The sequence below is a fragment of the Cryobacterium glaciale genome (assembly GCF_004402535.1).
In the GTDB taxonomy this organism is placed as follows: domain Bacteria; phylum Actinomycetota; class Actinomycetes; order Actinomycetales; family Microbacteriaceae; genus Cryobacterium; species Cryobacterium glaciale.
In genome coordinates, this window is the sequence record NZ_SOEY01000023.1 from 57,672 (window position 1) to 114,411 (window position 56,740).

A 56,740-nucleotide genomic window follows, 5' to 3' on the forward strand; every position below is an offset into this window, starting at 1 on the left:
CACCGTGGACGCGAACTTCATCGCACTGACCGTCGACGGCCTGCCGGATGGCAGCGACGTGCGGGTGTCGATCGGGCAGGCCATCAACGGCACCGCCCTCCGAGACGTCACCGGCACCACCAAATTCGCTGACTTCCAAAATCAGACGGACTACCAGCAGGTTGCCAACGAATACAAGGCGCTCACCCTCACCGCCGTCGTCGCCGACCTGAACGCCGCGGCACTGTCCGGCACCGAGATCACCGTCGTGGGTATCGTCGTCACGAACTCCGGCCCCGACGGCACCTACCTCATCACGCCCGTGTCGATCGAGGGAATCCAGCCGTGATCGCCGAGCCGCTGACCCGACCCGCCGCGACGCACTCCGACGTGGTGCTCCGCGCGGTCGATATCACCAAGAGCTACGGAGCCACGCAGGCGCTCAAAGGCGTGAACTTCGACGTGCGCAAGGGCGCCGTCACCGTGCTGTTCGGAGAAAACGGCGCCGGCAAGTCCACCCTCATGAAGATCCTCGCTGGCGTCGAGTCGCCCACTAGCGGCCACCTTGAACTGCACGGCAGCAAGATCACCCTCGAGGCTCCCACTCACGCCGTCGACCTGGGCATCTCGATCATCCACCAGGAACTCAACCTGTGCCCCAATCTCAGCGTTCGCGACAACATCTTCATCGGCCGCGAGCTCAAGACACCGCTCGGCAGTGTCGACTACCGGGCCGAGCACGCCATCGTTCAAAAGTTAATGGTGCGCCTGGAAGAACAGATCGACCCGAACACGCTCGTGGCCGACCTGCGCCTGGGCCAGCAGCAGATCATTGAGATTGCGCGCGCTTTAGCAGCGGATGCCCGAATCCTCATCATGGATGAGCCCACCTCGGCCCTGAGCGCCACCGAAGTCGGCGTGCTCTTCAAAGTGATCCAGGACCTCATCGACGACGGCGTGGCCGTGGTCTACATCTCGCACCATCTCGAAGAAGCCATCGAAGTCTCCGACTACGCCGTGGTCTTTCGGGACGGCGAGCTCGTTGCCACCGAAGAGGCCAAAAACATCGACCTCGCCTGGGTCGTCGGCAAAATGACCGGCCGCGACGCCGAATACGACTTTCGCGACGAGCCCCGCAACTACGGCGAGGTCGCGCTCTCGGTGCAAAACGTGTCGATGGTCGACCCGACCGGCGCCGGCCGCCTGTCGGTGAGCGGCGTGTCGATCGACGTGCGCGAGGGCGAGATCGTGTGCCTGTACGGACTGATGGGCGCCGGGCGCACCGAACTCGTCGAGGCGCTCGCCGGCCGCGAACCGGTGGCGGCCGGCCGGGTGTTGCTCGGCGGAATCGACCTGCGCGGCCGATCGATCGGCGAACGCATCGCGATGGGCATCGGCCTGGTTCCCGAGGACCGTCAACGGGACGGCCTGGTGCAAATGATGTCCGTGGGGCAGAACGCCTCCCTCGCCAGCCTGCTCGGCGTCGTAAAGAATTTTCTCCTCTCCCGTTCCCGCGAACTCCGCAATGTGGAGCAGCAGATCAGCGACCTGCAGATCAAGACCGCAGGCCCGGCAGCAGGCATCACCTCCCTCAGTGGCGGCAATCAGCAGAAAGTGGTGATCGGCAAAATGCTGCTCACCGAACCCAAGGTGCTTCTGCTCGACGAACCCACCAGAGGCATCGATGTCGGAGCGAAGGGGGAGATCTTCAGTCTGCTCTTTCGCGAAGCCGCGAAGGGGAGAGCGGTTCTCTTCGTGACGAGCGAGATCAGTGAGGCTCTCACTGCCTCCCACCGCATCGTCGTGATGTCCAAGGGCCGCATCGTGCGCGAATTCGATCCGCGCACCAGCACGAGAGAAGAAGTCATGGCCGCCTCGGGCGAGTCCGAAATCGGTACCCACCCAATTGGAGAAGACCAGTGAGCGCATCCGCTGAGGCAAGCAAGACGATCAAGGCGAACAAGAAGCCGTTCAATCTCAACGGGGTCTTGATCGAAGGGCGTGCGCTCATCGCGCTCATCCTGATCATCATCGTGTTCTCGCTGTTGTCGCCCAACTTTCTGGCGCTCGACAACTTCATCATCATGACCCGGCACGTGGCCATGAACGCGATCCTCGCCATCGGCATGCTCATGGTCATCCTGAACGGCGGCATTGACCTCTCCGTGGGCTCGACCGTGGGTCTCACCGGTGTCATCGCGGGGTCGCTGCTCGAGGGCCTCTCCATTCCGGTGCTCGACGTGTTTCTCTACCCGGCCGTCTGGGTGGTGATCGTCATCTCGCTCGCCGTTGGCGTGCTCGTGGGGTTCATCAATGGCGTTCTCATTGCCAAATTCAAGGTGGCCCCGTTCATCGCTACCCTCGGCATGCTCTACGTTGCCCGTGGGGTGGCACTGCTCATCACCGACGGAACACCGTTTTCGAGGCTGAGCGGTGAGCCGGCCCTGGGCAACACCGGGTTTCTCGACATCCTCAAGAGCAGCCCGCTGGGCCTGCCCCTGCCCGTCTGGTCCATGATCTTCTTTGCCCTGATCTTCGCTCTCGTGCTCGGCAAGAGCGCCTTCGGCCGCTGGCTTTACGCCACCGGCGGCAACGAACGGGCCGCTGAACTCTCCGGCGTTCCGGTGAAGAAGGTGCAGATCGGCGTGTACGTGCTCTCGGGCCTGTGCGCCGGTGCCGTCGGCCTGCTGCTCACCGGCGACCTGTCCTCCGCGACACCCGCGGCCGGCCAGTTCTTCGAGCTGAACGCCATCGCCGCGGCGGTCATCGGCGGCGCCGCGCTCTCCGGCGGGCGTGGAACCATCCGGGGCACTCTCATCGGTGCTTTTGTCATCGGTTTCCTCGTCGACGGCCTCGTGATCGTGGGCGTGTCCCAGTTCTGGCAACAGATCATCAAGGGCGCGGTCATTATCATCGCGGTGGCCCTCGACCAGTTCCAGCAGACGCTCGAAAAGCGGCGCTCCATTCGCACCGTCACAGCGTCCATCCCCCCAACTCCGCCTCGGAACGAGAACAGAAATCCTCTGACCAGCGCGGGCACCAGCTAGCCGACAGTTTCGTCGTCTGGTTCAGCACTCACTCACACAGTTCGAAAGGTTTTTGAATGTTTCGCAAAGTTGCAACATTGACCATCATCGGGGCCACCGTCTTCGCCCTGGCGGGGTGTTCCGCCACGCCCGCGTCTGACGCGAACGGAAAGGGAACGATCGCCGTCATCGCCGTCGACCTGGCCAGCCCGTACGAACGGGTACTCGCCGATGCTGCCGAGGCAGCCATCATCGAGGCTGGCTATGAAGCCACCGTCAATGCCCACGAGCTCGACCCCGACCGGGAAAACCAGCTCATCGACGCGGCCATCAGCACCAAGGTGAAGGCCATCATCCTCGACCCGGCCGGCGCCGACGTCAGCGTGGCCGCCGTGCAGAAGGCAACGGATGCCGGCATCCCCGTTTTCATCCTCAACGCCGAGATCTCGGAACAGGGGATCGCTAAGTCGCAGATCGTCTCCAACAACGCCCAGGGCGCCCTGCTCGGGGCCGAAGCCTGGGTGGAAGCGATGGGCGGCGCTGGCACGTACGTAGAACTCATCGGCCCGGCAACAGACAACAACGCCAAGGTTCGTTCAGACGGCTACGCCTCGGTCATCTCCGGTTACCCCGACCTCGTGAAGGTCGGCGCGGAAACGGCCAACTGGTTGCGCGGCCTGGCCAAGGAAAAGATGGAGGGCATGATTGCCGCCAACCCCGACATCACCGGTGTCATCGCCGGCAATGACGAGATGGCGCTCGGCGCGATCGAGGCCCTCACCCAGGCCGGCATGATCGACCGGGTGAAGGTACTCGCGTTCGACGGTTCCGTCGACGCCGTTGAAGCCGTGCGCTCGGGAACCCTCGTTGCCACGGTGCTGCAGCCGGTGCTCGGCGTCGTTGATGCCACGGTCGCGCAGGCCGTGTCCTACATCGAGACCGGCGAAACCGGCGTCGATGACGAGAAGCAGAGCATCGACTGCCTCATCATCACTCCCGAGAACGAGGTCAAGTACGTGTCCGCCTTCACCCTCGAGTCTTAAGCGCAGGCAGCATCCGCTTACCGGGTCGCCGCCAGACGGCGGCCCGGTGAGCCCCAGCAATAACACCTAACAGCACACGGTGGCCGACGGCCCTCGTGGGAAAGCACCCCCATGTCTCACGAGTCAACGCTCACTGCACTGCCCACCTCGATGCGCGCGAGCGTACTGATCGCACCGCGCACGGTGGAGGTGCGACAGGTTCCGGTACCGAGCCTCACGAGCGACCAGGTGCTGGTGAAGATCACCGCCATCGGCGTGTGCGGTTCTGACACCCACTTCTTCACCGAGGGACACATCGGTGACCTCGTGGTCGACGGTCCTCTTATTCTTGGTCACGAGTCGGCCGGCCGGATTGTGGCCGTGGGGTCCGACATCTCCGATGAACGCATCGGTGAGCGCGTCTCGATTGAGCCGCAGACCCCCTGCCGCGTGTGCACCTACTGCAAGATCGGCCAGTACAACCTCTGCCCCGACGTGGCATTCTATGGAGCACCCGGAACGGATGGCGCGTTCTCCGAATACGCCGTCATTCCGTCCGACTTCGCCCACGCCGTGCCCGATTCCCTCAGCGATGAGGCCGCCGCACTGATCGAACCCCTGTCGGTGGCCATCTTCGCCTGCCGCAAGGCCGGGATCGTCGCCGGTTCCAAGGTGCTGGTGGCCGGGGCCGGCCCGATCGGCGTGGTCATCACCCAGGTAGCTCGGGCCTTCGGCGCCACCGTTGTGCTCGTGGCCGACCCGGTCGCGCAGCGTCGCGAAACCGTCGTACGTTTCGGAGCCACCCGCGCCATCGACCCGCTGACCGAAGACGTGGCCGCGCTGTCGCCGGCCGTCGACATCTTCATCGATGCGTCAGGCGCCGGACGCGCCATCCAGTCCGGCATCCGCGCGGTGCGCTCGGGCGGGCGCGTCGTTCTCGTGGGCATGGGCCAGGTCGACCTGGAACTGCCCGTCGCACTCATCCAGATGCGCGAGATCGAACTGACCGGTATCTACCGGTACGCCAACACCTGGCCGCTCGCCATTGAACTCGCCTCCACCGGTGTGGTCGACCTGGACTCACTCGTCACCGGGCGCTTCGGCCTCGATGACGTCGCTGAGGCCCTGCTCAAGGCCGGCACCGATCCCGCCGCGCTGAAATCGGTGGTGTTGCCCGGACTCACCGCGTGAGCCCACACACCCCTGCCGCGCTTTCGGGGTTGGTGGGCAGTCGATTCGACGCGGTGCTGTTCGATATGGACGGAACCCTGATCGACTCCACCCAGGCCGTGGAACGGGCGTGGCAGCGCTGGTCGAACGAGCTGGGCATCCGTAACCCGTTCGGTAAGCAGGGGCACGGCCGGCCGGCCGAAGACCTCGTGCGCGAGGTCGTGCCCCCTGAGCGCGCAGCGGTGGCGGTGATTCGTTTGCGTCAGCTCGAGGAGAGTGACACCAACGGTGTGATCGCCCTGCCCGGGGTGCAGCACCTGCTGCGCTCGCTGCCGGCCGAAAACTGGGCCATCGTCACGTCATGCACGCGCGATTTGGCCTTCGCCCGGCTGGCGGCTGCCGGTCTTCCGGCGCCGACCCACATGATCACCTTCGACGATGTCGAGGCGGGAAAACCGAGTGCCGACCCGTTTCTGTTGGGGGCGAGTCGCCTCGGCGTCGATCCGGCTCGGTGTCTGGTGGTTGAAGACACCGTGGCCGGGCTGATCTCCGGTCGCGCTGCCGGTTGCACGACCCTCGCCGTGACCGGAACGCAGCCGCTGCACGAGCTGCGCGCGCACGCCGACCACGTGACGTCGAGTCTGGAAGACCTCGTGTTGGTCGGCCGGGCGAACGAACTCGAGGTCGTCCTCGGCGCGTAGCTCGAGAATCTACAGTGCGCCCTGCGGTGCCTGTCCGTAGACGTTCTGGTAGCGGTCGAAGAGCGAATCGATCGCGGCCTGCGGAATAGGCACCAGGGGGCCGCCGGCGCGGGCGGCCTGCACCGTGCGCGCCACGTCCTCGACCATGACGGCCGCCTTGACGGCGTCACGGGCATTCTTGCCGATGGTGAACGGGCCGTGGTTCTGCATGAGAACGGCGCGGGAGCGGTGCCCGGTGAGGGTCTGCACGATTCCACGGCCGATGGAATCGTCGCCGATGATGGCGAATGGTCCGATCGGGATCTCCCCGCCGAACTCGTCGGCCATCGCTGTGATCACGCAGGGGATCGCTTCGGCCCGGGCCGCCCACGCGGTGGCGTAGGTCGAGTGGGTGTGCACGACGCCACCGACCTCGGGCATGTTCCGGTAGACGTAGGCGTGCGCGGCGGTATCGCTCGAGGGCGAGCGCTCGGCGCCCGCCGTGCCGGCGACGACGGTGCCGTCGAGGCGGCAAAGGATCATGTTCTCCGGTGCGAGGTCTTCGTACAGCACACCACTCGGCTTGATCACGAAGAGATCCGCGCCGGGCACCCGACCTGAGACGTTGCCTCCCGTCCACACGACGAGGTCGTTTTTGGTCAGCTCGGCGTGCAGCAGCGCGATGTCGGTGCGCACCTGGGCGATGGACGACTCCACCGAGGGTTCGAACAGGCTCATGCGGTTTCCTTGCCAGTAATCGGGGCTGCAATGGCCTCACGCTTAAGCGCTTTCAGTCGATGCATGACCTCGTTGGCACCGCGCCCAAAGTAGTCGTGCAGCAATTCGTACTCAGCGAACAGGCGGTCATAGACCCCGGCCGAGCGCTCGTTCGGCGTGTACACGTTCTTGTTCAGCTTGCCCATGGCCTGGCCAGCCGCGCGCACGTCCGCGTAGGCATTGGCAGCCACCGCGGCGTGAATGGCCGCTCCCAGGGCGGGGCCCTGCTCGCTGGCGATCGTGGAGATGGGCAGGCGCAGAATGTCACTGTAGGTCTGCATCAGGAACGCGTTCTTGAGCAAGCCCCCGGCAACGATGAACTCCGTCACGGGAACCCCGCTCGCGTTGAACGACTCGACGATGCTGCGCGCACCGAAGGCGGTCGCCTCCAACAGGGCCCGGTAGATCTCCTCGGTGCGAGTGGTCAACGTCGTGCCGAGCACCAGCCCGGAGAGTTCGTGATCGACCAGCACCGAGCGGTTGCCGCTGTGCCAATCCAGGGCGATCAGGCCGTGCGCCCCGACGGGGGCGCGCGCTGCGAGGTCGGTCAGGTACTGGTGAATGCTCTGGCCCGCGTGCTCAGCGGCCTCGAAATAGCGTGGGGGCACCTGCGTGTTGATGAACCAGGCGAAAATATCGCCGACGCCGGACTGCCCGGCTTCGTAACCGTAGAGCCCCGACACGATGCCGCCATCGACCACACCGCACATGCCGGGAACCTCGGCCAGCTGGTCGGAATTCATCACCTGGCAGGTTGATGTGCCCATGATGGCTACCATCTGGCCCGGCTCGACGGCTTGCGCCGCGGGGGCGGTGACGTGGGCGTCAACATTGCCGACAGCCACGGCGATGCCTTCGGGAAGTCCGGTCCATAGGGCCGCCTCGGCCGACAGTGTTCCGGCCGCATCGCCGAGCTGCCCGATCTCATGGGCGACCTTGTCGTTGGCGAACTGGGCGAACGCAGGGTTCAGTGCGCCGAGAAAATCCTCGGTCGGGTAGGCGCCGTTCTGAAAGATCCCTTTGTAGCCGGCGGTGCAGGCGTTACGCACATAGCGACCGGTCAGCTGCCAGACGATCCAATCGGCAGCCTCAACCCAGTGTTCCATCCGGTTGTAGAGCTCGGGGTCTTCCTCCAACAGCTGCAGGCCCTTGGCGAACTCCCACTCGCTCGAGATCAGTCCGCCGTATCGCGGCAACCAGGTCTCGTCTCGCTCGAACGCCAGGTCGTTGATGCGGTCGGCGTGCGGCTGGGCCGCATGGTGCCGCCAGAGCTTCACGTAGGCGTGCGGGCGGTCCGCATATTCGGGCAACTCGTTCAAGGGGGTGCCATCGGCCAGGGTCGGAACCATCGTGCACGCCGTGAAGTCGGTGCCCACGCCGATCACCTGGGCCGGATCGATGCAGGCCGCAGCCAGCGCAGCGGGCACCGCACTTTTCAAGACGTCAACGTAGTCCTGGGGCACCTGCAATGCCCACTCCGGTGGAAGGGCGGCGCCGGTCGCAGCCAGCGTCGTGTCCATGACACCATGCGGGTAATCGAGGGTCGCCGATCCCAGCTCGGCCCCGTCTGACACCCGCACGACGACGGCCCGACCAGACAGGGTGCCAAAGTCAATGCCCACAACGTACTCTGCGGTTAGGTCAGGTCGGGCGTTCAACGTGGTGAATCCTTTGTCTCGTGGGCATGACGCAAAACAGAAGAAATGTGACGTATTTTGATACGTAACAAACATTCTATGTTACGTCGAACGGCCACAACAAGGGGCGCCGGTCACCCCGCCGGTCACCCCGCCGGTCACCCCGCCGGTCGAGGCGCGAGGAACGAGCGATCGAGACCCCGGCCGCACCCACCCCCAGTGAGCGTCACATCAGTGCCCAAGTCCGTGCTGGCGTAACAATTCTTGCTACGTTGCGAGCATGCGAGCAGCAGAATGAGTCGTCGGCGGGTGGCTGGTGCACCCCTCGCAGCCGCGTCACAGCGGGCCTATCTCAGCGACATTCGAGACATCGAATCCTGGTGCCAGACCGTGGGGATCAAGAACATGGCCCACATCGATGCCGGGCAGCTCTTCGCCTATTTTGTCGGCCTGGTGCGGCGCGGTCGCGCCAGCGCCACTCTTCGCCGTCGACTCACCGCGGTGCGCTGGTACATCGAGAATGAACGCGACGTGAAGATCACCAGCGCGACCCTGAGGCACATCGAGAAGCGCGTCCTCAAGGGTGTGCTCGGCCATACCGGCGTGCTCGTCGTCTCGGAGGATTCCATCATTCGAGCGGGACTCACCGCCGTACTCGGTGATGCCGGCGTGCTGTGCTGGTCAGAAAACGTCTGGACCCTCGACCCCGCGACCCTCGAGTGCTGGGACTACGTGCTGGTCTGGATCCGTGCCACGAAGGGTGTCGATGCTTACGGTGCGATCGAGGTCGTTCGCGGGGTTGACCCCGAAATCACGGCCCGCGTTCCCATAATTGCCGTGTATTCCGGCCCGGTTTCCACCGTCGTGCAGCTTCGGCTCTCTGAAGCCGGCGCACGCTACTTTGTTCCCCACACGTGGCTTTCCGACAACATCACCGACCTGTCGCGCCGCCTCGCCTCGGCCGATGTTCCGCTGCGCTACCACCTCGAAACCCCCTTCGCCTTGAGGCAGCACCTCGGCCTCAGCCTCGGCGGCGATCTCGGAGAACTCCTCGACGCAGCCGACCTGGTGCCCGTAGCCGTCTGGACCCACGATCTGCCCCAGGAGAAGCTGCCGATTGCCCGATCCGACATCCTGCACCTGCGACGCGTCGGGCTCGAGAAGGCCGGCATTCCCGTGCCGGAGGAGGGCCGCTACTCCACCGCTTTTCGGCTCGCACCGCTCCTACCCAACTGGACCACCATTCGCCGCATCGTTCGGGAGGCGTGGGGAATCGGTCCAGCCCGCAGCGACAACCCCTAGCACACGGCTTTGGCGCAAAGCTAGAGCGTCGCACTGTGGCGACCCGTTTTCTAGTCTCTTGATTACCGCGCTGGCGGTCTGCAGCCGCAGACCGGTGCGCGGCACCGAGACGGGGAGCACAATACATGGATGCCGTGAGCGCAATATTCGTCGTACTGATTCTGCTCATCGTCGTGATACTCGTGCTTTCTGCCTGGCTCAACAACGCGAGCCAACGGGAGGTGCAAACCCAGGTCACGCTGAGCCCCCAGCGGGCGGCAGATGTCGCGAACACCGCGTTCAATACCTTCACCTGGAAAGACGTGGGCGGCCCCGGCGACATCAACAAGCGTCGCCGCACCATGAATGACTCCGGCCCGGTCATCTCCATCGATGTCGCCGATCTGCCGAGCGGCGGTTCCAACATCACCGTCTGGATGTCGGCGTGGACCAAGAAGGGCCCCACCATTCAGGGTTCCGACATTGTCATGCGCCAGCGCAGCAAGATCATCAAGCGTCTCGAAGCCGAGGTCTGATCCGTGGCACTTGCAATCGGCATCGACCTCGGCACCACGTTCAGTGCCGTCGCTATCCTCCGCGCCACCGGCGAGGCAGAGATTCTGCCCAACCGTGACGGTGATGACATCACGCCATCAGCTGTGCTCTTCGAAGAATTCGACGGCGTCGACCAGCCGCTCGTTGGCACCATGGCCAAGCACTCAGCCGTCGGCTCGCCCGACAACTACGTTGCTTTCGTCAAACGCCACATGGGCGACCCGGCCTGGCGCTTCGACAGCACCTCGGGCGCGAGCTACACGCCCGAAGAGATCTCCGCGCTCATTCTTAAACGCCTCAAAGAGGATGCCGAACTCGCGTTGGGCGAGCCCGTCACCGATGCGGTCATCACCGTGCCGGCCTACTTCGACGATGCCCGGCGCACCGCCACCAAACACGCGGGCAAGATAGCCGGACTCACCGTGCTGCGGGTGCTCAACGAGCCCACCGCAGCCGCCATCTCGTTCGGGCTCTCTACCGCGGCCAGCGGCACGGTGCTCGTGTACGACCTCGGCGGCGGCACCTTCGACGTCACCCTCATGCGCATTCACGACGGCGACTTCGAGGTGCTCGGCACCGACGGCGACCGCAACCTCGGTGGCTTCGACTTCGACAACCGCCTGATGGAGCACATCAGCAAGCAGGTCGTGGCCCAGGGCGGGCCCGACCTGCTCTCGATCGATGCCGACAGCTCTGCCTCGGCGATGCTGCGTGAGAAGGCCGAGATGGCCAAGCGCAGTCTCACGACCGTGGAGATCGCCAACGTGCATTTGAGTGCGGGCGGCAAATCCTTTCGCATCGCCGTGACCCGCGCCGAGTTCACCAAGATGACCGAAGATCTGCTGCGCCGCACCGAAGACCTCACCGAGAGCGTGCTCGAGATCGCCAATGTGGCCTGGAAAGACGTGGACCACCTGTTGCTCGTCGGCGGGTCCACCCGCATGCCGATGGTGCGCCACCTCGTTGAGGGGCTGGCTGGGCGCCCCGCCGATCGCCGCGTGCACCCCGACCACGCCGTCGCCCTCGGCGCGGCCATCGAGGCCGCCGCCGGTGTCGCCAAGAGCGCCGGTCTCGACCTGGATATTTACGAGGGCAAACCGCTCAACGTCTCCGACGTCACGTCGCAGGCCATGGGTGTGCTTACGAACGGCAGCGCGGGCAAGACGATCAACGCCATCATCATTCCCCGCAACACCACGATTCCGGCAAAGCTGGCCAGCACGTTTTATACCGTGGTTGACCAGCAGATTTCGGTCGAGGTTGAAGTCACCCAGGGCGACGACACCGACCCGCAGTATGTCGTGGTCGTCGGCTCGAAGGTTTTGTCGATTCCTCCGTATCCCGCCGAATCACCCATTCAGGTGATCTACGCCTACGACATCGACCAGACGATTTTCGTCGAGGTGATCGACCTCGTCGCCAACGTCTCGCTCGGCACCTTCGAGATCGACCGTCTCGCCAACATGGACGACGCCCAGGTAGCCAACGCCACCAACAAGGTCGCCCAACTCACCGTTCTTTAGCCAACTCTCGGGAAGCAGCCATGACGTTTATCGACTACTACAACATCCTCGAAGTCCCGCCCACGGCTCAGGCAGACGAGATCAAGACAGCGGTGAAGGCCCAACGCCGCGAGTGGAACAAGCGGCAGGGTCACCCGAGTGTGGACATCCGCTCGCGTGCTGAGAAAATGACGCAATACCTGTCAGAAGCCGAGAAAGTGCTGCTCGACCCCTCGCAGCGCGCCGACTTCGACCGCCAACTAGCCGCCAACGCTGCCAAGCCCGAGGCCTCGACCGCGGGCATCCGCGATTGGGTAGCTTCGGCCCGGGAATACCTCGACAGCAACAGCGCGGTGCAGGCCAACGCTGCCGCCCGCGAGGCCACCACCAACGAGCCGAACAATCCGGAAGCCTGGTACGTGCGCGCCTGCGCATCCGAGGCCCTGAGCGATTACGGTGACGCCACCTTCGCCATCAGCGAGGCTCTGCGCCTGACCCCGTCGAACGCCGTGTTCCACTGCGAGCTCGGTGACATCTACGCCGTCAGCGACCAGTGGCCGGCGGCTAAGTCGGCCTACGAGCGGGCGAGTGCCCTCGAGCCCGAGAATCCGTTCTACATCGCCGGAGTAGCCAGCGCCCTGATCGCTCTCGACCAATCAGTCGCCGCTCTGCCGATGCTCAAGAAGGTGGCGGCCGAGTACGCCGCGGTCGACCTGTTCCAGGAGAAATACGCGATTGCCCTGCTCGACAGTTCGGTGGAGCAATGGTCTACCTTTCCCGACGGCTCGACGTCTATGCTCACCGCGGCGCAGGTTGAACTCACCCAGAAGGCGCTCGAGGTGGTCTCGGGGCTGCGTATCAACGACCCGGATCTGCGGGCCCACCAGGGTGAGATCACTCGCCAGGTCGACAACGCGGCGCGGGAACAGTGGCACGGCTCTGACAACCTGCTCGGCTACGTCATGGGTCTCGGCCTGTCCTTCATTATCGCCGTCATCTCCATCTCCATGGGCGGGGGTGGGGTCGCCGTCGGCCTGATCTTTCTCGCCGGCACCGGGCTCATCGTCTACCTGTTCGTCAAGCGCCACCGCATGGCCGGCTGGCAGTGGTCGGCCAGGCATGCGCCGGTGCGCGTGCGCGCCTCCGGAGTGCAGTAGGCGTGGCTGAACTCACCCACTACGAGCTGCTGGGAGTCGATCGGCTCGCCGACGTCGAGACCATTCGCGCGGCCGTGCGCGGGCAACGCCGGGTCTGGACCCAACGCCAGGGCCTGCCGTCGCTCGAGGTGCGCCACGAGGCCGATCGCATGACCAGTCGCATCACCGAAGCCGAACGCGTGCTCACCGACCCGGCCCAGCGCGCCGCCTACGACGCCGCCCTGCCCGTGCTCAGGCAAGCGGATGCCCCGGTGCCAGTGCCGACCGCCACACCGGCACCCACGGCGGATGCCGCACCCTCGCCCTTTGTCACTCCGAACGCTGCGAACAGCGGCGCCTCGCCCCTCGCCCTGAGCACCGACTGGATCGACCGGGCCAAAGCGTGGGTGCTGGGCCGCAAGATTCTCGCCTCGTCGATCGCCGGCGGAGTCGTGCTGCTGATCGTCATCATCGCCGCAGCGAACAGCGGCCAGCCGCCGCAGTCCACAGTGGCCATAGACGACACCTCGGTCTCTGACACCGACACCGAAGGAGAGACCGCAGAGCCCGAGCCGACAATACGGGCCACGCCCGCGGCGACGACGGCAGTCGACCTCGCCACGGACCTGCGGATCGAGAACGAAGTCGTTTACGCCTACAACAGTCCGTACAACTTTGTGACCGGCCTCGGGCGCGAATTCGAGCCCTCGATGGTTGCCGCGACCGCGACGGCCTCCGACACCGTGGTGTCGTACGCCGGCACCGGGGCCGACGCGCGAATCGTGGTGTGGGCATCCGTTTTGCACCCGGCCGTTGATCTCACTCCGGAGACGTACGAGCAGGTGCTCGTGTACGTCAACCCCACCACCTTCACTCAGACGGGTACGACGGCACTCTCCACTGTGCCGACGCGGCCGGACACCCCCACGCTCGTGGGCACGCCCGACGGCACGGTGCTGCTGACCGAGGGCGGCAACTCGTATGCCGGGACCGGTGAACTGACCTCCGCCTACTCGGCCGCCACCGGCGCCGCCGTGTGGCAGCGAGAGGGAGCGGTCAATCGGATTGTCGGCGGGCTGGCACTCATAGAGAATATGGTGGCGGCCGAGGCGTCCCCGTACGGCGTGCGGTGTCGAGACGTTGTGGCGGTCGTTCCCGCCACGGGCACGGTGACGTGGGGTGTCGATGCGAGCCAGTTCGCCGACCCGGAGGATAACTGCGGCTATATCGCCCTGACCGACCCGGTCGTGATGGACACCGATAGGTGGGCCAGCTCTACCTATACGGCCGTGCGGGGCTACCGCGAACAAGCGATCTATCTCTCGGCGACGGGCGCAAAAGTCACCTGGCGCGAGGGCGACGACCTCGGAAGCGGATTGGCAGATCCGGTCACCGGACTGGTTTTCAGCACCTATTCGTCGAGCACCAGCGCGCCGCGCCCCACGCTGGTCTACGACCCGGTCGGCGGAACCAGCTACTTCAGCCTCGCGGCAGACCAGGCCGTGAACCTCGACCTGCAGGTCGAAGCCTTCTTCAACGGCATGCTCTACGCCACGACCACGTCGGAGCGCCTCCTCATCGACGCGCGCACCGGCGTCACTGTGAGTAAGGACTGGACGGAGGCCCCGATCGGAGTGGTTGAGGGCTGGGCTATCTACCGCAACGGACGAATGGAGAAATTGTAATGAGCGACAGCACTGCAGAACTCGCCGATATCCGCTCCGAGCTGGCCGGGCTCAAAGACCTGTTCCTGCGTCGGCTGCTCGACGACAAGACCAAGTCGGCTCAGCACGAGCTGCTGCAGGATCAGCTGCGGGCTACGCAGCAGATCGTGAGCTCCCGCATGTTCGAGGGCCTGTTCAAGGAGTCTCTGCTGGCGATCGACCGCCTTCAGGCGGGGCCGGCGAGTGACGAGCTGTCGGCATCCGTTTGTGACGAACTGCTCGACGTGTTCGGGCAGTACTCGCTCGCCAGCGTGGCCGTTGACGGGCCGTTCGACGCCAAGGTGCACCAGCTCGTGGAGACAGCGGCCGCCACGAGCGAGTGTGTGGCCGGCAGCATCACCGAGGTGCGACGAGCCGGGTACCTCATGAACGAACGCCTGCTGCGCCCGGCGCAGGTAGTCGTTGCGATTGCCTCGAGTGACTGACTCGCCACTCACCGCCCTGCGCGACACCGTGGCGTCGTTCGCAGCCGCCCAGGCGCGCGCCCTCGGCTCGATCGACGCCGCGCAGTCCCAGGTGGGGCCGCATCGGGAGGCCACGGTGAAGACCGCCGGTGTGGCGCACAATAAGGCCATCGCCATCGCCCGAAATCGCGCGGCTCAGCAGGTGACGGAGCAATCTTTGGCAGCCAGGGACCACGCCCTGCAGCTCACTCCCCACCCCGACACGGCCATCGCGGTTGCCGACTACGTCTCGATCGGCACGCTCACGCTCGCGGGGGAGAGCTCGGGAATCAACTCCGAGGTGAAGGCACCCTTTCTGCTGCCGCTCATCGGGCGCTCCAACGTGGTGATCACCGCGGCTTCGGGCCGGGCCGGGCCGATCGTGCAGGAGATCGTCTGGCAGGCGATGAGCAAAACGGCGCCCGCCCAACTTGACGTGGTCGGCTACGACCCGCTGCTCGCCGGCACACTGGCACCGTTCGCGGGCATGAAAGCCGCCGGAGACGGCTACTTCTCCGTGGTGAACCGGCCGGCGGCCATCGAAACGGTCATCGACCGCGTCGGCACCGACATCCAGCGCGTGAACGACGTGATGCGCGGCGCGAGTGACTCCCTGCTCGACTTTCGGCGCGCTGCCGGGGCACCGGTCGAACGCCTGCAGCTGATTGTGCTGCTCGACTACCCCGAGGGCATCAGCGAAGACTCGCACAAACGGCTGCTGGCCTACCTCAAGGTGGGTCCGGCGGCGGGCGTGTCGTTCGTCATCGCCGACGGCGACAGCGCCAAACCCGGGTGGTACCGCCCAGACGCCTTCGACGCGTTCGCGACCACCATCGCGGCGCGAGCCGACGGTGTGCGGTGGGTGAAGCATCCGCTGTTCGGCGCGGTCATCACGCCGCGCACCACCGCCTCGCTCGCGGCCAGCGTCGACGCCCACGCCACCGCGGTGCGCGACTCGTCATCGGTAAAAGTGGCCTTCAGCTCCGTTCAGCCCGCGGCCACGCAGTGGACCGAGAGCAGCGCCAACGGGCTCACCTTCGCCATCGGGGTGGCCGGTCAGCGCACCACCGAGATCGTGCTCGGCGACGAGCGGCAGCAGCGCCACAACCTGCTCGTCACCGGGGCGATCGGGCAGGGAAAATCCAACCTGCTCAAGGTGATCATTCACAGCCTCAGCGAACGGTATTCGCCCCACGAGCTCGAACTGTACCTGCTTGACTTCAAAGAGGGCGTCACGCTCTATCCGTTCGCGCCCACTCCCGGCTCACTCGACTACCTGCCGCAGGCTCGCGTGTTGGGGCTCGAGAGCGACCGCGAGTTCGGCGTGGCAGTGCTGCGCTATCTCGAGGGCGAGTTCAGCCGCCGTGCCAAACAGTTTCGTGCCTACGGCGACAATATTGCCAAGTACCGCGCGGCCGTGCCCGATGCCCGCATGCCGCGCATCGTGGTGATCGTCGACGAGTTTCACCGTCTGTTCGACCCTGCCGGCACGCTGGCGGATGCCGCGGCCAGCCTTCTCGAGGCAATCGCGCGTCGCGGCCGTTCTTACGGCGTGCACGTCATTCTGGCCTCGCAAACCGTTTCGGGTATCGCCGCGCTGATGACCCGCGAGAACGGAATCTTCTCGCAGTTTCCCATTCGCATCGCCCTCAAGAACTCCCTCGCCGAGTCGTACTCCACCCTCGGCCAGGGCAATGACGGCGCATTCACCCTGCGTGCCCCCGGACAGGCCATCGTCAACATGGACTACGGCGCCCTCGACTCCAACCAGCTCGTGGTGATCGCCGCCGGCGACGACGGCGAACTCGACCGCCGCCGCATTGATTGGTTCACCCGCGCCAAAAACACCACGGATGCGCCGCTCGTCTTCGACGGTGCCGCCCACCTCACCCCCGCGGCCGGTATCGCTGCGATCGGGCGCCTCCGCAGCAGGGCAGCCGCACTGGGGGTCGCTCCGGCCGCGCTCGTTGGCCTGCCGATCGCGCTCGGCGTGGATTTCATCAGTATCTCCCTCGGAGCCGAACCCGGCCGCAACATCGCCGTGCTCGGAGCCGGTGAAGATACCAGCCAGCTCGACGACGGCGACGCCCCGGCCAACAACGCGATCGGGGTGTTGCAGGCGGCGGCGCTGTCACTGGCGCTGCAGCATCCGTCTGGCAATGCCGTGTTTGTGAGCGTCGACCTGCTCGACGACGCCACCGCGCGTCGCAACAACCTGCCGCGCTGGTACACGCTGATGGAGCGACTCGGCTTTGCGGTGCGCGTTGTGGGCCGAGCCGACCTGCCGGGCTATTTGATGGAGGCGGCCGAGCTGGTGGCAGCCGGGCCCAGCCCGGTCACCACCTACATCATCGGGTTCGCCCTCGACCGCGCCAGCAACCTCGAAACGCCCGACGCTTTCGCCAACACGCCCATCGACCACCTGCGCGCGATTCTCAAAGACGGCCCCACCGCATCGGTACACGTGATCGGTTGGTGGGCGAACGCCGGCACCTACAAGACCCACCTCGGCTACCTCAGTGATGGGTGGATCGCCACGCAACTGCTGCTGCGCCTCGACCAATCCTCGGTGCAAGACCTGCTCGGGCCGTTCGTGGAGTGGACGGTGCGCGACAATCGCGCGTTGCTCAGCGACAGCACCCAACTTGCCGAACCCACGGTGGTCGTTCCGTTCGTGCCGCTCGGCGACCGCGACAGCGCGCTCTTCACCAACGCCGACTGGGATGCCCCATGACCTACTCCGAGTACTCCGCTGCGTTGCAATCCCTCACCCGGGTGCCGGCCATGCTCGCCGGTGCCCTCACGGATGCCGACGCGAGCCGAGCCGCGCAGCTCTCGGCTGCCGCCACGGCGGCTACGCAAGAACTGGAACGGCTGTCGCGGCTGCGGCGCAGTGCCGAAGCCCGCTACGCCAGCGTGGCGGGCCAGTTGGCCGGCAGCGGGGTGACGCTCGCCCCGCAGGTGCGTGCCGCCGCGAGTGCGCTCGAAGTGGGCCGAGCGCTCGCCGCCGTGCACGAGGCCGAAACCCTGGTGGCGCGCGATCTCGCGGCCGTCGTGCGTGCCCAGCGGCTCGTGCAGCGCACCGCGGCCGAGCGGGCATCGAGCGCCCAGGCCGCGGCCGACGCCCACACCAAGTGGCAGGCCAACGCGCGCAGACAACGTGCCGAAGCGGATGCCGCGGCTGCCGCAGCCATCGTGGCCGCCGCCAGTGCGGCCACACGCCGCCGCTGGCTGATCATCGCAGGGGCGTTCGTCGCAGTCATCGCCCTCGTGGTGATCCTCGTTCTCACGCTCGGCTGACCCCGCACCATTACCACCCACAGATAGTTCGAAGGAGACACAATGTCACAACTCACCGCGGTGAAGCAGCAGATGGCGTCGATCGGCAATGATGCCAGGACCACTGCGCAAGGACTCGCCGGCTTTAAGGGTAAGTTCTCGCAGGCCATCAACCAGGTTCAGGCCGCGATCGGCGGTTCGGCACAGAACGTAGACAAAGACATGATTCAAACGCTGCAGGCGGCCGAGAAGCAGGTTGACGAAGCCATCGCCGCGCTGCAGCAGGCGTCGGCGGCTGCCACCAGCTTCGCCGCCTCGCTGTAGGCGTGCAGTGAGCGACCTGCAGCAGATCGGTGTCACGGTCACATCGATCGGTTCCAATGCCATGCACTGGGCCACCCAGTTGTGGTCGAAATCGGAGGAACTCAAAGAGTCGACCCTGCGTGCCGCCCGCGTGGCCGGCTCGTCGGGTCAGGGCCACCATGCGGCCGTGCTGCTGTCGTCTGCCGCTACGGCCTGCCGCCAGGCATCGCAGCAGTTGGCGAAGGTTGAGCTCGTGACGCGACAGTATGCGGCGGCCACCGGTGTGGGCTCTGGCTCGGTGCCGGCTTCTACGTCTGCTTCCCGCACGGTCGAGAACGAAAAGTGGCGCGGCGGCGCCGTTTGGCTCGACCCTGCACAATCGGGCGCAGCAGCGCCGGCCCAACTGAGCGCCGACGATATCGCAGCGCTGACCGACTTCACGGGCCCGGGCTACATTCGCATGAACGGTCTGCTGCAACGCAACGACATCGTGAGCGCGCAGGTGGCAGCGCGGGTCGTCGCAGTGAGCGCGGCGCTGGCTAAACTTCCCAACGCCCCCGGCGAGTACGTGCGCGGAGCCACGCTCGACGCGCAGCAGCTCGCGCGCTATCAGCCGGGAGCGCGGCTTTACCATCATGGGTTCACCAGCATGGACCGCGCGGTTCCATTTGAAGGAAACGTGATTTTTCACATCACATCCCGCACCGGTAAAGACGTATCGGCCTGGTCAGGCCACGCCCATACCGAGCAGGAGATTCTTTCGGATCGCGGCACACAGTTCGACGTCACGAGCCGCTACGTAGACACAAACGGAAACCACGTGATCGCCCTCGTCGAGGTAGGCGCCTGAGTCTGTCCCGAGCCCCCCGCCGGTCGAGGCGCGAGGTGCCCGCGCTGGTCGAGGCGCGAGCCACCCCGCCCGCCGGTCGAGGCGCGAGGCACGAGCGATCGAGACCTGCCGACACCCCATCGCCGGTCGAGGCACGAGCGAGCGAGACCCCCAGCATCCGACCTGTGAGTTTCAGTCGCCGACCCGTGAGTCTCGGCCCGAAATTTGCGAAAAATGGCCCGAAACTCACGGCTCGGCGAGCGGATGCCGGTGCCGCCGACGCGGCCGCGACTCCAACAGAGTTTCTTGCCCCTCCGCTGGTCGAGCCCGCCGAGACCGCCATCGTCCAACGCGACCTGTCCGCGAAAACCACCCATCCCGCCGGTCGATCCTGTCGAGACCGCCATCGTCCAGCGTGAGGTGTGTGCGGAGCCCAGCCATCTCCGCCACCCGATAAATCCAAACTGAGCGCTCGCGCCCGCCGACAGCATCCCGCTGGTCGAGGCGCGAGGAACGAGCGATCGAGCCCCCAACTTCGCACGCGGCACTCGGCATCGACTTAGCTCGGCCGGGACAGAAGATATCGGCGCAGGCCGGGAATGGCGAAGGTGACTTTGCCGTGCCCGGCTGGTTCAATGAGCCCGGCGGCCAGGAGGCGTACGCGATAATTGGCGACCAGATTTGTTTTTGCCCCGAGACGCAGCCCGATGTCCCCGGCGGCAGTCGGTCCGTCATCCTGCGCCATCGCCCGCAGAAAATCCAGGTCCTTGGGTGAGATCGTGGATAGGGCTGCTTCGATGACGGTGCGGGCGTTGCGACGGTGGGCGGCTTCAATGGCCCGCTCAACAGCGCGGGCCGAGAGTATGCCGTCGTTGACTTCAGCCTCCCGCCATAGAAAATACCCGACGAGTTGAATAAGAAAGGGATACCCGCCGGTCGCCCCCGCGGACTGACGGACCAGGTCAGGTGTGACCTGGAATCCGGCGGCGGTGAACGTTTCGGCGAAAGATGCCTCCACGTCCCGCACCGCTGCCGCATGTAAGTCGATCTTGTCGGCACGGCGAAGAAAAGTTGCCACTCCTTCGTTTAGCAGGTCTGACACAGCGGAGGGCAAGCCCGCAAAGACCAGCCCGATGGGGAGCTGGTCTTGGATGAAATGTTGGATGTTTGCGGCCAACTGCGCGAGTTCGCTGCGGTCCGCTGCGTGGATCTCGTCCACAGTGATGATGAGTCCGGTATCGCGCGCGTCGAGGAGACGGAGCAGGGTCTCGCCGATACTTCGCCATGCGACCTGGCGTTCTGGGGGGAGTTGCGTGGTGACGCTGAAGCCGGCAGCGGCGATCGCGGTAATGCGGCGCACTTGTGGTCCGGTACCGAGCTCGTCGGCAAGCTGACGCATCGATTCACCGATCCGGCCCATGAATCCATCGGTCGCCGTCTCCGAGATGACGGCCCAACCATGCGACCGAGCCAGATCGTGCGCCGCGCCGAGCATGACGGTCTTGCCGATGCCGCGGGCGCCGGTAAAGATAGTCAGGAGTCCAGGCGCACCTGATCCAAGAGTGAGGCCATAGTCGAACTCGTCGAGCAGGCCTGCCCGGCCGAGTATCTGCGGCGGCGTAGCACCAGCTGAAGGCCGGAACGGGTTGTCCATGGCACGCATCCTTTGTGAGTGTGTGTGTGTATTGTGAGTGACTGTCCCTATGTGAGTCTGGTGAGTCTGGTGAGTCTGGTGAGTCTGGTGAGTTTGGTGAGTTTGGCCCACCATACCGTGATTCTCGATATGCCTATTCGTTCAACGCGAAACGGATGCCGCAGCGCTCGCTGACCCCGCCGGTCGAGGCGCGAGGAACGAGACCCCGCCGGTCGAGGCGCGAGGAACGAGCGATCGAGACCAGCCGCCAGCCCCACCCCACCTCCGCCTGCAACAATGACGCATGAGCATTCACGGTAGGCACTGGTCCCAAGCAGTCGCTGTCGCCAAGTATCGACCGCGTTCACTTCAGCCCCGAGACATCCCCACCAGTCCGGGTGTGTACATCTGGTTCCGTGACGGCGAACCGGTGTATGTCGGAGAGGCCAAAGGCGTGCAGGGGCTCCGAGGGCGCCTCCGTGCGCACCTCGCGATCGGCACCGATCTGAGCCGCAGCACCCTTCGCGCGAGCGTTGCTGTCGCCCAACTCGGTGTTACCCGCGCCTACGCCAGGCAGCGACCCAGCGTCATGACCGATGCCGAGATCACACTCGTCAACGAGTGGCTGACCGCCTGCGAGCTCGGCTGGCGGGAGTGCGCCACTGGACCCGCAGCTCATGACCTGGAAGTGAAGCTTCGCAGCGAGTGGACCCCTCCGCTCAACATCCTCTGAAAGCGGATGCCCCCGTGCGGGCGGCACGGTCAAGGAGCCGGCATGCCTTTCGCCGGCACGTCGAGACCCCGTGACCACACGCATCCACCGCCAACCCTTTCACGACGACAGAGCGGCCGCCACCCAGGGTGAAGACCGCCCAAGCCACTACCAGCGCATGTCGCTACGCGACACTCCGACGTCGGCCCGCGACAATCGCGCCCCCGGCCAACAGCAACAGCAGTGCGGCGAACCCGAGCGGTGCCGGGTCGAATCCGGTCGCAGCCAATACGGCCTGCGCCTCGCTATAAGAGAGGTACGTCACGACTCCGGCAGTATTGATGCTGAAGTATGCGACGCGCGTGACGGCCGTTCCGTCAGCGGCGGTTCCGCTGAGCGTGACGGTGTGTGCGCCGGCAGCCAGCCCGGCGGGGATGACTCCGGATCCCGCGAACGTTCCGCTGGCATCCGCTGACCCGAACGCGATCGTGGCCGGCGTCGAGCGCACGACCACGTCGTAGGCCGTCGAAGGCTTCAGCCCGGCACCCGACACGGTCACGGTCTTACCAGCGACCGCGTCACCCACGGCCAGACCGAGATCCAGCACCAGGCTCGGCGTGGCAGCAACGGCCGCGGTCCACTTGGCAAACACGGTCACGTCAGCGGTAGGCGCAACAGCAAAATTGAACTTTGCCGTCAGCGCAGCGTCGCTGAACCAACCGCCGAACACCCACCCCTCGGCGGTCAGCAACGGCGCCACGGCTAGGGCCTCCGGCACCAACCGCTGCGCGTCAACGGATCCGTGGCCGCCCATATTGAACGAGACGATCGTGTCGACCACGCTGTTGTAGCCCTGCCAGGTGCCGGGGGTGAATCCGCCGTCAACTTCGAACTCAGCGAGGTAGTGCACCGTCAGCCCGGCGACATTTCCCAGCGATGAGTCGCTGCCGCCGGCGGCGACCACGGTCGGCGCCGCGCCGACAAAGGTTACCGACGTGAGCACCCGGAGCGAACCGTCGTTCATGTAGAAGAGGTCGCGTCCAAGGGTCTTTACCGATGCTGGCACCGTAAGGGTTGTCAACGGGTTCTCCCAGAAGGCATAGTTCTGAATAGAGGTGAGTCCTTCGTGCAGGGTGACCGACGTTAAAGCGTTCATACCGAACGCCTCTGCACCGATCCGAGTGACGGTGGCTGGCACGTCAATGAGAACTAGCTCGTTGTCCAGGAAGGCTTCGTCATTAATTTCGGTGAGCCCGTCGTGCAGCGAAACGGTCGCGAGATAGTTGTTGCTAAAGGCGTAAGCGCCAATGGTTGAAACTGACGCTGGAATATCAACAATCTTAAGTAAATTGGATGCGAAAGCCCCATTGCCGATGGCTGTCACGTTCGCGCCGATGACGACCTCAGTAAGGCCGTCTTCCCAGAAGGCTTCGTTGCCGATCGCCGTGACCAGGTAGGTCTTCGCGTCAAACGTGACGTCCGCAGGAATCACGACCTTCGGCGAGGATTGATTGTAGCCAACGACCGTGACCTCGCCTGCCACATCGCCCAGTAAATACGTGATGCCGTTATCTGCCACGAAGTTCGGAACGATGGCGTGGGCTGGCATGGCTGCCAGCGCAATCGACCCCGCCACCAAAACCCCGGCAACGGATGCCGCCACCACCCGCGAAAAACCACGTCGCGTTTGCGAAACCAAAACGGTCACTGTTACCCCCGATAATTGTGCACTCACCCAGCGAGCCGACCAACCACGGTCGTGCGCCCCAAAAAACTACGGCATACGCCGTCACTTCACGATATCGGCCGGTCCTAACCCGACCAAGCCCCCGGCCCAAGTGGGGGTGCCCGGGTGATTACCGTCCCCGGCCCGCGGTCTCCCGCACAACAGCGCATGCCGCGCCCACCCTCTCGGCCCCGATCCACCCCGCAGGCCCTCTCCCACAAGACCCGCTGGTCGAACTCGCCGAAACCGCCATACGACCAACGCGACCTGTCTGCGAATCCCCGCCCACGGGCCCAATGCTGCAGTCACCTACCCCGCGAACTCAAACTCGATACTGACCTCAGGAGCGACACTCCCGATGATCCCCGAGTAGAACGCCTCGGCCTGCGCCCGCAGTCCTGCCTCGTTTTGGTCGATGTACTTCTGCTTGTTCTCGTCGCTGAGAATGCTGCTGATCATTTCAGTTTGCACGGCCGCCGGTGCCAGCCAGCCCAGGGCCTTGTTGCTCTCGAGGGCGTCTTCAAACACGACATCGTCAAAGCCGATGCCGATGAATTCAGGGATACTCACGCGAAACGACTCGGGGCCGGTGGATTCGATCTTCACCTGTGACCCATCAATGCCTAGTTTTGCGTCGAACGCGTACTGGAGAATCGTCGTTTTCTCGCTCTCGGGTATGACCGCTCCAAGAATCTTTCCATTGGCCTTCTTCGTATCGATACCTTCGATATGCAGGCTGAGCAAGCTGACCTCTTGTACGCGCGTGACGGACTGAACCACCTGCGAATCGCGTTCGGTCGAGCTGCTGCTGAACATCGAGGTGAGAGCGAGAGCGTTCAGTCCACCGAATGCAAAAGAGGCGCCCATTCCCGCGACAACCAGCACGGTGATCAGTAGGAGAGGCCAGAGCAGAACCCGTGCTTTGAAAAAGATCATGACGATTCAGTGTCCAGTTTCGTTCGAGGTCAAAAAATTAAGTGGTGTGGAACGGCCACAGCAGATCGCCGCGTCAAGCCCCTACTCGAACCATAGACGTATGCAGGCAACAGGGATTCACCGATCCGGCCCACCAAACCGTGATTCTCGATATACCTAATCGTTTAACGCGAAACGGATGCCGCAACGCTCGCTGACCCCGCCGGTCGAGGCGCGAGGAACGAGCGATCGAGACCCGTCGCTGCCCGCTCTATTTACGCGAGAACGCGGCGTCGAACCCAGAGGACCAGGCCTGCCAGCAGTAACACGCCGCCCGCCAGCATCCCCGCCATTGGGTTTACCCCGGCCTTCGCCAAAGCGGCTGCCTCTGCCGCCTGCGCTGCAGTCGCCAGCGCCGCCCGCTCCGAAGCCGCCAGCGCTGCTGCGACCCCCACCGGGTCCGACAACTGAATCGCCACGGTCGAGGTCAGCCTGCCGATCATGCCCGTGATCGTATGCACCGATGCGTGGGTGAACCGCACGGTGGCGCCATCGACCATGTCTGAGGCCCAGTCGCTCGTGAACACGGCCTGCGACGCGAGATCTTTAGTGGCGTTGCCGTAGGCATCCGTTCCGTCAAGGAAAAGGGTGACAGTGTCGCCAACGATTGCCGACATCGAAGACGACGAGAGCGACAGCACGGCGGGTGACGCCGCCGACACGTCGACGTCAAACGACGTGGTGACCGACGCGCCGGTCACCGTCACCGTGCGCACGCCTGCGGTATAGAACGTGATCGTAGCGCCGTCGATCACATCCGCAAACGCCGATCCCACGAGAGAAGTTGAATAGGTCAGCGGTGCGGTCACCGCGTTCCCCGACGCGTCCGTTGCCGACGCAGCGAAGGTGATTGCTTCACCGGCCACGGCCAAAAACTCCCCCGACACGGGCTGAGTCATCACGATCTCGGCCAGGGCCCCGGCGGCAACCGTGAGTTGCACCTGCGCCGCAACCGACATGTGGTTGCTGGCGGTTACCGCGAAGGTCGACGACCCGGCAACGGTCGGCGTTCCCGACAGCACGCCGTCGGTCGACAGATCGAGGCCGGCGGGCAGCTGCCCGCTGGTCACCGCAAACGTCGGTTCGGCAGAGCCGGAGGCTAGGAACGAATAAGAATACGGAGTGCCCGCGACAGCCGCCGGGGGAGTGGCGGCAGTGAACGCGGCATCCAGGTACCACTGCGCATACAGGGTGAGGTTGCCGTTCACGGCGTCAGCAAAGTTGTAGGGCACCTGCAATGTGGCGTCGCTGAACCAGCCGCCGAAGGCACGAATGGAATCGGTGGGGTCGGTCGGAGCCGTGACGGTCTCGCCCCTGACCGGCATCTGCGCGGCGACCGCCTGCCCGTACCCGTTCAGTGCGAAGGTCACGATCGGGTTGGTCGAGCTGGCGTAGCCCTTCCAGGTGGGGGACGTGAACCCGCCGGGTGCGCCGAATTCCGGCGCGTAATAGACCGTCAGATTGGAGTTGGAGCCGAGCGATGGCATCCACTCACTGGTACTCGTGAACGTCGTGGGAGCGGCGCCCCTGAAGATCACCGAGGCGAGCGACGGGTTGGCGTAGAAGACCGCGCGGTCCATGGTCGTCACGGCCGCCGGAATGACTACGGAGGTGAGGTTATTCCCGCTGAAGGAGTGCATGGCAAGGCTGGTGAGCGTGTCGGGCAGATCGATGGACGTCAGCGAGTTGCCATAGAAAGCCTGCGACCCGATGGTTTGGATGGAATCCCCAAACGAGACCGATGTGACGCCCGCCCGGTCAAAGGCGCCGGTGGCGAGGGTAACCACCGAATTCGGTATGGTCACGGCTCCCAGCGTTGTGCCGTAGAACGCGTTGGAGCCGATCTCCACGATGGTGTTGGCAATCACCACGCTGGTCACATTGGCTGTCGAGAACGTCGAGGGTCCGATCTGCGTAACGGTGTAGGTGACGTCGTCGGCGGTTACCGTAGCCGGAATCACCACGGTCGGAGATCCCGCATAGGTCGGATAGGTGCCTTTGGTCGACGCCGTGTGCGTTTCGCTGTTGAGCGCATAGGTGATGCCGTCGGCAGCGAGGTAGTCGACCGTTGCGGCCTGCGCCGGCGCGGCACTGAGCACCGCACTGGCAGCAACTACCAATACCCCCACAGCGGATGCCGCCACGCACCGCAATCCACGCACGCGCAAGCCTGAGATACCCGACATAGTCAACCCCTACCCCAAAGCGTGCGGCGGGGCCGGGCCGGAAGGCCGTTCACCGCTTCGCTTGAGAAAATTGTGCGGCAAGCGCCGAGATTTGATCCTATCCAGAATGCGACCGCTTGTGGCCATTCGGGTTGTACCCATTTAGGGCACATCCTTCGTGAAGCCCGCTCCCCGCCGAGGGATCTCGATCGCTCGCAAAGCTCGCGCCTCGCAACTCGCCGCGCTTCACCTCAGCGCTACGGCCACACTCTCGAGTGATGCTCACGTGCTCGAACTGCTCGCTTTCAGCACGCGTTCCAAACCGCTACCCCCCAAACACCCACTTCCCCCAAGCGGGTAGACTTCAGGTCTACGAAGATCACAAGCCCAAAGGCCCAGCGATCGTTACTCTGGGGGAGTAAAGGTGTCAGTAAACCAGGTCGCCACGAGCGCCCTCAGAGACCTGCACAAATCCGTACCCCTGGTTCGTTTCGGCGCCCAGTTCGGCTTCGACGCCGCATCCTGGGTCGCCGCCCTGCTCCTCGCGCAGGCGTTCCGCTACGAGTTCCACGTGGACCTCATCAGCTGGCCCCCGCTGCTCCTGCTCTGCGCCGCCGCCGTCATTCTGCAACTGATAATCGGCTCGCTTTACCACCTCTACCGCGGGCGACACCCCTACGGCAGCTTCGCCGAGGTGCGCTCCCTGCTCTGGTCGGTCCTGGTCATCGCGCTCATCCTCGGCGTTCCCGTCATCGCATTCGGTGGCGCCCTCGACATCCCGCGCAGCACCGTCATCATCGCCCTGCCCATGGCCTTCATCTATATGGGCGGCGTGCGCTACTACAAGCGCCTCCTCGTCGAGCGGTCCATCACGCCCGCCCACGACGCCCGCAACACGCTCATCTACGGCGCCGGCTACCTCGGCTCTTCCATCGTGCGCCGCATGAAAACCGACGCCCAGTCCTCCTTCCGGGCGGTCGGCCTCATCGACGACGACCCCGACAACAGCCACGCCTGGCTGCACGGAGTGCGCGTGCTCGGCACCGGCGACGACCTCGTCAAGGTCGCCAAGGCCACTCAGGCCACCGTGCTCATCGTCGCCATCGCCCGGGTCGACGCCGCGCTGCTCCGCGACATCTCCGACAAAGCGGATGCCGCCGGCCTGCGGGTGAAAGTGTTCCCCACCCTCGACGAGGTGCTCAAGGGCAAGGTGCGCCTCAACGACCTGCGCGACCTGTCGCTCGAAGACCTCATCGGCCGCCAGCCGGTTGATACCGAGATGGCCTCTATTGCCGGCTACATCGAGGGTAAGCGGGTGCTGGTCACCGGTGCCGGCGGGTCGATCGGCTCCGAGCTCTGCCGTCAGATTCACACGTTCGGTCCCAGCGAACTGATCATGCTCGATCGTGACGAGACCGGCCTGCAGACCACGCAGATCTCCATCCTCGGTCACGGCCTGCTCGACACCAAAGACGTGGTGCTCGCCGACATTCGCGACCTCGAAGCGCTCACCCAGATCTTCACCGAACGCCGCCCCGACGTGGTCTTTCACGCCGCCGCGTTGAAACACCTGCCCATGCTCGAGCAGTACCCCGACGAAGCGTGGAAGACCAACGTGCTCGGCACTCGCAACGTGCTCGAAGCCGCGCAGAGCGTAGGAGTGAAGACCTTCGTCAACATCTCGACAGACAAGGCGGCCAACCCCACGAGCGTGCTCGGGCACTCCAAACGCGCCGGGGAACAGCTCACCGCCTATGCGGCAGAGCAGACCGGGCACGACTACATCTCGGTGCGCTTCGGCAACGTCATCGGCAGCCGCGGTTCCATGCTGCCTACCTTCACCGCGCTCATCGAGGCCGGCGGCCCGCTCACGATCACCCACCCTGATGTCACCCGGTTCTTCATGACTATCCCCGAGGCCTGCCAGCTCGTCGTGCAGGCCGGCGGCATCGGCAGCCCCGGCGAGGTGCTCATTCTCGACATGGGGGAGCCGGTGCGCATCCTCGACATCGCCCAGCGCATGATCGCTCAGTCGGGCAAGGCCATCGAGATCGTCTACACCGGCCTGCGCCCGGGCGAGAAGCTGCACGAAGAACTCGTGGGTTTGGGCGAGAGAGACGAACGGCCGCTGCACCCCAAGATCTCGCACAGCAAGGTGGCGCCCATCGCCCCCGCCCGCCTCGACGAACAGGTCTGGCACCGCAATTACGCACACCCCGCTCCCGCCCAGCGACAACGAGAGAGCGTCAGCCATGAATAAGCGCATCTACATGTCGTCGCCCGACGTCGGAGAACTCGAAGAACGATACGTCCTGGCCGCCATGCGCTCCGGCTGGATAGCCCCGCTCGGCCCCGACGTCGACGCCTTCGAAGCCGAGATGGCCGCGCGGGTCGGCGTCACGCATGCCGTGGCCCTCAGCTCGGGAACCGCCGCGCTGCACCTCGGCCTGCTTGGGCTCGGCGTGGGCCCCGGCGACATCGTGGTCACCCCAACCATGACCTTCGCCGCCACCGCGAACGCCATCGTCTACACCGGTGCCGAGCCGTACTTCATCGACTGCGAACTGGTCACCGGCAACATGGATCCAGTGCTGCTGCGTGAGGCGCTCGAGCAGCTCTACCGTGCTGGCGAGAAGGTCGCGGCTATCGTGCCCGTCGACCTGCTCGGCAAGGCGGTCAATTACACGGCCATCTGCGCCATCGCCGACGGATACGGCATACCGGTGCTAGCGGATGCCGCCGAGTCACTCGGCGCGACCCACCACGGCCAGGCAGCCGGCTCCTTCGGCCGGGCTTCCATCCTCTCGTTCAACGGCAACAAGATCATGACCACGTCCGGGGGTGGCATGCTCTTAACGGATGATGCGGATCTCGCGACCCACACCCGGTACCTCGCCACCCAGGCCCGTCAGCCTGTTAAGCACTATGAGCACACCGACATCGGCTACAACTACCGCTTGAGCAACCTGCTCGCCGCACTCGGTCGGGCCCAGCTCACTCGCCTCGACGGAATGATCGCTCGCCGGCGTGCAATGCGTGAGACCTACCGCGACCTTTTCGCAGCCGTTCCCGGAGTCGAGATCTTCGGTGGTGAGAACGATGAGAATGACAACTTTTGGTTGACGTCAATCGTGGTGGATTCGGCGGTCTCCGGCTGGACGGCCGACGAGCTCAGCGCGCATCTCCTGCTCGGTAACATCGAAAGTCGTCCGTTGTGGAAGCCCATGCACCTTCAGCCGGCCTTCGCCGGTGCGCGCGCAAGACTGAATGGGAACGCTGAACGTCTCTTCCGCAGAGGGCTCACTCTTCCGAGCGGATCGGCACTGTCGACTACTCAGATCGACCAAGTCGTCGGACGGATTTCAACCTTTGGCTCACGGGTGTCATGAAGATAGCAATAGTTAGTCAGTACTACAGACCCGAGAACGCCACGATCACAAACTCACTTGCGGCGGGTCTAACAAAGCGCGGGCACGCAGTCCGCGTCATAACCGGGTACCCGAATTTTCCGAGTGGGCGCCTCTACCCCGGCTACCGCCAGCGTCTTTGCCATCGTGAGCGGGATGGCGGCGTGGACGTACGACGCGTTCCCATCGTTGTCAGTCACTCTCAAAATCCGTTCGGCAGAATTGCGAGCTATCTCAGTTTCGCTCTAAGCTCGTTCAGTGCGGGTCGGTACATCGCGGATGCCGACGTGGTCTATGTCTACGCAACGCAGATGACCGCGGCGATAGCGCCGTTGGTGTGGAGTCGTAGCCGACGAATACCGTTCGTTTTGCATGTCCAAGACTTGTGGCCTGAGTCCATCACAGGGTCGTCCATACTCAAAGGTAGATTGGCGAAGCGTGTCGTGGAAGCGATTCTCACGCCCTGGCTGCTTCTCACGTACCAGGCTGCGTCGGCAACAGTCGCCATTGCACCGACGATGGGCGCGATGCTCCACGCGCGAGGAGTTCCGGTCGACAAATTGCACATCGTTTATAACTGGAACGATGACGGGGCTGACGCCGGCGATACGACGGCAACGCCATCTGAAACAGACGCTGGACTAACGGTTACGTACGCGGGCAACATAGGTCACTTACAGGACCTTGCCACTGTTATCCAAGCCGCGCATCAGGTTGAAGATCTTGTGGGTTTCCGTCTAGTCCTGATCGGCTCGGGTGCAGCATCAGACGAGCTGAAGAAGCTCGCCGAGCGGTTGGGGGCGAAATCAGTAGTTTTCCGCGACCGCATTGCCCCGTCTGACATGCGTTCGGTGTACATGGAGTCGGATTTCCAGATTATATCGCTAAAGAATCTAAAAATCTTTCGAGGGACAATCCCGTCCAAGCTCCAAGCTAGTCTGTCCCACGGTGTGCCGGTGATTACAACAGTCCCCGGTGATGTTGCATCTCTCGTTCAGGCCAACGGAATCGGTCTTACCGCCGAGCCCGAAGATGTGGGCTCTCTCGCACGGGCGTTTCGTGCTGCATTTGCGATGACAAGCAAAGAGCGCAAATCGATGGGGAGAAGGGCGCGTCAGTATTACCAAGCGAATATGACATCGGACGCCGGGGTTGATGCAATCGAACGCATACTTGTAGGTGCAGCAAATGCGCGCGGAGCGGTTCAACGGTGGCCAAAACGTGGCGTTTAGTTCTTTCACTCACCAACTCACTCCCTCAGTCTCAGCAATTTCGAAGTCATCCATACTAGCTGGGGCCGCGTCATCTGTACGGGTGACACGGAAGTGATCGGTTACCGAAGTTTGAAACGAGTTCTGGATGTTGCAGGGTCGACCGTACTTTGTATTATTTCGTTTCCACTTGTCGTGATTCTTGCCCTTGTGCTGACGATCTCGAATCGCGGCACTCCATTCTTTTATCAAGAACGTCTTGGTCTTAGAGAACGTCCCTTCCGAATCATCAAATTCAAGACTATGAGGGATGCAAGGAACGAAGACGACGAGTTACTGCCGGATGCCGAACGCATTTCAGCGCTAGGTGGCGTTGTGCGCCGGACGTCTCTTGACGAAATCCCCCAGCTCATTAACATCCTTCGAGGTGAGATGAGTTTCATCGGCCCGAGGCCCCTCCTTGTCCGCTACCTTCCCTACTACAGCGCGGACGAGCGTGTCCGTCACACCGTGCGTCCAGGGATAACTGGGTTGGCGCAGGTCAGGGGCCGGAACGACCTCGAATGGGATTGCAGACTAGCCCACGACGTTGAGTATGTGGAGCAGATATCGCTGGCTTTGGACGCTCGCATTCTCCTCGAAACCGCGAAATCTGTTGCGACAGGCTCCGGGGTCCGAGTGAATGTACTCAGCGGGGGAATGAGGGATCTTGATGTCGAACGCCACGTGTAGTGCTACTCGCTGGACGGCCTCACCGGAAGATTGTCTTGAACTCCAGCGTCAGCACGTTGAGCTAGCGCGATTGTCGCGTATCTCGCAGTTTCTCATTTACGACGACGAGAATTTTCCGGCATATCTGCTTTCGGTGTTGACAGATCCGACGCATCTGTTCACGCGGCCGAGCGACGCGAGTGGGGTGAGGGGTTTCTGTCATCTACGCAAAGTTGACGAAGTGCTGTTTGTCAACAACATCTTTATTGCGTCCGCAGATAGGCAGCTGGGGGCCGGAACTAAGTTGTTGCACGAAACTCTGCTCATGGGCGATACGTTATGTCCTACGATCGAGCTTGATGTACTTGAGTCAAATATGACCGCGCGATCCTGGTACCAACGGTTGGGCTTCGAGGAACTTCATCGTGCACGCTGGTCATCCCTCGGAACCCCTGGCATTGCCACGTCTCATCCTGACATACGTGTCCGCCCGGACAGGAAGGGCTTCTCGCAGATCTATTCAGGCGATACTCGGATTGGAACGAGAGTCGGGCGAATGGCAATTCTCGCCACGCCAGATTTCGCGGATTTCCTTGGCGCTCAGGATTTTGACGAGATTGTCGTCCGCACGCAGGCTGACAAAGAGCGTGGCCATGAACCGGCAATAGAAATATCAATTCGATTGCGCGCTGACGTGAGTCGAGTACTGGAGAAGCTGGCAAAATGATTCAATCCTCTGGAAAGCCGGTTCCGGCTGTGTCAACTTTCCGCGTCCTAGACGCTTCTGTCGATGAAGATGCTTACGAATGGGCGAGGCTGTGGGGCCAATGGGCCCAGAGAGAAGTTCAGGCGCATCCCGCGTATTCGCGCCTGTTTGTTGATAAGCGCTCAGCCGCCTTGTGTGCAACCCTCAGCGCTCCCGAGGGGACAATTCTGTTTCCCTTCCTCCTGAGATCGCTCTCGCATAAACCGTATGCGCATGCGGTGGCTCATGGGGCGACCGATATCGTGACGCCTTATGGATATGGAGGGGCGTTTTGCTGGGGGCCAGCTGTGGAAAATCTCACGGATCAGTTCTGGACTACTTTCACGCAATGGGCAAGCACACGGCAAGTCGTGTCTGAATTCATTCGATTTAGCTTGGAGCCGGAGAGTATGTTGTCCTATCCGGGAACCATCGAGTTCAAGCAGGACAATGTCGTGCGAGATCTCGAAATGCCCGCAGAGGTCTTGTGGATGGACTTCGACCACAAAGTGCGCAAGAACGTGAAGAAGGCTGAGCGGTCCGGTGTAGTCGTAGAGGTTGACGAGGAAGGGGTTCGCTTCGAGGAGTTCTTCGAAATTTACGAGAGAACCATGGACCGCCGCGACGCAGGAACGGGGTATTACTTTCCCCGCGAGTTCTTCAACGCGATTCACCAGGGCTTGTCGGGCCAATACGTCTACTTCCATGCATTGCACGGCGGAAAGGTGATTTCCACTGAACTCGTGCTCGTATCGATCGACAGTACGTACTCCTTCCTGGGAGGCACGGACAGTGAATACTTCGATCTGCGTCCGAACGACTTGCTGAAGCATCGGGCAATGCTATGGGCAATCGCCCAAGGGAAGAGACGCTTTGTGCTTGGCGGCGGGTACGCACCCAACGATGGCATCTTCCGGTACAAGCGCGCTTTCGCTCCGAATGGCGCCCGACCCTTCAGCGTGGGCTCTCGAGTATTGCGACCGCGCGTTTACTTGGAAATGTCCGCTGCGGCAGGTTCCGGGGGGACTCCGTCAGACGGATATTTTCCCGCGTATAGAGCTGGGCCCCGCAACGCGCAGTCCGAGTGAAGAACACGACAACAGAATTGTGGAGATTTGGCTCAGTCAAAGCTCCCGAACAAGAAGGGCACTAATGTCAGCGAGCTATGAAGGCAAACGCATCTTAGTCACAGGCGGAACCGGTTCCTTCGGCCACGCCGTGGCGGAGAAACTGCTGGCGAGGGGTGTAGAACAGGTTCGGATACTCAGCCGCGATGAAGCTAAGCAGGATTTGATGCGTCACGAGATTGCCGACAAGCGCTTGCGGTTCTACGTGGGAGATATCCGCGATTTTCAGAGCGTCGAGCGAGCCATGCGCGGCATCGACTTTGTCTTCCACGCGGCTGCGCTAAAGCAGGTTCCTTCATGCGAATTCTTCCCAATGGAAGCCGTCAAGACCAACGTGGTTGGCAGCGAAAATGTCGTGCGTGCCGCTGATCACGCCGGTGTGAAATCTGTCGTGTGTCTCAGCACCGACAAGGCCGTCTACCCGGTCAACGCTATGGGTATGAGCAAGGCGATGATGGAGAAAGTCGCCCAGTCACACGGCCTCAACAATCCCGACGCCGTCACGACTGTTTCGTGCGTTCGATACGGAAACGTGATGTACTCGCGCGGGTCGGTTATTCCCTTGTTCATTCGACAGCTCAAAACTGGAAATAATCTCACGGTGACTAATCCAGACATGACCAGATTTATGATGTCCCTCGCAGACTCCGTCGATCTCGTGGAATATGCTTTCCACAATGCCCAGCAGGGCGATCTATTTATTCGCAAGGCGAGGGCGTGCACTGTAGGAGATCTCGCCACGGCCGTGATTTCACTCTTCCAATCGTCGGCCAAGGTTGAAGTTATCGGAACTCGGCACGCAGAGAAACGGTCCGAAGCTCTGGCTAGTCGGGAAGAGCTCTCGCGTGCTCAAGACATGGGGGACTACTTCCGTATCCAAGCTGACAACAGAGATTTGAACTACAGCTTGTATGTCGAACAGGGCAACGTAGGGCAGGTCCAATATTCAGACTACGACTCGCATACCGTTGATCGAATGACCCTTGCGGAAGTTGAGGACCTCCTCCTCACCCTCCCCGAAGTGCGAGCTGAACTGCGTATGGCAGGACTCGCCGCCATGAGTACCCGCTAATGGCTGCAGAAAAGGTTGTGCTGACAGGGGCAAATGGCTTTCTCGGCTTTCACGTGCGGTCTGCTTTAAAAGAACAGAGCGTCGAGGCCGTAGCCATCCCTCTTGGGGACGCCTATAATTCTTGGCGATCACCGGCGTCACTGGAGGGGATGGACCGACTGGTCCACTTGGCCGGCGTAAACCGCGGTTCCGAGTCCGAGGTGGCTGAAGGCAACGTGCTGTTCGCTCGACAGCTGGCTGAAGCTATCCGGCAATGCAAGGTCCCGCCCAGAATCATCGTTATGGCCAATTCTGTCCAGTCGTTGGACAAGAGCGTTTACGGCTTAGCAAAGTCGAAGTCAGCCGAAATTCTGGGAGCGGCCGCAGAATCTGTCGGTGTCAAATTTCAAGATGTCATACTGCCGAATCTTTTTGGCGAGCATGGGCGACCGTTCTACAATGCCGTAACGGCGACTTTTTGTCATCTGCTGGCCCGGGGCGAGCGACCCACGATCGAAAACGAATCCCAACTCACTCTGCTCCACGCCCAGGATGCGGCTGATTTGCTCCTTGGTTGCGCTCCCATCGAAACCCTTGAACGGCTCACCGTCGACCTGACCGTTAGCGAACTCCTCTATCGCCTGCAGGAGATCTCACGGATCTACACGCAGGGTGAAATTCCCGACGTTAGCTCAAACTTTGAACGCAATCTCTTTAACACTTATCGGTCGTTCACGTTTCCAGGGGATACGCCAATACTATTGACTCAGCATGCAGATGCTCGCGGATCGTTCTTCGAGATCCTTCGCTCTCACGGTGGCATTAGCCAATCATCTTTCTCTACGACTGCAGCGGGTGTGAGCCGCGGTGATCATTTTCATCGTCGAAAAATTGAGCGTTTTACAGTGCTATCCGGTGATGCAACGATAAGTTTGAGGCGTCTCTTTAGCGATAAAATCGTTAAGTTTCGAGTCACTGGTGCTGAGCCAGTGGCAGTCGACATGCCAACAATGTGGGCTCACAAGATTACAAACACAGGACCTGGTGAGTTGTGTACGTCGTTTTGGTCGAACGACATTTTTGATTCCCAAGCGCCAGATACGATTTCAGAGGCAGTTGAACTATGAATTCCCGATTGAAAGTCCTTACGGTTGTCGGGACACGCCCTGAAATCATTCGATTGGCCGCCACGATCAAACGTTTAGACAAGTACACCGACCATGTCCTGGTGCATACCGGCCAAAATTACGACTACGAACTCAACGAGATCTTCTTCGAAGATCTCGGACTCCGTAGGCCGGACCACTTCTTGAACGCCGAGACCTCTTCTCTCGGGGCCGTTTTGGGCTCGATTCTCATCAAAGTGGAGGAGGTCCTTGTCGCGGAGCGCCCCGACGCAGTGGTCGTGCTGGGCGACACGAATAGTTGCATCTCCGCAGTAATGGCGAAGCGTATGAAAATACCCGTTTACCATATGGAAGCAGGCAATCGGTCATTCGATGAAAACGTTCCTGAGGAGACGAACCGTCGCCTCGTAGATCACGTCGCTGATTACAACCTTGTCTACACGGAGCATGCACGACGGAATCTCCTGGCCGAAGGGATCCATCCATCCCGTATCGTTCTTACCGGCTCCCCAATGCGCGAGGTGCTAAAGAGTAATGAGGCGGCGATCGCTGCGAGCACGATCTTGCAACAGCAGAAGCTCACTAAACATGGCTACTTCTTGGTGAGTCTGCACCGTGAGGAGAACGTGGATAACCGTGCGCGTCTGGAGGAGATATTAGATTCTCTCGGCCAACTCGCGGCTGCGTACGAACTGCCGGTGCTCGTGTCGACCCATCCCCGGACGCGCAAGCAGTTGGAGGGGCAGTCCGAAGCGCTGAAAAGTAAACTCGTGTTCCACGCACCGTTCGGCTTCCACGATTATGTTCGGCTCCAGCAAGCGTCCAAACTTGTGCTCTCTGATAGTGGAACTATCAGTGAGGAGTCATCGATACTCGGATTCCCTGGTGTGTCTCTTCGTGACGCAATCGAGCGGCCGGAGGCTCTCGATAGTGGGGCGACGATTACATCGGGCGTCGAGGCAGAAAATGTTCTCGGGGCAGTGGCGACTACTCTTCGGCAGTTTGAGCAGGATGGGCCTGCTTCCGTGCCGACAGAGTACCTCATAGATGACGCATCCCGTCGAGTAGTGAGTTTTATTCAGTCAACCGCAAAGTTGCATAACGTCAGGAGCGGAATTCGAAGGGTGCCGGTAGCTTGATTCGTTTTTCTTTATCTTCCCGCAGAAAGGTGAAGGCAGCTAGCGTTATCGCTCTATTGATTTTAATCCTTGCGAGCTTTGCTCTGGCGATTCGTGTTGCTGGGTCATTATTAGCGGCGGCACAGGGGTCATCTATACTTATAATCACTATCTTGTTCGTTCGGGCCGCCTTCCGGGGGACCCCGACCGAGGTGACCGCACACGGCCACCTCGTGCGTTCCAGTATTCGCAGCGGTTCCTCAAGATGAGGATACGGGCGGAGGTTTATTCGGGAGCCGCTGTGAAGGCAGTCATCTCTAGAGCCGGGGCTATCTTCGCTAGCCTCGTTCTGTCAGTTCTGGTAGCGCGAGTACTTGGGCCTGAAGAGTCAGGCAAGTTCTTTCTCCTCATGGCGGTACTCGGTGCACTGAACACCGTCGCCCGGTATGGCACCGACAATGCTGCCTTGAAAATTCTTGGTGGAGCGTCGAGCCGCGTTGGACGCGATCTGTTCCACCTAGCCGCATTAGTAGTTCTTTGCAGCTTGGCGGTCGTAGGCTGCAGTTTGGGTGTGATATTAATTTTGCGGCCCGACACGGGAGGCAACATGGCCGTGTATTTCGTCACTGCTTCCGCTATCGTGCCGCAGGCCCTTGTCGTTCTATTCGGCACCATCATGCGTGGCCGCCAGATGTTAGCTGTGGGGACTATGGCCGAACTTGGATCGATTGCAACCTTATCAGTTTTGCTTCTGACTCCTGTCGCCCTGCTAGGCACATCAAGCGTAATCACCGCTATGGGATGCGTGGCACTCGCCTCCTGGTTGACGCTGATGTGGTCAGCACCTGTTGCATATCGCGCACTCTCGACAACAGATAAGAATGCAGGAGACTTCAGCTTTATTGGTCTTCAAAAGTTCTTTTCCATCTGGAAAGCTCCACTTACGAATATCACAAGCTCATCTTTACTGATTTTTCTTCTCAATTGGTTTCCGGTCTTCTTGCTCTCGGCAGTAGGTACGCTGACGGATGTATCATATTTCGTCGTGGCTATGCGACTCGTGGGGTTTATCACCCTAATTCCAGCAATCCAAGCTTCATACTTAACGCCCGCGATTGGGCGCGATTATCATCACGGCGCGATTCAGCACTTGAATAATATGTGCATTCGTGCGGCCAGACAGGCTTTTGCACTTTCAAGCCTGCCTACGCTAATACTGGTTTTTGCGGCACACCCACTCGTCACGTACGTGTACGGTGGTGGCTTCTCGCCTGTCGCTGCACCAGTTGTAGTTATGGCCGTTGCGGCACTTGTCGTCAGCTACGCGGGGCCCGTCAACGCACTAATGTTTCTGTGTGATCTGGAGGGTGTGTCACTAATTCTGAACGTAGGAGTTGCAGCGGCATGGGCGTCGATTGGTTTGTGGATAACACTTACATATGGACTCATGGGTGCCGCAAGTTTTCAGGGTGCCGCAAGCATTTTGGTGGCAGTGATATCAGCATGCAGTCTAAGACATAAACGAAATATTATTTCATTCGTGCGTTTCTCGCGCGTGACGTCGACCCCAGAGTGTGGAGCAGAAAAATGATCGTATCTTTAATTATCCCAACACACAACCGGCGACTAGGGCTTGATGCACTCCTGCAAGATTTGCGATTCCAGAACCTTGGAAAAAGCGATCTCGAAGTTATCGTCGTGGATTCCGTAGAAGGGGACGACATTTCGGATCTCCTTGCGCAGCACGCTTTTGAAGGCTTAAACGTTCGCCGCCTCCTGACGTCGAATGTGATTGCAACGAAGCGAAACGCGGGCGCTCGCGAGGCAACAGGATCACTTTTAATCTTTTTAGATGATGATCTTCGGGTGCCGAACACATTGGTCACGGCGCATGTAGAGGCACATGATCGCTCTCGCATTGTCGTTTCAGGGCAGATTAAATTCCCCGCGCAATGGATAGCGAATACAAACTACTATAAATATAAAAACTCAAGGCACATGAGCGAAGACACGGGTTACACACGTCGCATTTCCATTGCTTCAAACCACGTTGTAACTATGAACCTTTCCATCCCAGCGCCGCTTTTTAACGAGATTCGCGGCTTCGATGAGTCTTTTGTGGAGTATGGTGGCGAAGATATCGAGTTTGGGTTTCGCTGTGCGAGGAACGGAATAACAAATATTTACTCGCCTTTGCCCATGGCTGTGCATTGTGAAGTAGCTGGCGACGTTGGAGTCTTCGCAAGAAAGATATACGTCGCGACGTTTTATGGAGCTACTCACCTTGCCAAACTGGTACCGGAGATGTTCTCCGTAAGAACTTTTCAATGGACTGAGCCGAAGGCGGCGGAGACAATTTCAGCTCGGGTGATTCACTCGCTGCTTAAAGCCATGGTCGGATTTGGTCTTGTGCATTTGTTAATACGCTTCCTGCGACGAACCGATCAGACTCATTGGCTCTATTGCCCGTTTTTCTATAAAATCCTCACCTTGTTGGTCACCCAGCTTGCAGTCAATGACCGGGCGGTAGGCTGTGATAACCGGCACTCGTTCGAGTAAATCTCTGAAAGTGTTTCCCCCACTCCGCGCGTTGGTGCCGAGCAATCAGGTAAAGTTCGCGATGGTGTTTCTCGTCGTTAATTTGCATCTCCTGCGAAATGTCTCGTTGGTTCTCTATTTGGCACTTTATCTACTCACGGTGGCCTACGTTTGGGTTCAGTATATTCTGAGCGGGAAGAGCCAACTTCTTTCAGGGCGGGGAGTCGCTTTTTATCTCTGGATAGCAACCGCGTTCTTTGCCTTTGTAACATCGCTCCTCCTCATCTCGCCCTCTGGCGCGGTGCAAGGCTTAGTGCGCTTCCTGTTTGCCGCTCCGATCTTCATGGCACTTGTAGTGTTTACCGACAATCTTGCTGATTTGCGAAAGCATCTTATTACATTTGCAGGATTCTTTGCACTTGCAAGCGTGTCGTTACCACTGCAGTTTTTTACAGGTCCAATATCTTGGTTCGCTGAAATCTCCGAGCGGGGCGGCTATGTGCGGTACGCTAGTTTGTTGGGTAGCCTGCCAACCATCGGAGTTATGGTGGGAATTTATATAGTGCTTTCACAGTGCTTGAGCCTGAAGCTGCGCTTGCTCTTTCTACCGTTGATGATAATTTCGGCCATCGTCTCGCTCAATAAATCCGCGATCGTAAACGTTGCCATTGGTGTAGTGATCATGGCTCTTCTCAATCGTCGCTCGATCTCGAAATTGGCGATCGGAGGTGTAACCTTAGCTCTGCTAGTTGCCATCGGCGCTTTGTTCGTGCCTGGATTAGACGGTCGTGTTGCGACCTCCCTGCAGAGCTTCGGAGGTCTAGCGAGGGACTCTACCGTGGTAAACAATGACACGAATGTGCTTGATGGTGCATGGGAGAGAATAATCACGTTGCCAAAGGCAAATTTTGATGCCCTAAGAGAGATTCACAGTCCCCTTGTCTATATAACTGGCGCTGGATACGGAATGGGTAATACAGCCCTTGTTCCGTCGAGTGATGTTCTTGCGCCCATGGCTCACAATCAATTTGCTGAACAGCTAACAGTGTTCGGCCCGTTAGCGGGGGGCATTCAATTTTATATACTCGTCATGATTGGGACTGCACTTAAGCGCAGTTACTCTCGCACCCATCAGAAAGTTTACCTTGTCGTTTTCCTGGCATTCCTCCTGATGATGATAAATTCCATCTTTGCCAATGGAACGCTTTACCATCCAGCGGGGGCATCAATCTTCTATTTGTCATTATTCGTTGCTGTGGCGTCCGATGTCCTTGACAACAGCGTTCCTGTTGGACGCGGGAGGTACGGTCCCCTTGGGTGATGCTCCTATAGTTGTCAAATATTGTCCGCTGTTTTGCTTTCCTGTTTTATCTGCCGGTCTTTTTCGGAGCGCCTTATCGAGCTCTCCTGAGGCCTTGGTATGACTGCGAAGAGAACTTCGAATTCGCAAGCGATTTTAAGGACGGCCACGAGACTGCTGGTTAACTTTATGAATATGTATGCATCGCAAGGATAGAAAAGTTGCCGTCGGCAAACGGCGCACCCGCAGGGTGTGGCTCGCAATTTCACTGGGCGTCTTCCTAGTGGTGGTTGGCGCCACTGGTTGGGTGGGCCTTCAAGCGCTGATGGCCAAATCAGAGCTGGAACAAGCGGTACCACTCGCATTTGCTATTCAACACGCAGTGACCGCTGGCGACATTGCTGCTGCGCAAGATGACGCTGCCGCATTGGGCGAGCACGCTCGCTCGTCTGCAAAACACGCAAGCGATCCGATTTGGCGAGTGTTCGAGGCCGTTCCGTTTCTCGGGCCGAACCTGACGGCCCTTCGGGAACTCACGCGGGTTGTCGAAAGTGTCAGTGAGGAAGCGGTCATGCCCATGGCGACGTTGGCGGGGAGCCTTGATCTTGCCGGGCTCACGCCGGTCGACGGCGCCGTCGACCTCGAGCCGCTCGTGCAGGCTCAACCCGCCATGGCGGGTGTCGCCAGAGCGCTTATTCGGGCGTCGGTGGATGTGGCCGCTATCGACACGTACATTACGCTGGAGCCGGTGCGTGCTGCTATCAAGCACCTGGCTGCGGTCATCGATACGACTGCCACGAGGGTCGTTAGCATTAATCGGGCCGTGCAGTTCTTGCCGACCATGCTGGGGGCTGACGAGCAGCGCAAGTACCTTTTGATGTTCCAAAATAATGCCGAAGTGCGCGCTACCGGTGGGCTGCCCGGTGCCTTTGCCGAAATCTCCACCGACAATGGTCAGATTCAGATCACGCGCCAGGCTTCGGCTGGCGGCATCGTCTTTGATGAGCCCGTGCTTGACCTACCACTCGAGACGCGCGGCATCTACACCGATCTGGTCAGTACTTTCATGGGTGACGTCACGCTCACCCCGCAGTTTCCGATCACGGGCGCACTCACCCGCGAGATCTGGAAACGCACCCACGGCACCGAGGTAGACGGCGTCATCTCCCTCGACCCGGTTGCGCTGAGCTACCTGCTGCGCGCCACCGGGCCGATCACTCTTGCTACCGGGGAGGTTCTCACCAGCGACAATGCCGTGCAGCTGCTGCTCAGCGATGTTTACGCGAACTACAACGATCCGGTCGATCAAGACGCAGTCTTTGCTTCTGCGGCAGCCGGGGTATTTGCTGCGCTGGCTGGCGGCGGTGCCGACCCGACGGCGCTCATCTCTGCACTCGCGCAGGCCGGCGACGAACGCCGCATTCTCATCTGGAGTGCGCACGAAGAGGACCAGAAATTGTTGGAAGGCACGACGCTCACCGGCGATCTGCCGGTGAGTGACGCATCCGCTGAGAAGATTGGTGTCTATTTCAATGACGCCACTGGCGCGAAGATGAACACCCATCTTGATACGCGCATTGACCTGGGCGAGGTGACCTGTCGCCAAGACGGGCGGCCGTATTACGCCGTCGATGTGACGCTGACCAACACGGCGCCGGTCGACGCGGCGACGTCGCTGCCGGAGTCGGTGACCGGGCCGGGCACGTATGGTGTGGTGCAGGGCAACATCAAGACGATGATGGTGGTCTATGGGCCGCCAAATTCGTTGAATCTGGGGGTGACGCGCGGGGGAGAGTGGATTGCGTACCATTCGGCGTCGGACGCGGGGTATCCGGTGAGCCAGACGGCGGTCGAGTTGGCGCCGGGGGAGTCCTCGACGACGCGGTTCTATCTGCTGGGTGCCGACGCCGAGCATGGGGAACTCGAGGCCGTGCACACGCCGGTGCTGAATCTGCTGGAGGGGCAGGAGGTTGTGGTGGGGTGTGGTGAGGTGGAGCGTAAATAGGAATCAAAAATCTGTAAAGTCATGTGTAAACTCGGGCTATGGGCGCACAGAAGCAAAAAACTCGGGCCAAACTTGAGAACTCTCCGCTGATCCTTGTGCTGTGCGAGATTCGCTTCGCTCCGGTGCTGGCCATCGAGAAGTTCGTTCCAGACATACAAGAACAGTTACGGTTGCGCGGCTTTCCCGGCTATAAGGCATCATCTTTGCAGCAGATTCAGCTAAGCGCCCAAGGACCTTCATTTCAGGAGATTCCGCGTTGGGTGTTTACGTCCCAGGATGGCAGCCAAATTTTGACCCTGACAACGGAGTCCGTCTCGCTGCAGGTCACGAAATACCATGACTTTGAAGCCTTTCTCGAGCTGCTGCACGTTGCCGTCGATGTCATTGCGTCAGTCGTAAAACCAATGTTCGCCGGCCGAGTCGGGCTTCGCTACGTTGATGCAGTAGTGAACATCGACACCCAAGACGGTGAATATTTTGATCGGGCCGTATTGTCGTTCGAGCCTAAGGATTTGGGGGTGATTTCGTTGCTTTCGAGTCAACAGGTGCTGGCTCGTACCCATGTCGGTCAACTCACGATTCGCATGAATCAGGTTCAAAACTCGCCCTTGCTGCCGCCAGACCTACAAAGCCCCGAACTCGATCAACTGTCTTCTGTGCAAGTGGGCGTTCACGCCATTTTGGATATTGACAGTTCTGACGAAGGGCAAAGTGACTTCACACCTGCTGCGTTGCAGGAGAGGCTCTGGGCGGTGCACGTTCCGGCGAATTCAGCATTTTGGAAGTCCATAACTCCCTACGCGAAGGAGAAATGGGGCATGACCGAGGGATCGCCATCATGACACTTGTAGCATCGAAGCCTGCTGAGGGGGTCGTGGCCACTGGCGGCTGGGCTTTTCATGAGTGCGACTTTTCTGCCCAAAAGGTTTTCTCAACCTGGTACAGCCGGCTTTCGGAATACCTCGGTACCGGTTCGAAGACCGTGGACTTTCGCCGGTACATCGAGCACATGCCAGCGACGGGCGCTGGATCGCAGGTCATCATTCTTGGGTCATACGACGAGGTCGCTCACTGGCCTGCCCAGCCGTCGACCTCTGCGAGCGTCAACCTGATCCGACGGACTTTTCGCCTCTCCGTAACCGATCTGGCCGCAGTGCTAGCGGTGGAGCGGCCGACCGTCTACTCGTGGCTGAAAGACGCGTCCACGCCGTCTGCCGCAAATGAGAAGCGCCTTCAAGCCATTTCGACGCTTGCCAATAGTTGGTCGCGATCGGCGGCACCAGATTTGGCTCCATCGTTGAAGGGCCAGACGAGCTTTGGTGGAACACTGCTGGACGCGTTGAAACGGTTGGATCTGCCGCAGGAAAAAATCAAGGAACATCTGTCGATGGAGGCCCTAGTCGCGAAACGAAACCCCGCCAGGGATTTCGCGGCCTTGGCCCGAAAAGCTGGAATAGCCCCCCGCCCTGATGCAGACTTCGATATTGCAACACGACGCCCACTCGGCCCCGACGCCTAACGCCCATGCACGAGGTTGAAGAAATTCGCGTGCGCAACTGGACGCAAGGTTCCATCGTCAGCGGCAGCGATCTTCAGCTTTCGACACAGGTCGTTGGCGGTGACGACCCGGCCGCGCTGTACGTGGTTGCTTCTCACCCGTGTGATGTTGTAAATTCTGACTTCATCAAAGAGCCGCACGTCGACATCCTGCCGATGAATCAGATCGATTCCACCGACGGAAGCTTCACGCACGGCAAGAACCCTCGAAAACTGCATCTTGACTGGAACGGGGATGCCTACGCGGTCGATTTGATAGGCCGTCGAACTATCGATCGAAGACTCCTTGCCGGGGCAACCCCGCAAGGACAACTCGAAGCGGCCGTGCAGCGCGTACTTGCTGCTTGGTTGGGCTCTCGATATTCGCGCCCCGCATTCGCTGACGAATTCAACGCGAGAGTTGAAGGAACAACCTCCCGTATTGGCAAGGCTCTCAAGAACAACGGGCAGGCGATGTCGGGTATCTACGTCGCCACGACGCTCGACGAGCTGCCTTCAGGCTCGGACTACCCCCTGCAAATGTTGTTCTGCATGCGCACAGAAGACTTTGTGGAACCCGACCTGTGGGGGCAGGTGGATGAGGCGGCAGAGCAGATTGCCAAGCTGATGCGCGAATGCGAAGGTGTAGACCTCATCGACTATGAAGTGAAGTCCGAGGCCGATACCAGTCTTGAGGAACTTCGTACATTCGCCCGGTGGGACTACGACTGGCTCACCTTTAGAACCCTGGGCTCCTCCGAATCGACGCTTTCGCTGATTGTCTAGCTGCTGTTTCAGTCGCTCCAGAGGGAACCCGACGGACGGCGACCTGCCCATCTCGGCGCGCGTTGCACTCTACGGCTCCATCACGCTCGCGCTCGCTGTGCTGGCGGCGATCGGCATTCAAGGTGACGTGTTGGGCCGGCTCATTCGCAATCAATCCCAGCTGTTCCCGTGGGCGATTGTCGTCGTGCTGCTGGGAGGGGCGCTGCCGTTCATTGCCGCCGTCTGGAAGCGCACCCTTTTAACGCGCATCGCCAGGCTCGATCAGCGGGATGGCTGGGTTTGGCAGACACAGCATCTGGTGCACAAATGCGACAGAAAACTTCGGTGCAGCATTCTCGCAACATGTCGAGATATAGTTGCAGCTATGGAACACATCGTCGACCAGATCATCGAGGGATCCGGGCTGTCCAAATCCGCTCTGGCCACGCGGTCTGGGCTCGCTCGTTCCACCCAGTACCGCATGCGGGATGGCCTTGTCGACCCGGCTGTCGGTACCGTGCGCGAGCTTGCCCTGGCCGCCGGATTTGAGCTGGTTCTCTCTCTGGCGCCGCTGTCAGACCCGGATGCCGCGCGCGCAGCTCGAGTCATGCTCGACCCTCTGTACGAGGCTTCCTACGACTTGATCGGTGGGGCGAAGGGAGTCGACGCCTGGGTCGAACGTCTGCGCCGGTGGGTGCCAGACGGTAACCCGGTGGACATCGTTTGGCAGGCCGGGCAGAGCGCGAGCCTTCTGCACCGACCAGGCACGGTGTTTCTGCGCGGACATATCACCGAGCTCAAGCTGGCTTCGGCCGGCGACTTCTCCCGGCAAGACTGGCTCCTCTCCGGTGCTGCTGTCATCGACCGCATCGGGGAATCGGATGACGAGGGCGCCAGGTATGGCGGCGCTCTGCCGGGCACCAGCGCCTGCCCCTACCTCGTGCACACCGCTGATACTCACCGCTTCGCGCGCCTCCTCGACAACATGGAGGTGGTTCGCCCCAACAAGGCGAACCTCATCATCGCCGAGTACACCGCCGGCGTCGGGGTGGATTCGTGGGAAGACGGCAAGATCAAGCTCGTGGCTCCGATCCAGGGACTGCTCGATGCCTTCGGCATCAGCGGCGCTCTCGGGCTGGCCGCCGAGCGCATCGCCAGGAGCTGGTGAAGCATGGCTGAGAAGAGCAAGGGGCAGAACAGCCCGGCTGAGCACAGAGCGTGGGCAATCAGTGCTGACCGGTACGTCAAGCAGCCGCTACCGAAACCCGCCAGCACTACAAACCGGACGCCGGCGCCGCGTGTCTCTGGCGAGTTGACGCGGGTGCAGCTCGAGGAGACGGGAATCACCTGGGATCGGTCAGCCGTCGATTGGTCGCTTCTCGTGCGCTCGACCATGGATCGCGTGCGGAGCCGGTTCCGCGCGTCGCTGCCGGAGTACATTTGGGACGCTGCCGCGCTGGAGGGCAACCCGTACACGCTCCCTGAGGTGCAGACCCTCCTGGAAGGCATCACCGTTACCGGACACCGCATCGCGGACCAGGATCAGATCCTCGCTCTCAACGAGGGGTTCAACCTGGCCGACGAGCTCGTCGGCGCCAGCACGTTTTATCTCGACAAAGCGACCAGCGATGAGATTCATGCGAGGGTCGCCGTGCATGAGGCGAATGAGTCCGGCCACTTTCGCGGCGAGGGCGCAGCCGGGGGCGGCGGACATGTCAGCATCGGCGCGCTCGGAACCTTCCACGCCTCGGAGCCCGGGCAGGATGGCCGAAACCTCAAGGAAGAATTCCGCCGGTTGACCACCTACCTCCTCGAAGACGTTGCGGACCCACGCGAGCAAGCGGTCGCGTACTTCTGCGCCGCGACGAGGCGTCAGTTCTACTTCGACGGCAATAAGCGCACTGCGAAGCTGATGATGGCCGGTCACCTTCTGACGAACAGCTACGACGCGATCTCCATCTCGGCCAGAAGACAATTGGAGTTCAACCAGCTCCTCGCTCCCCTGTTCGATAGCGGCGACTCTACCGAGATGATGCAGTTCATCATCGACTCGCGCCCCGAGTAGCGCAGCGTCTTGGCCGGCTCCTGCGAGAGCCGGCCATCTCGACTCTCCGGTGCTTCGCGCCCGCGTCAACCGAGAGACGTGCCGGGAATGACGGCGACACCCTGGTCGAGTATACGAAACGCAAAGGCCAGGGAATCCGTGCCTGTCGGCAGGGGTGACAGGTAGTATAACGTGCCCGAGGGAACCCAGGCCGTCAGGCCCTGCGCGCTGAGGGCTCGCCGTGTGCGAAACGCTCCCTGGCTGTGAGGCCGGGGTCCTCCCAGCGGTCGCTGGCCGCGCCGCCATGGGCTGGCTGGCTGTTTCGTGCTGCGCGCGAGTTGCGCCGCTGCGCTGGATGCGCAACTCGAGCGCACTGGCGCGGCTCCAGCGCAGCGCGTGGCGCGGGAGCTCTGGCCAGACCGGAATTCCCGCGTTTTGGCGCAGGTCCAGCGCAGCGTGCTTGAAGCCGACCTCCCAGCCGCTCGATTTCCCGCGCACGGGCGCAGCTCCAGCGCGCTGGCGAATGGTCGGTTTGCGCAGGCCCGTTCGCGTTGGTCAACGGCGATCTCGCCGAGCTCGATCAGCGGGGTAGGCAGCCAACGCAGACCGATGGTAGCTCTTGTGCTACATGGCTGGCATACTGGGATGCATGACGCGCGTGGGGCTGCGAGAGCTCAAACAGAATCCAAGCCAGGTGATCAGCCGGGTCGAGCAGGGTGAGACCATCGAGGTGACGGTTCAGGGCCGCCCCGCCGCCCTGTTGGTGCCCATTGGCGGTCGTGCTCGGCGGCGTTGGGTTCCGGCGGCCGAGTTTGCCGCACTGACGCCGATCGCCGATGTTGCCGAGTGGGCCGCTGAGATACGGGACAGCCGCGAGAACGATTCCATCGTTGACCCGTGGGAATCCCGGTGATTCTGCTCGACACGAGCGTGTTGATCGGCATGAGTTTTCCCAGCGGGGAAAGCTTGGGGGCGAGCGTTATCTCGCTGGCGGAGCTGCAATTCGGCGTCTATGGAGCGCGGACTGCTGAGATTCGCGCCCAGCGGGTTCGTCGACTCTCTGAGCTGCGAGAACTCGGATTTGAGTGGATACCGCTCGACGAAGACGCCGCCCGCTGCTACGGCGAGCTGGCCGCCGAGGTGAGTAAGCGGCGACCCGGTCACAGCCGGAGCAAGGACATCATGATCGCCGGCCACGCGTATTCGCTCGGCGTGGCTCTGGCGACGCACAACGTGAAGGATTTCGAGCTGATCGCGCATCTGGTTCAGATTGTGGAGTTGTAAGACGTTTCCCCCGGCGTGCGAGTTCACGTCGATGGCGGCGTTCGCCGATGCGGTGGCTGAGGCCTGGTCGGCTAGTGGGGCACCAGGGCCGCATCGGCGCCGCCGGTGAGGGACAGGGCCAGGCTGCGGCGCGAGTTCACGACCTGGCAGACGCGCACGTCGAGCAGCAATCCCACGGCGAGATAGGCGTCGGCAGAAGGCATGCCGAAGTGCGCGGCGAGAACCCGGGTGCACTCGGCGACCCCGCGGCTGAGCGCCTCGTCGAAATCACCGCCGTCGACGATGATCCAGGCCTTGTCATCGCGAATGATGGTAGGAAAAGCGGGCGCCCACCCGGTGTGGGTGCTCACGCACAGCTCCAGTCGTGCCGCGACCTCAATGCCGGTGCCGCAGACTTCCGCGTCGCCCATGGCCGCGTGTACATCGCCCACAAAAAGGCCGCCGCCATCAACCTGGGCCGTGATCCAGATCGTCGAGCCGACCGCGCAGAGCACGGAGTCGAGATTGCCCCCATAGCTGCCGAGGTCTCGCGGTGCGGCTTCGATGCGGGGGAGCAGGCCGATCGTTCCAATGTGCAGCTGCGGCGTGACCGCGATCGGTGCGCCATCGCCCCACGTGATCAGCGGATGCCGCGCCGACAAGCGTCGCACGTGCGACTCGGGCGGTGCGCCCACGCCGAGGCCCGGCCGCGTCCAGGTGTGTCCCCACTCCGCCGGATCGATGGCTCGAATCTCAACTCCGACGGCATCGCCGGCTTTCACTCCGGCGATCGCGATGGGGCCGTTCACCGGAAACACCCGGCTCGGGTCGAGGTCGGCGTGCCTGACCCCCTCACCGATCTGGTTGCCCGACGCGTCCTGGGTGAGGCACGCGAACACCTCACCGGGTTCGACGGCGAAGGCCGGCGCCAAGCCGGGGGAGAGCCGGTAGATCTGTTCGTCGAACTCCCGCACGGCTCAGCTCTCGGAAGCCTGCGGCGACGTTCCCGACCGACTGAGCAGGGCCCGGGTCTTGTCGTGCTGGGGGTTGGTGAAGATCAGCTCCGGCGGCCCTTCCTCGACGATCAGTCCCTGATCCATGACCACGATGCGGGTGGCGATCTCGCGGGCGAATTGCATCTCGTGCGTGACGATCACCATGGTCGTGCCCTCCTGGGCGATGCGCTTGATGACCGCGAGCACCTCACCGACGAGTTCCGGGTCGAGCGCGGAGGTCGGCTCGTCGAAGAGCATCACGGCGGGTTCCATGGCCAGGGCCCGCGCAATAGCCACGCGCTGCTTCTGGCCACCCGAGAGCTTGCTCGGGTAGTTGTCCAGTTTGTCGCCGAGGCCCACCATCTCGAGGTGGTGCACGGCCTTGATGCGGGCGTCAGCGGCGGAGAAGTTCTTTATGTCTCGCAGCGGGGCCATGACGTTGCCCAACGCGGTCTTGTTCAGAAACAGGTTGAAGTGCTGAAACACCATTCCCACGTCGGTGCGCTTCTTCGCGGTAACGGATGCCCGCTCCGCGACCAGCTCACCGTTCTGCTCCCGATAGCCGATCATGTGGCCGTGCACGTAGATGCGGCCGGCGTCGATGGTCTCCAGCTTGTTGATGCAGCGCAGCAGGGTGCTCTTGCCCGAGCCGCTGGAACCGAGAATGACGACCGTCTCGCTCGGGGCCACCTCGAGGTTGACGCCCTTGAGTACCTCGACCCGCTTCACCTCGTGGGTTTTGCCGCGAAACCGGTCCCACAGGGACTGCTTGGCCTCGGATACAAAGGTCTTGTGCACATCCTTGACAGTGATGATGGTGTTATCAGCCACGAGACCGGGCCTTTCGTTCGAGGAGTACGACAATTCGAGAGAGCGGGAGGCTGAGCATCAGGTAGAGGATGGCTGCTGCCGTGTAGATTTCCGTGGTCTGAAAGGTCTGGCTGTTCAGAATGTTCGCGGTCTTCAAGATCTCGGTCACGGCGATGACCGAGGTGAGTGCCGTGTCCTTGACCATTGCGATGAAGTAGTTGCCGATCGGTCCGAGCGAGACGACGAACGATTGCGGAATGACAACCTTCCAGAGGGCCTTGGTGGGGGTGTAGCCGAGCGACAACGCCGCTTCGGTCTGCCCGGATTCGACGGAGAGAATGGCCGAACGAAAGACCTCCGACAGGTAGGCGGCGTAGTTGAGCCCGAGGCCCAAAATGCCGGCCGGTATCGGGTCGATGGCGATACCGATGCTGGGGAGCACGAAGAAGATGTAGACCAGCTGCACCAGAAGCGGGGTGCCGCGAATGACTTCCACGAAGAAGACCGCGATGGCCCGCAGCACCTTGAACTGGGATATGCGAGCGAGGGCCACGAGCAGGCCGAGCACGAGCGCCAGAATCATGGCGCCGGCAGCGAGCTGGAGCACGATCGGCACGGCGCCGATCAGCGAGGGGAACACTGCAAGGGTGTCAGTGATGAAATCCATGGTGGAGCGCCTAACTTAGGGGTCAATGACGTGCGTACCGGCCGTTCCACACCCCGCGGTGTCAAACGGCCGGTACGAGCCGTGCGTTATCTACTCCGTGACGTTGTCTTCGCCGAGTCCGTACTTCTGCAGGATCTCCAGATACTGGGGGGTCTTCTTAAGGTCGGCGAGGCCCGAGTTCAGGTCGTCCAGCAGCTCGGTGTCTTCCATGCGCACGCCGGCGCCGATCTGGCCCGGAAAGTACGGCGTATACGGGGTGACGAGTTCGATCTTCGGATTGGGCTTCTGCACCAGGCTGTACGCCAGCACGGCGCTGTCGGTGAAGGCGGCGTCAATCTGGCCGTTTTCCACGGCGGCGATCAGCGCAGCCTGCGAGTCGAAGAACTGGGTCTCGCTGCCTTCCAGGGTTCCGATGAGGTCGGTGAAGACCGTTCCGGTCTGGGCGCCGAGCACCAGGCCCTTTACGTCGTCGCGGTTCTTTACGGTGGAGCCGGCCGGAACCAGCAGACCCTCGCCCTGCATGTACCAGGAGTCGGTGAAATTGATCTCTTTCTTGCGCGCATCGGTGATGTACATGGCGTCGACGATCACGTCGGCCTTTTTGGCCATGAGTGCGGGAATGAGCGTGTTGAAGTCGGTGACGAAGACCTCGACGTTCCAGCCCTTCGCCTCGGCGATGGCGAGAATCATTTCGCCATCGATACCGGAGAGCTCGCCGGTGTCAGCGTCGGTGAACGCGAATGGGGCGTCATTCGACGTCGCGATCGTGATGGTCTTCTCAGCGTCGGCGTCAGAGCCCGTGGAGGCATCGGCGCTGCAGCCCGACAGAGCCAAGGCGCCAACGAGTGCCAGGGGCACCAGAACCTTGAGGCGTTTGGCGTATCGAGAGGACATGTTCATGGTTCTCCATCTTTACTGGTGCTGTGGGTGAACGCGGGTAATCGGCATCCGTTGGGGGGGGAATTGTCTAATCGAAATCTAAGTTATTGCGCTACCATCGCACAACTCATGATAGAGCGATCAAGCCCATAGGTTTTACCTATAAAACGCCCCGGCGGTTTAGTCGGTAGCCCACGCCGCGCACCGTTTTAATTCGATCGGCGGGCCCGATCTTTCTGCGCAGGTTCGCCACGTGCACCTCAAGGGAGCGCTTGTCGGCGTGCGTCACGAGTCCGCTCGCGTAGCTTTCGCCGCGCAACTCGAGAATCAACTCGGACTTGCTGTGCACCTGGTCGACGCGTTGCAGCAGCCGCGCGAGCAGGTCGAATTCACTGCGGGTCAGCACAACGGATGCCCCCTCCACCTCCACCACGCGCCGCGCCGGGTCGAGGCGCAGACCGTCGTGGTGCAGCCATCCGCTTGACTCGAGCCCCGGCGAGCCCTCGAACGACGTCGACTCGACCGGGCCGAGCCCGGCCACGGCCGGCGCTCGCCGCAGCACCGCGTCGATGCGGGCGCGCAGCTCGCCGGTGCGAAACGGCTTGGCGACGAAGTCGTCGGCGCCGGCGCTGAGGCCGCGCACGACGTCGATCTCAGCGGACCGCGCCGAGATCATGATGATGCTGCTCCCGGTGATCCGGCGAATGCGCTTGAGGGTTTCGAAGCCGTCCATGCCGGGCATGTTCACGTCGAGGGTCGTGAGCATCGGGGCGTGGATGCGTACGAGCTCGACGCCCTCAGCGCCGGTGTCGGTGAGCTTCACCTCGAAGCCTGCCTCGATGAGAATGGCCTCGATCACCTCGCCCACATCAGCGTCGTCTTCGATGACCACCGCGATGCGGTCAGAATTCACGGTGCCCCCAAGTTTGACTGTTTCTGCCACTGTACCGACACCCTGTCCACCCGCGAAAGTGGGTGAATATATGCTTCATGTTGCTGAGGCAGCCGTCTGCCCGTTCTCGCGCCCAGAGGGCGCTACTTCAGCGCCCTCGCGCCCACAGACCTCAGCGTTGAGGGGCAGCTGCTTCAGCGCTCAGGTGGCCAGAAAGCTCGAGCGGAAGGGTCAGCTCGAACCGGCTGCCGGCCGGCGATGACTCGACCAAGCGCAGGTCGCCGCCGTGCCGTCGAGCAATGTCTCGGCTGATGCCAAGGCCCAGCCCCGAGCCCTTCTGCGCCGAGCGCCGCGCCGACTCGGTGCGATAGTACGGCTCGAACACGAGCGCGCGTTCGGGCGGGGCTATGCCGCATCCGCTGTCGGTGACGGCGAAGGTCACCGTGTCGATCGTGCGGGTCTCGGTCACGACCACAAAGCCGCCGACCCGGTTGTATTTGATGGCGTTGGTCAGCAGGTTGTCGAGAACCTGCCGAATACGATTGGGGTCGACCTCGGCCCAAAGCGTGTCGGACGCGATCACGTCGATCGTCACCCCGCGCGCATCGGCCGCCGTTCGACTCGCTGCCAGGCAATTCTCGATCAGTGCGCGCAGGTCACTCGGCACGGAGGTGAGCCCCAGCAGCGCCGGGCCCGTGCTGCGCGCGAGCAGCAGGTCGGCGAGAATCGACTCCATCTGCTCGGCGTTGCGCACGATCACTCCGGCCCGCCGCGCAACCGTCTGCGGCTGCTCGCTCGCCTGCTGCACGAGCTCGGCGTTTCCCAGAATGGACGTGAGCGGAGTGCGCAGCTCGTGCACGACCGCCTCGATCAGGTCGTCGCGGGCCCGCACCGCCTGCTCGGTGAGCACGGTCTGCGCCGCGAGTTGCACCCTTTTTCGACGGATGCGCGCGCCCGACACCCCCGCCGCGCTCGCCAAAATGACCAGGATGAGCGGATAGGCCACGAGACGGGTGAAGTCGTCGGAACTATAGTCCGCGTAGCCGGCATAGAAACTCTGCGGACTCGTCACCGCCACGAGCACGACGCAAATCGTGAAGCCCCACGGGCCGAAACTGTAGGCGATCCAGATGATGGGCAGAATCAGCAGCAGCGCGCCGCTCGATTGCTCGGTGAGATCGGCCAGCACGGTCAAGCGGATGCCCACAATATCTACCAGGGGCAGCGCCAGGGAGAACCTCTGCACCAGAGCATTCTCGCGCCAGACGACCGTTGCTGCCGTGACGAGCGCGATGAGCCCGGCGCCGGCGGCGTAGGTGCTCGGGTCGAGGGTGTCGGAGCGGGTGAGCACCACCGCCGTGCCCACGACGATCAGCGCCCCGAACACTACGATCTGAAACTCCAGCAGGGATCGGCCGTAGCCTGCGTACTGTCGCGCCATTTTTCCCCTCCGGATCGTAGCCTAACCATCGAACAGGACAAGAACTGGGCTAATCCTGCGGTTTGTACCCCCAAATCTGCCGTAAATCCTGAGGTGGTCCGGTGAGGCTGGATGAACGCAGACGGCCGCTGGAGGATCGCTCAATGAAGAAGGCACTCGCCCGATTCGCCGCCGGCGCGGTGACGACGCTGGGGACATCCGTTTTTCTGGCCCGTGGCGCCCACGCGGTCGCTCCGGTCAGTACGAGAGTTTCGGTGGGAACGCTGCCGTGCGATGTGGCTTTCAGCCCCGACGGCCGCCGTGCCTACGTGGCGAACTCCGTGACGAAAAACGTGTCGGTCGTTGACGTGGCCAGCGGGCTCGTGGTCGAGATCATCGCGCTTCGGGACTCGCCCCGAACGATTGCGATCAGCCCCGATGGCGCGCATGCCTACGTCACCCTGTCGACGCGCAACACCGTAGCGGTCATCGACCTGGCCACCGGCGGCCTCATGGTCCCCATCGATGTCGGCCATTTTCCCAATTCGGTGGCGTTCAGCTGCGGCGTCGCGTATGTCACGAATTCCGGCGCCAACAGCGTCTCCGTCATTGATGTCGCGTCGCGCCAGGCGGTGGGATCTGTCGCGGTCGGCAGCGAGCCCCGTGCCCTGGCCTTCAGCCCGAACGGCACCTGCGCCTACGTGGCCAACTTTCGTGTGGGCACGGTGTCGGTCATCGACGTTCAGGCTGGCGAAGTGTGCCGAACGATCTCCGTCTCCGGCGGCTTTCCCAGTGCGATCGCGTTCAGCGGGCGCACCGCCTTCGTCGCGCACGGCGGGGGCCAGGTCTCGGTCATCGATGTGGCCACGAGCACGGTGGCCTCCGTGATCGCCGTGGGCAGCGGACCCTGCGGACTGGCAGTGAGCCCCGACGAAAGCACACTTCTCGTCACCAACCAGAACGATCACACCGTCTCGGTGGTCGACGTCGCCGCCTGCGCCGTGCGCGACACGATCGCCGTCGGTGTTCGACCGGTCGCGGTGGCGATCAGCCCCGACGGCACGACGGCCTACGTGGCGGCCTGCGGCGACAGCACCATCTCCGTGATCGACCTCGGGCGGTTGGTTCTCTAGGTAGCGGCCGGGTGGCTCTCCAGTGGGCGGATGCCCGCCTCGCCCAATATCGCTCGCGGCACTCGGTACAGATGCGGGCACCCCGAGCTAGGGGTGCCCGCATCTCGAAGGGGTGCCGCGAGCGCCCGATGTCGTTGGTCGAGCCCGTCGGGACCGCCATGGCCCAGCGCAAGCCGTCTGCGGATCCCGGCCGTCCCGCCCGGGCCCACTTTATGGCCCCGGGCCCAGTTTCTAAGCTGGGCCCGCGTTCCGGGCCTGGGCCCCGTCCGCCCTGAGGACCCGGGTGCCAGCCCCACGAACCCACCCGCCTGTAGGGTGGCAAGACCCCCTCGACCGAAAGCCGCACCATGCCTGATCTCGTTCTGCGCTCCGTCCTGCAGCCCGGCGACACCACGCCCTCCGACCTGCACATCGCCGACGGAGTCATCACGCAGATCGTGCCGGCCACCAAAACGGATGCCCCCACCCTCGACGGCCGCACCGTCATCCCCGGCCTCTGGGACGAACACGTGCACATGACCCAGTGGGCGCTCGCCGGCGCGCGCATCGACCTCTCCGCGGCTGCGTCTGCACGTGAAGCCCTCGAACTCGTGCGCGCCCAGATCGCCACGAGCGCCAGGCCGACCCCGCTGATCGGCGTACGGTTCCGCGATGCGATCTGGGCCGACGCACCCACCCTGCGCGGTCTCGACGAGGTGACGCAGGGGCATCCGACCGCTTTGATCAGCCACGACCTGCACTGTGTCTGGTTGAACAGTGCGGCTGGCGCGCGGTACGGCGTCAACGTCGACGCGTCCGGCCTGCTGCGCGAACAAGCCGCGTTCGACCTCACGATCGCGCTCGGCCAGCTGCCCGACGCCGAGGTCGACGCACTCGCCGACCAGGCCGCACACCGCGCCGCCGCCCGCGGCGTGGTCGGAGTCGTCGACTTCGAGATGACCTGGAACCGCGACGTCTGGCAGCGCCGCATCGCCACCGGATTCGACGCGCTACGAGTCGACGCCGGCATCTACCTCACCGACCTCGACCGCGCCACAGCCGAGCGGATGCGCACCGGCCAGCCGATCGCAGACACCCGCGGCCTGCTCACTGTGGGCCCGCTCAAGCTGCTCATCGACGGTTCCCTGAACACCCGCACAGCATTCTGCGTCGACGAATATCCCGTCGGCGGCCACGGGGTTCTCGCCGTGAGTGAAAATGAGCTCACCGAGATTCTGGTGCGGGCGCGACAGGCCGGGCTCCTCCCCGCCGTGCATGCCATCGGCGACGCCGCCAACACGGTCGCCCTGAACGCATTCGAGCGCGCCGCCACCACCGACTTCGATCGCGCGACCCGGGCCGGCAGCGGCCCTGGCAGCGCCGAACTCGCCGCGGCGCGCGCCTCCCTGGCCGCCAACGCCGGCACCGCCCACCGCATCGGCCGCGCCACCACCGCCCACGGC

Annotated in this window: 51 protein-coding genes (1 of these 51 running past the window's edge); 39 read left to right on the top strand and 12 right to left on the bottom strand. The window is 62.3% G+C overall.

The genetic code is table 11. The annotated features are described in order from the left end of the window. From E3O06_RS11430 to E3O06_RS11455, 6 genes are all read left to right on the top strand, one after another. Positions 1-328, top strand: the 3' portion of a protein-coding gene (locus E3O06_RS11430; protein ID WP_134503517.1) for a DUF2291 family protein. It extends 311 nt beyond the left edge of the window; 328 of the gene's 639 nt are visible here — the last part of the coding sequence; the start codon falls outside the window, past its left edge; its stop codon occupies positions 326-328. Beyond that, positions 325-1,902 (top strand): sugar ABC transporter ATP-binding protein, encoded by a 1,578-nt coding sequence (locus tag E3O06_RS11435; RefSeq protein ID WP_134503518.1) that lies wholly within the window; start codon positions 325-327, stop codon positions 1,900-1,902. The genes E3O06_RS11430 and E3O06_RS11435 overlap by 4 nt, the downstream gene beginning before the upstream one ends. Beyond that, the gene (locus E3O06_RS11440; protein WP_134503519.1) at positions 1,899-3,026 is read left to right on the top strand and encodes an ABC transporter permease; all 1,128 of its coding nucleotides are present in this window, start codon (positions 1,899-1,901) and stop codon (positions 3,024-3,026) included. The genes E3O06_RS11435 and E3O06_RS11440 overlap by 4 nt, the downstream gene beginning before the upstream one ends. Positions 3,027-3,082: 56 nt before the next feature. After that, positions 3,083-4,048 (top strand): substrate-binding domain-containing protein, encoded by a 966-nt coding sequence (locus tag E3O06_RS11445; RefSeq protein WP_134503520.1) that lies wholly within the window; start codon positions 3,083-3,085, stop codon positions 4,046-4,048. 111 nt (positions 4,049-4,159) lie between these two features. Further along, positions 4,160-5,218, top strand: coding sequence for an NAD(P)-dependent alcohol dehydrogenase (locus E3O06_RS11450; RefSeq protein WP_134503521.1), 1,059 nt, complete (start codon positions 4,160-4,162; stop codon positions 5,216-5,218). Beyond that, on the top strand, positions 5,215-5,898 hold the full coding sequence (locus E3O06_RS11455) for an HAD-IA family hydrolase (protein ID WP_241980114.1): 684 nt from the start codon (positions 5,215-5,217) through the stop codon (positions 5,896-5,898). Before E3O06_RS11450 ends, E3O06_RS11455 begins: the two co-directional genes overlap by 4 nt. Positions 5,899-5,907: 9 nt before the next feature. Here the strand turns inward: E3O06_RS11455 and E3O06_RS11460 are convergent, their stop codons facing one another. Continuing rightward, positions 5,908-6,615 carry an L-ribulose-5-phosphate 4-epimerase gene (locus E3O06_RS11460; RefSeq protein ID WP_134503522.1) on the bottom strand — a complete coding sequence of 236 codons (708 nt, stop codon included), beginning with the start codon at positions 6,613-6,615 and terminating at the stop codon, positions 5,908-5,910. Next, positions 6,612-8,387 (bottom strand): ribulokinase, encoded by a 1,776-nt coding sequence (araB, locus tag E3O06_RS11465; RefSeq protein ID WP_134503523.1) that lies wholly within the window; start codon positions 8,385-8,387, stop codon positions 6,612-6,614. The genes E3O06_RS11460 and araB overlap by 4 nt, the downstream gene beginning before the upstream one ends. A 213-nt stretch (positions 8,388-8,600) precedes the next feature. Here araB and E3O06_RS11470 point away from each other — a divergent pair, with 213 nt between their 5' ends. From E3O06_RS11470 to E3O06_RS11515, 10 genes are all read left to right on the top strand, one after another. Continuing rightward, a complete protein-coding gene (locus tag E3O06_RS11470) occupies positions 8,601-9,593 on the top strand; it encodes a site-specific integrase (protein ID WP_166788198.1) in 993 nt (330 codons plus the stop codon). A gap of 125 nt (positions 9,594-9,718) precedes the next feature. Next, positions 9,719-10,108 (top strand): hypothetical protein, encoded by a 390-nt coding sequence (locus E3O06_RS11475; RefSeq protein ID WP_166788199.1) that lies wholly within the window; start codon positions 9,719-9,721, stop codon positions 10,106-10,108. 3 nt (positions 10,109-10,111) lie between these two features. Then, entirely contained in the window at positions 10,112-11,650 is a 1,539-nt protein-coding gene (locus E3O06_RS11480; RefSeq protein WP_134503526.1) for an Hsp70 family protein, read from the top strand. A gap of 20 nt (positions 11,651-11,670) precedes the next feature. Further along, positions 11,671-12,786: a J domain-containing protein gene (locus E3O06_RS11485; protein WP_134503527.1), complete on the top strand. Its 1,116-nt coding sequence runs from the start codon at positions 11,671-11,673 to the stop codon at positions 12,784-12,786. Positions 12,787-12,788: 2 nt separating this feature from the next. Continuing rightward, complete coding sequence (locus tag E3O06_RS11490) at positions 12,789-14,450, top strand: J domain-containing protein (protein ID WP_134503528.1); 1,662 nt, start codon at positions 12,789-12,791, stop codon at positions 14,448-14,450. After that, complete coding sequence (locus E3O06_RS11495; RefSeq protein ID WP_134503529.1) at positions 14,450-14,914, top strand: nucleotide exchange factor GrpE; 465 nt, start codon at positions 14,450-14,452, stop codon at positions 14,912-14,914. Before E3O06_RS11490 ends, E3O06_RS11495 begins: the two co-directional genes overlap by 1 nt. Continuing rightward, the gene (locus tag E3O06_RS11500) at positions 14,907-17,666 is read left to right on the top strand and encodes an FtsK/SpoIIIE domain-containing protein (RefSeq protein WP_134503530.1); all 2,760 of its coding nucleotides are present in this window, start codon (positions 14,907-14,909) and stop codon (positions 17,664-17,666) included. Before E3O06_RS11495 ends, E3O06_RS11500 begins: the two co-directional genes overlap by 8 nt. Continuing rightward, on the top strand, positions 17,663-18,232 hold the full coding sequence (locus tag E3O06_RS11505) for a hypothetical protein (RefSeq protein ID WP_134503531.1): 570 nt from the start codon (positions 17,663-17,665) through the stop codon (positions 18,230-18,232). Before E3O06_RS11500 ends, E3O06_RS11505 begins: the two co-directional genes overlap by 4 nt. A 42-nt stretch (positions 18,233-18,274) precedes the next feature. Next, positions 18,275-18,535 (top strand): hypothetical protein, encoded by a 261-nt coding sequence (locus E3O06_RS11510; protein ID WP_134503532.1) that lies wholly within the window; start codon positions 18,275-18,277, stop codon positions 18,533-18,535. A gap of 7 nt (positions 18,536-18,542) precedes the next feature. Further along, the gene (locus tag E3O06_RS11515; RefSeq protein WP_134503533.1) at positions 18,543-19,364 is read left to right on the top strand and encodes a hypothetical protein; all 822 of its coding nucleotides are present in this window, start codon (positions 18,543-18,545) and stop codon (positions 19,362-19,364) included. Between the two features lie 538 nt (positions 19,365-19,902). Here E3O06_RS11515 and E3O06_RS11520 read toward each other — a convergent pair. Continuing rightward, positions 19,903-20,997: an ATP-binding protein gene (locus E3O06_RS11520; protein ID WP_134503534.1), complete on the bottom strand. Its 1,095-nt coding sequence runs from the start codon at positions 20,995-20,997 to the stop codon at positions 19,903-19,905. Between the two features lie 379 nt (positions 20,998-21,376). Between E3O06_RS11520 and E3O06_RS11525 the strand changes: the two genes are divergently transcribed. Continuing rightward, a complete protein-coding gene (locus tag E3O06_RS11525; protein WP_134503535.1) occupies positions 21,377-21,709 on the top strand; it encodes a GIY-YIG nuclease family protein in 333 nt (110 codons plus the stop codon). A 163-nt stretch (positions 21,710-21,872) separates the two neighbouring features. Here E3O06_RS11525 and E3O06_RS11530 read toward each other — a convergent pair whose 3' ends face one another. The 3 genes from E3O06_RS11530 to E3O06_RS11540 all read right to left on the bottom strand — a co-directional run bounded on the left by E3O06_RS11530 (position 21,873) and on the right by E3O06_RS11540 (position 26,575). Continuing rightward, positions 21,873-23,396, bottom strand: a complete 1,524-nt coding sequence (locus E3O06_RS11530) for a leucine-rich repeat protein (protein ID WP_134503536.1) — start codon at positions 23,394-23,396, stop codon at positions 21,873-21,875. Between the two features lie 327 nt (positions 23,397-23,723). After that, positions 23,724-24,350 carry a hypothetical protein gene (locus tag E3O06_RS11535; protein WP_134503537.1) on the bottom strand — a complete coding sequence of 209 codons (627 nt, stop codon included), beginning with the start codon at positions 24,348-24,350 and terminating at the stop codon, positions 23,724-23,726. A gap of 254 nt (positions 24,351-24,604) precedes the next feature. Then, a complete protein-coding gene (locus tag E3O06_RS11540; protein WP_134503538.1) occupies positions 24,605-26,575 on the bottom strand; it encodes a leucine-rich repeat protein in 1,971 nt (656 codons plus the stop codon). 403 nt (positions 26,576-26,978) lie between these two features. Here E3O06_RS11540 and E3O06_RS11545 point away from each other — a divergent pair, with 403 nt between their 5' ends. From E3O06_RS11545 to E3O06_RS11640, 20 genes are all read left to right on the top strand, one after another. Continuing rightward, complete coding sequence (locus tag E3O06_RS11545) at positions 26,979-28,814, top strand: polysaccharide biosynthesis protein (protein ID WP_241980116.1); 1,836 nt, start codon at positions 26,979-26,981, stop codon at positions 28,812-28,814. Continuing rightward, positions 28,807-29,943, top strand: a complete 1,137-nt coding sequence (locus E3O06_RS11550) for a DegT/DnrJ/EryC1/StrS family aminotransferase (RefSeq protein WP_134503539.1) — start codon at positions 28,807-28,809, stop codon at positions 29,941-29,943. Before E3O06_RS11545 ends, E3O06_RS11550 begins: the two co-directional genes overlap by 8 nt. After that, positions 29,940-31,193, top strand: a complete 1,254-nt coding sequence (locus E3O06_RS11555) for a glycosyltransferase family 4 protein (protein ID WP_134503540.1) — start codon at positions 29,940-29,942, stop codon at positions 31,191-31,193. Before E3O06_RS11550 ends, E3O06_RS11555 begins: the two co-directional genes overlap by 4 nt. Before the next feature lie 93 nt (positions 31,194-31,286). Then, on the top strand, positions 31,287-31,904 hold the full coding sequence (locus tag E3O06_RS11560) for a sugar transferase (protein WP_255453624.1): 618 nt from the start codon (positions 31,287-31,289) through the stop codon (positions 31,902-31,904). Then, positions 31,885-32,610 (top strand): GNAT family N-acetyltransferase, encoded by a 726-nt coding sequence (locus E3O06_RS11565; protein WP_134503541.1) that lies wholly within the window; start codon positions 31,885-31,887, stop codon positions 32,608-32,610. The genes E3O06_RS11560 and E3O06_RS11565 overlap by 20 nt, the downstream gene beginning before the upstream one ends. Further along, positions 32,607-33,716: a GNAT family N-acetyltransferase gene (locus E3O06_RS11570; protein WP_134503542.1), complete on the top strand. Its 1,110-nt coding sequence runs from the start codon at positions 32,607-32,609 to the stop codon at positions 33,714-33,716. The genes E3O06_RS11565 and E3O06_RS11570 overlap by 4 nt, the downstream gene beginning before the upstream one ends. Before the next feature lie 64 nt (positions 33,717-33,780). Continuing rightward, complete coding sequence (locus tag E3O06_RS11575) at positions 33,781-34,827, top strand: SDR family NAD(P)-dependent oxidoreductase (protein ID WP_134503543.1); 1,047 nt, start codon at positions 33,781-33,783, stop codon at positions 34,825-34,827. Next, positions 34,827-35,933 carry a polysaccharide biosynthesis C-terminal domain-containing protein gene (locus E3O06_RS11580; protein WP_134503544.1) on the top strand — a complete coding sequence of 369 codons (1,107 nt, stop codon included), beginning with the start codon at positions 34,827-34,829 and terminating at the stop codon, positions 35,931-35,933. The genes E3O06_RS11575 and E3O06_RS11580 overlap by 1 nt, the downstream gene beginning before the upstream one ends. After that, the gene (gene wecB, locus E3O06_RS11585; RefSeq protein WP_134503545.1) at positions 35,930-37,072 is read left to right on the top strand and encodes a non-hydrolyzing UDP-N-acetylglucosamine 2-epimerase; all 1,143 of its coding nucleotides are present in this window, start codon (positions 35,930-35,932) and stop codon (positions 37,070-37,072) included. Before E3O06_RS11580 ends, wecB begins: the two co-directional genes overlap by 4 nt. 280 nt (positions 37,073-37,352) lie before the next feature. Next, positions 37,353-38,642 (top strand): lipopolysaccharide biosynthesis protein, encoded by a 1,290-nt coding sequence (locus E3O06_RS11590; RefSeq protein WP_166788200.1) that lies wholly within the window; start codon positions 37,353-37,355, stop codon positions 38,640-38,642. After that, a complete protein-coding gene (locus tag E3O06_RS11595; RefSeq protein ID WP_134503547.1) occupies positions 38,639-39,610 on the top strand; it encodes a glycosyltransferase family 2 protein in 972 nt (323 codons plus the stop codon). Before E3O06_RS11590 ends, E3O06_RS11595 begins: the two co-directional genes overlap by 4 nt. 61 nt (positions 39,611-39,671) lie before the next feature. Continuing rightward, on the top strand, positions 39,672-40,910 hold the full coding sequence (locus tag E3O06_RS11600; protein ID WP_134503548.1) for a hypothetical protein: 1,239 nt from the start codon (positions 39,672-39,674) through the stop codon (positions 40,908-40,910). Positions 40,911-41,088: 178 nt separating this feature from the next. Beyond that, positions 41,089-42,894 (top strand): DUF4012 domain-containing protein, encoded by a 1,806-nt coding sequence (locus E3O06_RS11605; RefSeq protein WP_134503549.1) that lies wholly within the window; start codon positions 41,089-41,091, stop codon positions 42,892-42,894. A gap of 38 nt (positions 42,895-42,932) precedes the next feature. Beyond that, positions 42,933-43,736, top strand: a complete 804-nt coding sequence (locus tag E3O06_RS11610; RefSeq protein ID WP_134503550.1) for a TIGR04255 family protein — start codon at positions 42,933-42,935, stop codon at positions 43,734-43,736. Further along, positions 43,733-44,413 (top strand): hypothetical protein, encoded by a 681-nt coding sequence (locus E3O06_RS11615; protein ID WP_134503551.1) that lies wholly within the window; start codon positions 43,733-43,735, stop codon positions 44,411-44,413. The genes E3O06_RS11610 and E3O06_RS11615 overlap by 4 nt, the downstream gene beginning before the upstream one ends. 5 nt (positions 44,414-44,418) lie before the next feature. Next, a complete protein-coding gene (locus E3O06_RS11620) occupies positions 44,419-45,216 on the top strand; it encodes a hypothetical protein (RefSeq protein WP_134503552.1) in 798 nt (265 codons plus the stop codon). Between the two features lie 364 nt (positions 45,217-45,580). Then, positions 45,581-46,363: a hypothetical protein gene (locus E3O06_RS11625; RefSeq protein ID WP_134503553.1), complete on the top strand. Its 783-nt coding sequence runs from the start codon at positions 45,581-45,583 to the stop codon at positions 46,361-46,363. Positions 46,364-46,366: 3 nt separating this feature from the next. Further along, on the top strand, positions 46,367-47,260 hold the full coding sequence (locus tag E3O06_RS11630) for a Fic family protein (RefSeq protein WP_198415815.1): 894 nt from the start codon (positions 46,367-46,369) through the stop codon (positions 47,258-47,260). 628 nt (positions 47,261-47,888) lie between these two features. Further along, on the top strand, positions 47,889-48,152 hold the full coding sequence (locus E3O06_RS11635) for a type II toxin-antitoxin system Phd/YefM family antitoxin (RefSeq protein WP_134503554.1): 264 nt from the start codon (positions 47,889-47,891) through the stop codon (positions 48,150-48,152). Further along, positions 48,137-48,523, top strand: a complete 387-nt coding sequence (locus tag E3O06_RS11640) for a PIN domain-containing protein (RefSeq protein WP_134503555.1) — start codon at positions 48,137-48,139, stop codon at positions 48,521-48,523. The genes E3O06_RS11635 and E3O06_RS11640 overlap by 16 nt, the downstream gene beginning before the upstream one ends. 71 nt (positions 48,524-48,594) lie before the next feature. Here the strand turns inward: E3O06_RS11640 and E3O06_RS11645 are convergent, their stop codons facing one another. The 6 genes from E3O06_RS11645 to E3O06_RS11670 all read right to left on the bottom strand — a co-directional run bounded on the left by E3O06_RS11645 (position 48,595) and on the right by E3O06_RS11670 (position 54,186). Beyond that, on the bottom strand, positions 48,595-49,476 hold the full coding sequence (locus E3O06_RS11645) for an acetamidase/formamidase family protein (protein WP_134503556.1): 882 nt from the start codon (positions 49,474-49,476) through the stop codon (positions 48,595-48,597). 3 nt (positions 49,477-49,479) lie between these two features. Then, positions 49,480-50,328 (bottom strand): amino acid ABC transporter ATP-binding protein, encoded by an 849-nt coding sequence (locus tag E3O06_RS11650; protein WP_277612257.1) that lies wholly within the window; start codon positions 50,326-50,328, stop codon positions 49,480-49,482. Beyond that, on the bottom strand, positions 50,321-50,974 hold the full coding sequence (locus tag E3O06_RS11655; protein ID WP_134503557.1) for an amino acid ABC transporter permease: 654 nt from the start codon (positions 50,972-50,974) through the stop codon (positions 50,321-50,323). The genes E3O06_RS11650 and E3O06_RS11655 overlap by 8 nt, the downstream gene beginning before the upstream one ends. A gap of 90 nt (positions 50,975-51,064) precedes the next feature. Further along, complete coding sequence (locus E3O06_RS11660) at positions 51,065-51,874, bottom strand: ABC transporter substrate-binding protein (protein WP_134503558.1); 810 nt, start codon at positions 51,872-51,874, stop codon at positions 51,065-51,067. A gap of 139 nt (positions 51,875-52,013) precedes the next feature. Then, positions 52,014-52,796 (bottom strand): response regulator transcription factor, encoded by a 783-nt coding sequence (locus tag E3O06_RS11665; protein ID WP_241980118.1) that lies wholly within the window; start codon positions 52,794-52,796, stop codon positions 52,014-52,016. A 121-nt stretch (positions 52,797-52,917) separates the two neighbouring features. Then, positions 52,918-54,186 (bottom strand): sensor histidine kinase, encoded by a 1,269-nt coding sequence (locus E3O06_RS11670; protein WP_134503559.1) that lies wholly within the window; start codon positions 54,184-54,186, stop codon positions 52,918-52,920. 143 nt (positions 54,187-54,329) lie between these two features. Here E3O06_RS11670 and E3O06_RS11675 point away from each other — a divergent pair, with 143 nt between their 5' ends. Both E3O06_RS11675 and E3O06_RS11680 read left to right on the top strand, forming a co-directional pair. Beyond that, positions 54,330-55,298: a beta-propeller fold lactonase family protein gene (locus E3O06_RS11675; RefSeq protein ID WP_134503560.1), complete on the top strand. Its 969-nt coding sequence runs from the start codon at positions 54,330-54,332 to the stop codon at positions 55,296-55,298. Positions 55,299-55,645: 347 nt separating this feature from the next. Further along, on the top strand, positions 55,646-56,740 hold a 1,095-nt coding region (locus tag E3O06_RS11680), incomplete at its 3' end, for an amidohydrolase family protein (protein WP_134503561.1).

Bases quoted from the DNA above. Each gene is read 5' to 3' on its own strand.
- E3O06_RS11445 (WP_134503520.1), top strand. From the start codon at position 3,083: ATGTTTCGCAAAGTTGCAACATTGACCATCATCGGGGCCACCGTCTTC.
- E3O06_RS11450 (WP_134503521.1), top strand. From the start codon at position 4,160: ATGTCTCACGAGTCAACGCTCACTGCACTGCCCACCTCGATGCGCGCG.
- E3O06_RS11460 (WP_134503522.1), bottom strand. From the start codon at position 6,615: ATGAGCCTGTTCGAACCCTCGGTGGAGTCGTCCATCGCCCAGGTGCGC.
- araB (WP_134503523.1), bottom strand. From the start codon at position 8,387: ATGTTTGTTACGTATCAAAATACGTCACATTTCTTCTGTTTTGCGTCA.
- E3O06_RS11475 (WP_166788199.1), top strand. From the start codon at position 9,719: ATGGATGCCGTGAGCGCAATATTCGTCGTACTGATTCTGCTCATCGTC.
- E3O06_RS11485 (WP_134503527.1), top strand. From the start codon at position 11,671: ATGACGTTTATCGACTACTACAACATCCTCGAAGTCCCGCCCACGGCT.
- E3O06_RS11495 (WP_134503529.1), top strand. From the start codon at position 14,450: ATGAGCGACAGCACTGCAGAACTCGCCGATATCCGCTCCGAGCTGGCC.
- E3O06_RS11505 (WP_134503531.1), top strand. From the start codon at position 17,663: ATGACCTACTCCGAGTACTCCGCTGCGTTGCAATCCCTCACCCGGGTG.
- E3O06_RS11510 (WP_134503532.1), top strand. From the start codon at position 18,275: ATGTCACAACTCACCGCGGTGAAGCAGCAGATGGCGTCGATCGGCAAT.
- E3O06_RS11520 (WP_134503534.1), bottom strand. From the start codon at position 20,997: ATGGACAACCCGTTCCGGCCTTCAGCTGGTGCTACGCCGCCGCAGATA.
- E3O06_RS11535 (WP_134503537.1), bottom strand. From the start codon at position 24,350: ATGATCTTTTTCAAAGCACGGGTTCTGCTCTGGCCTCTCCTACTGATC.
- E3O06_RS11540 (WP_134503538.1), bottom strand. From the start codon at position 26,575: ATGTCGGGTATCTCAGGCTTGCGCGTGCGTGGATTGCGGTGCGTGGCG.
- E3O06_RS11550 (WP_134503539.1), top strand. From the start codon at position 28,807: ATGAATAAGCGCATCTACATGTCGTCGCCCGACGTCGGAGAACTCGAA.
- E3O06_RS11555 (WP_134503540.1), top strand. From the start codon at position 29,940: ATGAAGATAGCAATAGTTAGTCAGTACTACAGACCCGAGAACGCCACG.
- E3O06_RS11565 (WP_134503541.1), top strand. From the start codon at position 31,885: ATGTCGAACGCCACGTGTAGTGCTACTCGCTGGACGGCCTCACCGGAA.
- E3O06_RS11570 (WP_134503542.1), top strand. From the start codon at position 32,607: ATGATTCAATCCTCTGGAAAGCCGGTTCCGGCTGTGTCAACTTTCCGC.
- E3O06_RS11575 (WP_134503543.1), top strand. From the start codon at position 33,781: ATGTCAGCGAGCTATGAAGGCAAACGCATCTTAGTCACAGGCGGAACC.
- E3O06_RS11580 (WP_134503544.1), top strand. From the start codon at position 34,827: ATGGCTGCAGAAAAGGTTGTGCTGACAGGGGCAAATGGCTTTCTCGGC.
- wecB (WP_134503545.1), top strand. From the start codon at position 35,930: ATGAATTCCCGATTGAAAGTCCTTACGGTTGTCGGGACACGCCCTGAA.
- E3O06_RS11595 (WP_134503547.1), top strand. From the start codon at position 38,639: ATGATCGTATCTTTAATTATCCCAACACACAACCGGCGACTAGGGCTT.
- E3O06_RS11600 (WP_134503548.1), top strand. From the start codon at position 39,672: ATGGTGTTTCTCGTCGTTAATTTGCATCTCCTGCGAAATGTCTCGTTG.
- E3O06_RS11605 (WP_134503549.1), top strand. From the start codon at position 41,089: ATGCATCGCAAGGATAGAAAAGTTGCCGTCGGCAAACGGCGCACCCGC.
- E3O06_RS11610 (WP_134503550.1), top strand. From the start codon at position 42,933: ATGGGCGCACAGAAGCAAAAAACTCGGGCCAAACTTGAGAACTCTCCG.
- E3O06_RS11615 (WP_134503551.1), top strand. From the start codon at position 43,733: ATGACACTTGTAGCATCGAAGCCTGCTGAGGGGGTCGTGGCCACTGGC.
- E3O06_RS11620 (WP_134503552.1), top strand. From the start codon at position 44,419: ATGCACGAGGTTGAAGAAATTCGCGTGCGCAACTGGACGCAAGGTTCC.
- E3O06_RS11625 (WP_134503553.1), top strand. From the start codon at position 45,581: ATGGAACACATCGTCGACCAGATCATCGAGGGATCCGGGCTGTCCAAA.
- E3O06_RS11630 (WP_198415815.1), top strand. From the start codon at position 46,367: ATGGCTGAGAAGAGCAAGGGGCAGAACAGCCCGGCTGAGCACAGAGCG.
- E3O06_RS11635 (WP_134503554.1), top strand. From the start codon at position 47,889: ATGACGCGCGTGGGGCTGCGAGAGCTCAAACAGAATCCAAGCCAGGTG.
- E3O06_RS11655 (WP_134503557.1), bottom strand. From the start codon at position 50,974: ATGGATTTCATCACTGACACCCTTGCAGTGTTCCCCTCGCTGATCGGC.
- E3O06_RS11660 (WP_134503558.1), bottom strand. From the start codon at position 51,874: ATGAACATGTCCTCTCGATACGCCAAACGCCTCAAGGTTCTGGTGCCC.
- E3O06_RS11670 (WP_134503559.1), bottom strand. From the start codon at position 54,186: ATGGCGCGACAGTACGCAGGCTACGGCCGATCCCTGCTGGAGTTTCAG.
- E3O06_RS11675 (WP_134503560.1), top strand. From the start codon at position 54,330: ATGAAGAAGGCACTCGCCCGATTCGCCGCCGGCGCGGTGACGACGCTG.